General features: G+C 71.9%; 51 protein-coding genes, 1 tRNA gene and 1 pseudogene (1 of these 53 running past the window's edge). 32 read left to right on the top strand and 21 right to left on the bottom strand.

Annotated elements, in window-relative coordinates:
• The first annotated feature begins 351 nt into the window (after window positions 1–351).
• A complete protein-coding gene (locus tag H305_RS0102035) occupies window positions 352–1398 on the top strand; it encodes a LacI family DNA-binding transcriptional regulator (RefSeq protein ID WP_028798939.1) in 1047 nt (348 codons plus the stop codon).
• A 109-nt stretch (window positions 1399–1507) separates the two neighbouring features.
• Here the strand turns inward: H305_RS0102035 and H305_RS0102030 are convergent, their stop codons facing one another.
• A complete protein-coding gene (locus H305_RS0102030; protein ID WP_028798938.1) occupies window positions 1508–2173 on the bottom strand; it encodes a TetR/AcrR family transcriptional regulator in 666 nt (221 codons plus the stop codon).
• A 140-nt stretch (window positions 2174–2313) separates the two neighbouring features.
• On the opposite strand from H305_RS0102030, the gene H305_RS0102025 reads away from it, so the two are divergent.
• Entirely contained in the window at window positions 2314–3153 is an 840-nt protein-coding gene (locus H305_RS0102025) for a patatin-like phospholipase family protein (RefSeq protein ID WP_028798937.1), read from the top strand.
• Between the two features lie 353 nt (window positions 3154–3506).
• On the opposite strand, the gene H305_RS0102020 is transcribed toward H305_RS0102025, so the two are convergent.
• Entirely contained in the window at window positions 3507–4298 is a 792-nt protein-coding gene (locus tag H305_RS0102020) for a VOC family protein (RefSeq protein WP_028798936.1), read from the bottom strand.
• Window positions 4299–4571: 273 nt separating this feature from the next.
• Between H305_RS0102020 and H305_RS0102015 the strand changes: the two genes are divergently transcribed.
• On the top strand, window positions 4572–4817 hold the full coding sequence (locus tag H305_RS0102015; RefSeq protein ID WP_037762125.1) for a WhiB family transcriptional regulator: 246 nt from the start codon (window positions 4572–4574) through the stop codon (window positions 4815–4817).
• 100 nt (window positions 4818–4917) lie between these two features.
• On the opposite strand, the gene H305_RS0102010 is transcribed toward H305_RS0102015, so the two are convergent.
• The 4 genes from H305_RS0102010 to H305_RS0101990 form a co-directional block, all read right to left on the bottom strand.
• Window positions 4918–6315 (bottom strand): FAD-dependent oxidoreductase, encoded by a 1398-nt coding sequence (locus tag H305_RS0102010; RefSeq protein WP_028798934.1) that lies wholly within the window; start codon window positions 6313–6315, stop codon window positions 4918–4920.
• Between the two features lie 618 nt (window positions 6316–6933).
• Entirely contained in the window at window positions 6934–7089 is a 156-nt protein-coding gene (locus tag H305_RS53180) for a hypothetical protein (RefSeq protein ID WP_158690464.1), read from the bottom strand.
• A 166-nt stretch (window positions 7090–7255) separates the two neighbouring features.
• The gene (locus H305_RS44200) at window positions 7256–8458 is read right to left on the bottom strand and encodes an MAB_1171c family putative transporter (RefSeq protein ID WP_051370321.1); all 1203 of its coding nucleotides are present in this window, start codon (window positions 8456–8458) and stop codon (window positions 7256–7258) included.
• A gap of 3 nt (window positions 8459–8461) precedes the next feature.
• Entirely contained in the window at window positions 8462–9019 is a 558-nt protein-coding gene (locus tag H305_RS0101990) for a toxin-antitoxin system, toxin component (protein WP_234020596.1), read from the bottom strand.
• A 357-nt stretch (window positions 9020–9376) separates the two neighbouring features.
• Here H305_RS0101990 and H305_RS0101985 point away from each other — a divergent pair.
• Window positions 9377–9448: transfer RNA gene (locus H305_RS0101985), tRNA-Ala, on the top strand.
• A 245-nt stretch (window positions 9449–9693) separates the two neighbouring features.
• Window positions 9694–9932, top strand: a pseudogene (locus H305_RS49955) (short-chain dehydrogenase); the annotation flags it as partial.
• A gap of 216 nt (window positions 9933–10148) precedes the next feature.
• On the opposite strand, the gene H305_RS0101965 reads toward H305_RS49955, so the two are convergent.
• The 3 genes from H305_RS0101965 to H305_RS44195 all read right to left on the bottom strand — a co-directional run bounded on the left by H305_RS0101965 (window position 10149) and on the right by H305_RS44195 (window position 13944).
• Window positions 10149–11126, bottom strand: coding sequence for an acyl-ACP desaturase (locus tag H305_RS0101965; protein WP_028798931.1), 978 nt, complete (start codon window positions 11124–11126; stop codon window positions 10149–10151).
• A gap of 208 nt (window positions 11127–11334) precedes the next feature.
• Entirely contained in the window at window positions 11335–12111 is a 777-nt protein-coding gene (ddaH, locus tag H305_RS0101960) for a dimethylargininase (protein ID WP_028798930.1), read from the bottom strand.
• Window positions 12112–12276: 165 nt separating this feature from the next.
• Window positions 12277–13944 carry an ABC-F family ATP-binding cassette domain-containing protein gene (locus tag H305_RS44195; RefSeq protein ID WP_037761987.1) on the bottom strand — a complete coding sequence of 556 codons (1668 nt, stop codon included), beginning with the start codon at window positions 13942–13944 and terminating at the stop codon, window positions 12277–12279.
• A 314-nt stretch (window positions 13945–14258) separates the two neighbouring features.
• Here H305_RS44195 and H305_RS0101950 point away from each other — a divergent pair, with 314 nt between their 5' ends.
• Both H305_RS0101950 and H305_RS0101945 read left to right on the top strand, forming a co-directional pair.
• Entirely contained in the window at window positions 14259–14918 is a 660-nt protein-coding gene (locus tag H305_RS0101950) for a GOLPH3/VPS74 family protein (RefSeq protein ID WP_028798929.1), read from the top strand.
• Between the two features lie 96 nt (window positions 14919–15014).
• On the top strand, window positions 15015–15869 hold the full coding sequence (locus H305_RS0101945) for an isocitrate lyase/PEP mutase family protein (protein ID WP_028798928.1): 855 nt from the start codon (window positions 15015–15017) through the stop codon (window positions 15867–15869).
• A gap of 48 nt (window positions 15870–15917) precedes the next feature.
• Here H305_RS0101945 and H305_RS0101940 read toward each other — a convergent pair whose 3' ends face one another.
• Complete coding sequence (locus H305_RS0101940) at window positions 15918–16334, bottom strand: SsgA family sporulation/cell division regulator (RefSeq protein WP_028798927.1); 417 nt, start codon at window positions 16332–16334, stop codon at window positions 15918–15920.
• 276 nt (window positions 16335–16610) lie between these two features.
• On the opposite strand from H305_RS0101940, the gene H305_RS0101935 reads away from it, so the two are divergent.
• The 3 genes from H305_RS0101935 to mmpA all read left to right on the top strand — a co-directional run bounded on the left by H305_RS0101935 (window position 16611) and on the right by mmpA (window position 18844).
• Window positions 16611–17702: a WD40/YVTN/BNR-like repeat-containing protein gene (locus tag H305_RS0101935; RefSeq protein WP_051370320.1), complete on the top strand. Its 1092-nt coding sequence runs from the start codon at window positions 16611–16613 to the stop codon at window positions 17700–17702.
• A 151-nt stretch (window positions 17703–17853) separates the two neighbouring features.
• A complete protein-coding gene (locus H305_RS0101930; RefSeq protein WP_028798925.1) occupies window positions 17854–18555 on the top strand; it encodes an endonuclease V in 702 nt (233 codons plus the stop codon).
• Between the two features lie 142 nt (window positions 18556–18697).
• Entirely contained in the window at window positions 18698–18844 is a 147-nt protein-coding gene (gene mmpA / locus H305_RS53875; RefSeq protein ID WP_179332655.1) for a morphogenic membrane protein MmpA, read from the top strand.
• A 324-nt stretch (window positions 18845–19168) separates the two neighbouring features.
• Here mmpA and H305_RS0101915 read toward each other — a convergent pair whose 3' ends face one another.
• Window positions 19169–20341: a saccharopine dehydrogenase family protein gene (locus H305_RS0101915; protein WP_028798923.1), complete on the bottom strand. Its 1173-nt coding sequence runs from the start codon at window positions 20339–20341 to the stop codon at window positions 19169–19171.
• A 138-nt stretch (window positions 20342–20479) separates the two neighbouring features.
• On the opposite strand from H305_RS0101915, the gene H305_RS0101910 reads away from it, so the two are divergent.
• From H305_RS0101910 to H305_RS0101885, 6 genes are all read left to right on the top strand, one after another.
• Window positions 20480–20860, top strand: a complete 381-nt coding sequence (locus tag H305_RS0101910) for an MmcQ/YjbR family DNA-binding protein (RefSeq protein ID WP_028798922.1) — start codon at window positions 20480–20482, stop codon at window positions 20858–20860.
• Between the two features lie 229 nt (window positions 20861–21089).
• A complete protein-coding gene (locus tag H305_RS0101905; RefSeq protein ID WP_028798921.1) occupies window positions 21090–22226 on the top strand; it encodes a CaiB/BaiF CoA transferase family protein in 1137 nt (378 codons plus the stop codon).
• Window positions 22226–23239, top strand: a complete 1014-nt coding sequence (locus H305_RS0101900; RefSeq protein ID WP_028798920.1) for an LLM class F420-dependent oxidoreductase — start codon at window positions 22226–22228, stop codon at window positions 23237–23239. The genes H305_RS0101905 and H305_RS0101900 overlap by 1 nt, the downstream gene beginning before the upstream one ends.
• Window positions 23240–23254: 15 nt before the next feature.
• Window positions 23255–24397, top strand: a complete 1143-nt coding sequence (locus H305_RS0101895) for an acyl-CoA dehydrogenase family protein (RefSeq protein ID WP_028798919.1) — start codon at window positions 23255–23257, stop codon at window positions 24395–24397.
• Window positions 24398–24418: 21 nt separating this feature from the next.
• A complete protein-coding gene (locus H305_RS0101890; RefSeq protein ID WP_028798918.1) occupies window positions 24419–25633 on the top strand; it encodes an acetyl-CoA C-acetyltransferase in 1215 nt (404 codons plus the stop codon).
• A 47-nt stretch (window positions 25634–25680) separates the two neighbouring features.
• Window positions 25681–27855: a 3-hydroxyacyl-CoA dehydrogenase NAD-binding domain-containing protein gene (locus H305_RS0101885; RefSeq protein WP_028798917.1), complete on the top strand. Its 2175-nt coding sequence runs from the start codon at window positions 25681–25683 to the stop codon at window positions 27853–27855.
• Between the two features lie 347 nt (window positions 27856–28202).
• Here the strand turns inward: H305_RS0101885 and H305_RS0101875 are convergent, their stop codons facing one another.
• Window positions 28203–28901: a MerR family transcriptional regulator gene (locus H305_RS0101875; protein WP_028798916.1), complete on the bottom strand. Its 699-nt coding sequence runs from the start codon at window positions 28899–28901 to the stop codon at window positions 28203–28205.
• Between the two features lie 417 nt (window positions 28902–29318).
• Between H305_RS0101875 and H305_RS0101870 the strand changes: the two genes are divergently transcribed.
• Window positions 29319–30269: an adenosine kinase gene (locus tag H305_RS0101870; protein ID WP_028798915.1), complete on the top strand. Its 951-nt coding sequence runs from the start codon at window positions 29319–29321 to the stop codon at window positions 30267–30269.
• 265 nt (window positions 30270–30534) lie between these two features.
• Here H305_RS0101870 and H305_RS0101865 read toward each other — a convergent pair whose 3' ends face one another.
• Complete coding sequence (locus tag H305_RS0101865; protein ID WP_028798914.1) at window positions 30535–32025, bottom strand: M1 family metallopeptidase; 1491 nt, start codon at window positions 32023–32025, stop codon at window positions 30535–30537.
• 181 nt (window positions 32026–32206) lie between these two features.
• Between H305_RS0101865 and H305_RS54330 the strand changes: the two genes are divergently transcribed.
• Both H305_RS54330 and H305_RS54325 read left to right on the top strand, forming a co-directional pair.
• Complete coding sequence (locus H305_RS54330) at window positions 32207–34171, top strand: Xaa-Pro dipeptidyl-peptidase (protein ID WP_028798913.1); 1965 nt, start codon at window positions 32207–32209, stop codon at window positions 34169–34171.
• Window positions 34168–35442: a M14 family metallopeptidase gene (locus H305_RS54325; RefSeq protein WP_420707999.1), complete on the top strand. Its 1275-nt coding sequence runs from the start codon at window positions 34168–34170 to the stop codon at window positions 35440–35442. Before H305_RS54330 ends, H305_RS54325 begins: the two co-directional genes overlap by 4 nt.
• Before the next feature lie 158 nt (window positions 35443–35600).
• Here the strand turns inward: H305_RS54325 and H305_RS0101850 are convergent, their stop codons facing one another.
• Entirely contained in the window at window positions 35601–36566 is a 966-nt protein-coding gene (locus tag H305_RS0101850) for an FAD-dependent oxidoreductase (RefSeq protein ID WP_028798911.1), read from the bottom strand.
• A 66-nt stretch (window positions 36567–36632) separates the two neighbouring features.
• On the opposite strand from H305_RS0101850, the gene H305_RS0101845 reads away from it, so the two are divergent.
• Window positions 36633–37652 (top strand): hypothetical protein, encoded by a 1020-nt coding sequence (locus H305_RS0101845; RefSeq protein WP_028798910.1) that lies wholly within the window; start codon window positions 36633–36635, stop codon window positions 37650–37652.
• 48 nt (window positions 37653–37700) lie between these two features.
• A complete protein-coding gene (locus H305_RS0101840) occupies window positions 37701–39347 on the top strand; it encodes an ABC-F family ATP-binding cassette domain-containing protein (protein ID WP_028798909.1) in 1647 nt (548 codons plus the stop codon).
• A gap of 282 nt (window positions 39348–39629) precedes the next feature.
• On the opposite strand, the gene H305_RS0101835 is transcribed toward H305_RS0101840, so the two are convergent.
• Together H305_RS0101835 and H305_RS0101830 are read right to left on the bottom strand one after the other, a co-directional pair.
• A complete protein-coding gene (locus tag H305_RS0101835; protein WP_028798908.1) occupies window positions 39630–42005 on the bottom strand; it encodes a Tex family protein in 2376 nt (791 codons plus the stop codon).
• 167 nt (window positions 42006–42172) lie between these two features.
• On the bottom strand, window positions 42173–43039 hold the full coding sequence (locus H305_RS0101830) for an SCO6745 family protein (protein ID WP_028798907.1): 867 nt from the start codon (window positions 43037–43039) through the stop codon (window positions 42173–42175).
• Between the two features lie 112 nt (window positions 43040–43151).
• Here H305_RS0101830 and H305_RS0101825 point away from each other — a divergent pair, with 112 nt between their 5' ends.
• Both H305_RS0101825 and H305_RS0101820 read left to right on the top strand, forming a co-directional pair.
• The gene (locus H305_RS0101825) at window positions 43152–44105 is read left to right on the top strand and encodes a GlxA family transcriptional regulator (RefSeq protein WP_028798906.1); all 954 of its coding nucleotides are present in this window, start codon (window positions 43152–43154) and stop codon (window positions 44103–44105) included.
• Window positions 44106–44132: 27 nt separating this feature from the next.
• Window positions 44133–44768, top strand: coding sequence for a DJ-1/PfpI family protein (locus tag H305_RS0101820; protein ID WP_028798905.1), 636 nt, complete (start codon window positions 44133–44135; stop codon window positions 44766–44768).
• A 32-nt stretch (window positions 44769–44800) separates the two neighbouring features.
• On the opposite strand, the gene H305_RS0101815 is transcribed toward H305_RS0101820, so the two are convergent.
• Complete coding sequence (locus H305_RS0101815) at window positions 44801–45550, bottom strand: enoyl-CoA hydratase/isomerase family protein (protein WP_028798904.1); 750 nt, start codon at window positions 45548–45550, stop codon at window positions 44801–44803.
• Window positions 45551–45853: 303 nt separating this feature from the next.
• Between H305_RS0101815 and H305_RS0101810 the strand changes: the two genes are divergently transcribed.
• Window positions 45854–46360, top strand: coding sequence for an ATP-binding protein (locus H305_RS0101810; protein WP_037761981.1), 507 nt, complete (start codon window positions 45854–45856; stop codon window positions 46358–46360).
• A 54-nt stretch (window positions 46361–46414) separates the two neighbouring features.
• Here the strand turns inward: H305_RS0101810 and idi are convergent, their stop codons facing one another.
• The 4 genes from idi to galE all read right to left on the bottom strand — a co-directional run bounded on the left by idi (window position 46415) and on the right by galE (window position 49708).
• Window positions 46415–47008 carry an isopentenyl-diphosphate Delta-isomerase gene (gene idi, locus H305_RS0101805; protein WP_028798902.1) on the bottom strand — a complete coding sequence of 198 codons (594 nt, stop codon included), beginning with the start codon at window positions 47006–47008 and terminating at the stop codon, window positions 46415–46417.
• A 123-nt stretch (window positions 47009–47131) separates the two neighbouring features.
• Window positions 47132–47659, bottom strand: coding sequence for a GNAT family N-acetyltransferase (locus H305_RS0101800; protein ID WP_028798901.1), 528 nt, complete (start codon window positions 47657–47659; stop codon window positions 47132–47134).
• On the bottom strand, window positions 47656–48594 hold the full coding sequence (locus tag H305_RS0101795; RefSeq protein ID WP_028798900.1) for a cation diffusion facilitator family transporter: 939 nt from the start codon (window positions 48592–48594) through the stop codon (window positions 47656–47658). The genes H305_RS0101800 and H305_RS0101795 overlap by 4 nt, the downstream gene beginning before the upstream one ends.
• Before the next feature lie 133 nt (window positions 48595–48727).
• Window positions 48728–49708, bottom strand: coding sequence for a UDP-glucose 4-epimerase GalE (gene galE, locus H305_RS0101790; protein WP_028798899.1), 981 nt, complete (start codon window positions 49706–49708; stop codon window positions 48728–48730).
• A 346-nt stretch (window positions 49709–50054) separates the two neighbouring features.
• Here galE and H305_RS0101785 point away from each other — a divergent pair, with 346 nt between their 5' ends.
• The 8 genes from H305_RS0101785 to hpnC all read left to right on the top strand — a co-directional run.
• Complete coding sequence (locus H305_RS0101785) at window positions 50055–51851, top strand: DUF5941 domain-containing protein (RefSeq protein ID WP_028798898.1); 1797 nt, start codon at window positions 50055–50057, stop codon at window positions 51849–51851.
• The gene (locus tag H305_RS0101780) at window positions 51848–52600 is read left to right on the top strand and encodes a sugar phosphate nucleotidyltransferase (protein ID WP_028798897.1); all 753 of its coding nucleotides are present in this window, start codon (window positions 51848–51850) and stop codon (window positions 52598–52600) included. The genes H305_RS0101785 and H305_RS0101780 overlap by 4 nt, the downstream gene beginning before the upstream one ends.
• Complete coding sequence (locus H305_RS0101775; protein WP_028798896.1) at window positions 52588–53649, top strand: iron-containing alcohol dehydrogenase family protein; 1062 nt, start codon at window positions 52588–52590, stop codon at window positions 53647–53649. Before H305_RS0101780 ends, H305_RS0101775 begins: the two co-directional genes overlap by 13 nt.
• Window positions 53627–54406 (top strand): CDP-alcohol phosphatidyltransferase family protein, encoded by a 780-nt coding sequence (locus H305_RS0101770; RefSeq protein WP_199791315.1) that lies wholly within the window; start codon window positions 53627–53629, stop codon window positions 54404–54406. The genes H305_RS0101775 and H305_RS0101770 overlap by 23 nt, the downstream gene beginning before the upstream one ends.
• Window positions 54403–55287 carry a glycosyltransferase family 2 protein gene (locus H305_RS0101765; protein ID WP_028798894.1) on the top strand — a complete coding sequence of 295 codons (885 nt, stop codon included), beginning with the start codon at window positions 54403–54405 and terminating at the stop codon, window positions 55285–55287. Before H305_RS0101770 ends, H305_RS0101765 begins: the two co-directional genes overlap by 4 nt.
• A gap of 97 nt (window positions 55288–55384) precedes the next feature.
• On the top strand, window positions 55385–56314 hold the full coding sequence (locus H305_RS0101760) for an ABC transporter permease (RefSeq protein WP_028798893.1): 930 nt from the start codon (window positions 55385–55387) through the stop codon (window positions 56312–56314).
• The gene (locus tag H305_RS0101755) at window positions 56307–57080 is read left to right on the top strand and encodes an ABC transporter ATP-binding protein (RefSeq protein WP_028798892.1); all 774 of its coding nucleotides are present in this window, start codon (window positions 56307–56309) and stop codon (window positions 57078–57080) included. Before H305_RS0101760 ends, H305_RS0101755 begins: the two co-directional genes overlap by 8 nt.
• A 358-nt stretch (window positions 57081–57438) precedes the next feature.
• Window positions 57439–57671, top strand: the beginning of a protein-coding gene (hpnC, locus tag H305_RS0101750) for a squalene synthase HpnC (protein ID WP_028798891.1). It continues 670 nt past the right edge of the window; the window shows 233 of its 903 coding nt (coding positions 1–233); it begins with the start codon at window positions 57439–57441; the stop codon falls past the right edge of the window.

Here is a 57671-nt window from a genome sequence, read left to right as displayed (position 1 = left end):
GCCGAAGCCGATCCGGGTGTGCCGTGGGGAGCCGGGAGCCGGGAGCCGGGAGTCGGGAGGTCGGAGCCCGGAGCCGGGAGTCCGGAGGTCGGAGTCGGGAGTCCGGAGGTCGGGGTCGAGAGCCGGGAGCGCGGAGCGGGGAGTCGGGAGGTCGGAGCCCGGAGCGGGGAGTCCGGAGGTCGGAGCCGGGAGTCCGGAGCCCGGAGCGGGAGTCGGGAGCCGGGAGTCCGGAGGCCGGAGCCCCGAGTCCGGAGTCCGGGCGCGAGCCGGTCCGAGTGATCGCGGAGCGCTCGCACCGTGTCACGTCGGCGCGGTTATCCTGATCCGCAACCGCCGAGGAGGTGCCCAGAGGTGACCGGGACAGCGTCGCGCCCCACGCTGGAGGCCGTGGCCGAGCGGGCCGGGGTCTCCCGGGCCACCGTGTCACGCGTCGTGAACGGCGGTGACGGCGTGCGGGAGCCGCTCGCCGAGCGGGTGAGACGAGCCGTCGAAGAACTCGGATACGTGCCGAACCAGGCCGCGCGCAGTCTCGTCACCCGGCGCCACGACGCCGTGGCCGTCGTGATCGCGGAACCGGAGACCAGGGTCTTCGCGGACCCCTTCTTCGCCCTCCAGCTCCGCGGGATCAGCAAGGAGTTGACCGCGCACGACTCACAGCTCGTGCTGCTGCTCACCGAAGGCCGGGACGATCACGCACGGGTCGGCCGCTATCTCGCCGGGGGACATGTCGACGGCGCCCTCGTCTTCTCGCTGCACCTCGACGACCCGCTGCCCGGCCTGATCCACGGCGCTGGTGTGCCCACGGTGTTCGGCGGCCGGCCCGGCTGGGGCGAGGGCCCCCGTGGCGGCGTGCCCGCCGTGTACGTCGACTGCGACAACCGGGGCGGAGCCCGCGAGGCCGTACGGCACCTCGTCGGCCTCGGGCGATCGCGGATCGCCCACATCACCGGTGCCCTCGACCAGACGTCGGCCGTCGACCGGCTGGACGGATTCCGCGACGTCATGGCCGACGCCGGTCCGGACCTCGTCGTGGAGGGCGACTTCACGCCCGCGGGCGGCGAGCGGGCGATGCGTCAACTGCTGGAGCGCTGTCCCGACGTCGACGCCGTGTTCGCCGCGAACGACCTGACCGCGGCCGGGGCGTTGCGCGTCCTGCGCGGACACGGGCGGCGGGTGCCCGACGACGTGGCCGTGATCGGCTTCGACGACATGCTGGCGGTCGCCGAGCAGACGGACCCGCCGCTGACGACGGTCCGTCAGGACATAGAGGGAATGGGACGGTTGATGGCCCGGCTGCTGCTGCGCCGCATCGACCGCGGTGTCGCCGAGCCCGGCCCGGAGGATTCGTCCGGCGGCGTGGTCCTGCCGACTGCCCTGGTGCGACGGGCCTCCGCGTAGTCCTCGTGCGCCTCCGGGCGACGCCCGGCTTCCCGGTCCTGCCGGACGTGGTGTCGCGTGCGGGCGCCGGGGATCGCGGGCCCTGGTGCCGGACCGGCCACCGCACGCGTCACTGCCGGTGCGGGCCCAGCTTCCGCAGCACGTCGTCGAGTTGGTCCGTCGTGAGCGGGGGCTCGGGCAGCGGTGCGGAGGCGGGCGCGGCGCGCAGTCCGGCGAGGAGCAGGGCGAGGGGGCGGCGCCACGCGTCCGGTGCCGTCGCCGCCAGCGCGGGGACGGCACGGCCGAGCGCGGCCAGCGCGAAGAGGAGGTCCTCGGTGCCGAGATCGCCGCGCACCGTGCCCTGCTCACGGCCTCGTCGCAGCAGTGCGTCCACCGTCTCCCGGTTGTGGGCGTGGACGGCCTCCAGCGTGGTGACGCCCTCCAGGCCGGTGGTCATCAGGTCGATGGCGCCGCGGTCGGCGGCCAGCCCCGCGAAGACGGACTCCATGTAGTCCACCAGCCCCGTCCAGGCGTCGGCCGCGCCGCGGGCCCGCTCGCCCGCCGCCATGGTGGCGGTGAGGGCCTCCTCGAACACCTCGTCGACGAGCGCCGCGCGACTCGGGAAGTGCCGGTAGAGCGTGGCGTTGCCGACACCGGCCCGACGGGCGATCACGTCGAGCGGCGCGTCGAGGCCCTGCTCGGCGAAGAGTTCGCGCGCCGCCTCGACGAGCCGCTCCCGATTGCGCCGGGCGTCGCTGCGTCGTGCCGCACCGGGTCCCTTCCCGTCGACGGTCATGACCTCACCCTTCGGTAGTACCGGGGAGCACTCCCCGGTACTGATGTTATCGTCGAGCGGTGAACTGGGGAGCACTCCCCATTTGGGGAGGGTTCCCCACTTGGGGAGCACTCCCCGCTTGGGCCGGACGAGGAGCGGCGATGGCGGACACGGCGCTGGTGCTGGGCGGCGGCGGGGCGGTCGGCGGAGCATGGATGGCCGGTGTGCTCGCCGGTCTCGCCGAGGCCGGAGTCGACGTGTCGGGCGCCGACACCGTCATCGGCACCTCCGCGGGCGCCGTCCACGCAGCCCGGCTCACCTCGGGCGTCGGCCCCGGCGAGCTGTACGGGGGGCAGCTCGCCGGCGCCGACCCTGTCGACGTCGGTGTCACCTGGGGACAGACGGCACGCTTCCTCTGGGCGGCGCTGGGCTCGCGCGATCCGCGGCGGTCGGTCCAGCGCCTCGGCAGGTCCGCGCTGACGGCGCGCACCGGCCCCGAGTCGGTGGTCCACGACACGGTGAGCAGGCTGCTGGGCGGCGTACGGCAATGGCCCGAGCGGGAGTTGAGGATCACGGCGGTCGACGCGCGGACCGGGAGCCTGGAGGCGTTCGACGCCTCCTCGGGACTGACGCTCCTCGAAGCGGTCGCGGCGAGCTGCGCGGTGCCCGTGGTGTGGCCGCCGGTCACCGCTGGGGGCCGCCGCTGGATGGACGGCGGCAGCCGTTCGACAGCCAATCTCCACCTCGCCCGCGACCATCGGCGCGTCGTCGCGGTCGCCCCGATTCCGCGGGCGGTGGGCCCGCACCCGAGTGCCGCGCTCCAGGCGGCCCAACTGGCGGGGCACGGCGTGCGGGTGGGCCTCCTGGTGCCGGACCGCGCCGCGCGCCGCGCGATGGGCCGCAACATGCTGGACGACTCCCGCCGCCCGGCCGCCGCCCGCGCCGGCCACGCCCAGGCCGTCGCGCTCGCCGAATCCGTCGCCGAGGTGTGGTTCGGCTGACGTCGGTGCATCGGTGCATCGGTGCATCGGTGCATCGGTGCATCGGAGCATCGGTGCGTCGGTCCGGGCAGTTCGGGGACGCGGGTGCCTGGGCAGCGCGGGGGGTGCGCCCGTGCGGGCAGTGGCCCGACGTCGATCCGTCGACATGGCCGCGGGCCCGAATCCCGAAGTCTCCGGGGCAGGTCCTCAGGTCCGCGGATCCGTCGGTCCCGCCGGGCCCACAAGGCCCCCGCGCCGGGGCCCACCGGGACCGACCCGTCAGGCCCGGAGAGCCGTCGATGCGTCGGGCCCCGACGGGACCGCTCGCAGCGCGCCGAAGCCGCCGGGGCCCGCAGGGATTCCCGACGCGGCCGTCACGTCTGCCGCGGAGCGCTCTTGATCACCGCGAAGCGTGCCCCGTACGGGTCGGCCAGCTTGGCCATGCGGCCCACGCCCTCCATGTCCGTCGCGGGCATGCGCACCTTGCCGCCGAGCCCCTGGGCCCTGCTCACCACGGCGTCCGTGTCCTCGACCTCGAAGTACGGCAGCCAGTACGCCCCGGACTCCGCCTCGGTGGGATCGTCGGCCAGCGGCATCATGCCACCGAACATCGCCTCCTCCTCGGTGCCCGCGGGGTTGATGCAGGTGTAGACGCCGCCCGGGTACGGCATCGCCGAGGTCTCCCATCCGAAGACCGAGTTGTAGAACGCGGCGGCGGCCGCGATGTCCGGCGTGTACAGCTCGACCCAGCACAGCGAGCCCGGCTCACCGGCCAGGTCGAGCCCCTTGGTCCGGGCCGGCTGCCAGAGGCCGAACGGCACGCCCGCCCTGTCGGCGAGGATCGCCATGTGGCCCTCGCCCATCACGTCCATGGGCTGCACGAGCACGGCGCCCTTGGACTGCTCGGCCGTCTTGGCCGTGGCCTCCGCGTCGGGGCTCTGGAAGTAGACGGTCCAGGAGGGCGGGCCCTGTTCCGCGGTGGTCTGCATGCCGCCGGCCACGGTCTTCCCGTCGAGCTGGAAGAAGCCGTAACCGCCGGCATCGGGCCCCGCCGACTGGAACTGCCAGCCGAAGAGGCCCTCGTAGAAGGAGGTGGCGCCGTCGATGTCGGATGTGCCGACGTCCAGCCAGTTCGGGGCGCCGGTGACGAAACGGGTGGTGAGCATCATGCCCTCCTTTGAGGGGTCCCGTTGCCTGCCCTGCCGAGTCTGGCACCGCCCACTGACAATCGCCGCCGGGACGCGCACGCCGGGATCCGGGCGGCTCGTTCCCCCGCCGTGGACGGCCCCTCGAAGTTCGTGCGACGCACCGGCGGGCCCGCGCGCCGCCGTGCTCCTCACGTCGTACGGGGCCATCATCGAAGGCGGCCGGGCGCCGTGGAACGAGGCGTTGATCCCGCGTTGATCGAACGTTTTTCGTTCCGCGGCACGATCATGCCCATGCACTTGGAAACGATCACCGCGGCCGACCTGGACTGGCAGGAGCAGGCCCTGTGCGCGCAGACCGGGGCCGACTTCTTCTTCCCGGAGCCGGGCAGCTCGGTGCGCGAGGCGAAGCGCATCTGCGCGATGTGCGAGATGCGTCCCGCGTGCCTCGACTACGCGCTCAGCAACGACGAACGCTTCGGCGTCTGGGGAGGTCTCTCCGAGAAGGAGCGCCTCGGGCTCCGGCGCACCCGGCAGTGAGCCACGGCCCCGTCCACCATCGTGCGGACGCGCCGCCCGGCGTGCCGGCACGACTGCCGCCGCGCCTCCTCCTGTACGGCGCCGCGCCGCCCGGGCGTGATCACAGACCGGCCGCCTGCCGTTCGGCGTCCGTCAGCGGGGGAGCGTCCAGCAGCGGCTTCTTCCTGCCGAGGAGGACACGGAAGAGCATGTCGGGGGCGAGGAGACGGGCCGGAGGCCGCTCCATGCTCATCACGTCGAGAAGCGCCCGCAGGGCGTGCGGGTTGCGTGCGCCGGCATCCACGGCGCGGTCGATGAACGCGGCGGCCAGGCGCTCGGCCCTGCCGGGTGGCTCGTCGGTGGCGCCCGGGTAGAAGGCGTCCTGGCCCACGGCCAGATCCCAGGCCTGACCCACGGGGCGTGCGGCACAGCGCTGGATCCGTCGCGCCGTCGCGGCGGAGGCCAGGTCGTGGTCCGCCAGCACCTGCCGGAGCGCGACGACGCTCTGCGCCGCGGCCGTCAGCCCGTGGCCGTAGACGGGGTTGTATCCGGCGACGGCGTCCCCGAGCACGGCGAACCCGGCCGGCCAGACCGGCATCTTCTCGAAGTAGCGCCGCTTGTTGGCCGTGCTCCGTGTGGTGACCACATCGGAGAGGGGCTCGGCCTTCGCGAGGAGATCGCCGATGACGGGATGCGCCAGCAACTGGGCGAAGGCGACGAACTCCCCGGCGTCACGGCTGGGTTGGCCGCCCCTGGTGCCCGCCAGGGTGACGAGCCACCGGCCGTCCTCGATGGGAAGGATGATGCCGCCGCGGCCCGGCGGCCGCGTGGGGTCCGCCTGGACGTTGACGATGGGGAAGTCGTCCCCGGCGGCGGCCGGAGCCCGGTAGATCCGGCTCGCGTAGCCGACTCCGGCGTCGACGACCTTCTCCCGTACGGGCGGGAGACCGAGCGCCGTGAGCCAGGCCGGCGCCCGGCTGCCCCGGCCGCTCGCGTCGACGACCAGGTCCGCCGTGAGGGTCTCCTCGTGTTCGGGACCCCGTACGCGCGCCCCGGTCACGCGGTCGACGCTGCCTTCGAGGCCGACGAGTTCGGTCCGCTCGCGCACCGTGAGCCCGGGCCGGCGGAGCACGGCGGCGCGGATCGTGGCGTCGAGCAGGTCGCGGCTGCACACGATATTGACGTGGTGGGAGTCGCTGAACCGGCGGAACCACTGGCCGGAGGGCGCCTTGCTGACCATGCCGGACATGATCGGTACGCGGCGGGCGCCACGGGCGATCAACTCCTCGGTGACGCCGGGCAGGAGGTCCTCCAGGGCCCGCACGCCGCCGGACCACAGCACATGGGCGTGGCGGGCCTGCGGGAGTCCCTTCCGCGGAGCGGGCTGTTCGGGCAGGACGTCGGTCTCGACGACCGTGACGTGCGCGAGGTCGGAGAGCACGGCGGCGGCGAGCATGCCGGTCGTCCCTCCTCCGATCACGAGCGCGGACGGCCGTGGACCGGACGTTCTCTCAGGCATTGGCGGAAGCACCCTCTCTGTCGGCCGTTCGGCCGTGAAGGCCCCTGGAAGGCAGTAAACGCCAGCAGGGGCGCAGGAGTTCGGAATGGTGCGGATGATGTCCGTCACGGTGACGGCCGTCGCGGGCGGAAGCGGGCGGACATCGCGCCGGCGGCAGGAGAGGCCGTGCGTCGCGGGCGGGGGAGGTGGTGCCGTCTTCGTGCCGTACCGCCTCTCGCTCGGCCGGGCCCGGGCACGGGAGGGCGTCGGATGTGCCGCCTCCCGCTCCGGTCACCGTCACCAGTCCCTTCGGTCCGTACACGGATCATGATCAGGCCGGAGAGGCCGAGCGCACATCGGGATGACCCACACCACGCGCACTTGTGGCTTTCCCCTGAGGCGTCGTCGGGGCATTCGGTGAGGAAACGGTCAAGTCCTCCTGGAATTGCGTCGAGTCGGCCGCGCGAACCGGCGCTGGATTCCCCGGTGGACCGGCCAACTCGCCACAGCCGGCCGGGCGAATCTCCGGCCGGCGGTCCAAGTCCCCCTGCCGCTCGGTCCTTCCGCCCGACTGCCGGAGCCGCTCTGCCCCGCCGTCGACGCGGTGGGCGCAGGTGATCCCCCGCCCGTCCCGCGCGGTCAGTCGGCGCGGGCGGAGCCGACCGGTCCGAGGAGCCGGCTCTCCGCCGCCGTCAGCGGACGGTCCGCCAGAGGCCGTCGCAGGGGTCCGCAGGCGAGGGCGAGCGGCATGTCGGGCCGCAGCGGACGCGTCGGGCCGGCCTCCATGGTCGTCACCCGCGTGAGCGCGTTCGCGAGGTGAAGGCCGGGAGGTCCGGGCCCAGGACGCCGGCCGTCGGCGGGACGCCCGGCACCGACAAGTCGCCCGGCTCGGAAGGGACACCGGAGCGGGGCGGGTCGGACAGGCCACCGGCGCCGTACGGTGTCGTGCCGACTCGTGAGGTCATGTGGGGGACCTCTCGCCATCCTTGACGGACAGGGGTGACGGCCTCGCGGCATCGGAGCGCACCGCCGCGACGACGGGTGAGGTGCGCAGCGTGCGCGAGACGCCCACCAGGGACGCACGCACCGCCGCGACGGCAAGGTCGCCGGGGACGAGCGGGGTCTCCGCGCGGTCGAGGCGGGTGGCCTGGGCCGCCGCCGAGACCATGGCGGCGAGGCCCACGAGATCGGCTTCCGCCCGGCTGCTCCCGGCGGCCTCGGCGGTCGACCGCGCGCACGCGCGGATCGCGTCGTCGAGGTGGGGCCGTACGAGGCTCAGCCCGTCCTGGATGCCCGCCTCACGCCGTGTCAGGTGCACGTGCGGAGAGGCGTACCAGGGGATGGGCGCGGCAAGCGAGGAGCGGGGTGAAGCGCTGCTGAGTTCGCTCCACAGCGGCCCGAGCCGGCGGTACGCGGCGAGGGCACGTCCGGCCGCGGCCGTCCTGGGCCCGATCAGCGGCAGCAGGAACCCGATGGTGGCGCAGGGTGCGGCCAGGGCCGAGAAGAGCGGGGAGAGGGTGGTGCTGAGCATGTCCCAGTCCTGGCCGCTCCAGTGGGCGGCCACCGCTGCGAGCTTGAGGGAGCTGAACGAGAGGTTCAGCAGCCAGCCGAGGCACAGGGTCCACAGGCCGGCGCGCAGCCACCCGTGGACCTGGAGGGCCCAGCGCCAGCACAGCACGGTGGTGACGAGGGCGGCGGTCATGTGCGCCAGCAGATACAGCAGGATCATCTCGCCGATGAACGGCGCCGACGCGTAGTAGGTGTCGAAGTCGGTACGGCGTTCCACCGGGGCGTCGCCGAGCAGGAACAGGGCGACCAGAGCGGTGATGACCAGCATGTAGCCGATCCGCCAGCGCCGGGAGACGCGTTGGACGTACTCGGGCGGACCACCGCGCCAGTGGACGATGAGCAGCAGGCAGGAGGCGCTGAACGCGCTGATGATGACGTACACCAGCAGGCTGGAGGCGTTCGGTACACCGCTGATGCGGTTCACGGCGGCGATGGTCGGGGGAGCCGCGAAGAGGAAACCGGCGCCTCCCAGGGCGATGACCAGGCAGACGGTCCGTACGAGCGGGTCGCGCCAGGCCTTCAGCAGCGCGGGGAGCTTGACGGCCAGGCACAGCCACAGAGCGGCGGCCGGTATGTAGTAGTCGGAGGAGTCCACGGCTCAGACCTTCCGGCGCCGGTTGCCCAGTGATGCGCTGATACGCCCGGCGATCTCGCCGCGGCCGGAGGCCGTGCCGTCGGGTTCCCCCTCCAGCCAGACGCGGAACCGGGTGACCGCCAGCAGCCCGAACCTCTCCGCGGCGGCTTCCTCGCGGTGGTCGAACTCGGTGCGCGCCGCCACCCTGCGCACCGTCTCGTCGAGCCGGGGCAGGTCGGCGCGCGCCGAGAGGAGCCCGGTGGCCACGGTCCGGCCCGGGGCGTGATGGCCGCAGGCCCCGTCCAGCATGTGCCAGACCTCGTGGAAGAAGATGGCGAGCTTGTGCAGCGGGGTGGCCCGTTTGTCGACCACGATGACGTCCCGGTCGGGCAGGTCGAGCCACAGGCCGCTGGCGGTGCGGTACGGGAACTCCTCCTGGAGGAGCACGAGTTCCCGGCCCGTCCGCCTGCTCACCAGATCGACCAGGGCGGCGAACAGATCATCCGGCTCCGCCGGCACCGGCAGACCGAGGTCGTCGACGAGCTCGTCGACGAGGCGACGCATGACCTTCGCTTTGCGCACTGTTCTCCCCAAGAACCTCACGTGCGGGGACTCCTCGGCGACGTGCCGGAGCTCCTCGCGCTGTGCCTGCCGACGTCCGCAGAACTGTGCACACCGATGACGGACCCACCCCTGCCACCCGTCGCGTCAGCTCGTGGCCGACGCCCACGGCCGGCGGGCCTGAGGGCGGTCAGCCAGCAGGCTATGCCAAATCCGACCTCACTCTGCAGGGGAATTGGCCCGAAGGGAACATCCTGGGGGGCACCGTGATGCTGATCAAAACTGACAAAAGCTGACTCATGCGACGAGGGAGCGGGTGGACCGCTGGCTGAATCCTGTCGTGCCGCCCCGGTTCACGGCACGGCGGCGGGATGGCGGCCCGGCGTCGAGGAGGGGCGGACTCGCCGCCTTGGCGAGGCGGATACGCCGGTTCCAATCCGGTCGTCGGGGCGACGTCCTCCGCCATGGGCCACAGCGCCAGTTCCTGCGGACACGACCGGGGACGGGGTGGTCCCCGGAAGGTGACGAGCGCACACGGGGTCCTGTGGAGCAGAGGCGGACTCGCCGCCTCGCCAAGGCCGATACACCGCTTCGAATCCGGCCGGGACCACACAGAACACACAGGACACGCGGGGCGGGAACACATGGATGGCGGCGGGATCACCGGCGAGGAACTGGCAGCGTTCCACCGCGCGGTCGGGCGGCTGCAGGGCCGCTTCGCCGGCCGCAGCAAGACGGCGTACCTTCCGCACGCGAACACGGCGAAGCGGCCCTGAACATGCTCGCCCGCACCAGCGCCGCCGAACCGGCCGAGCAGGGCGTGCGCATGTGCGCCGTCGACACCGGCCGGATCACCGACGAGAAGCCCGCCCCCAGGAAGGAACGCATGGCGGGGGTTCGTACACCGCTGGACATCGTGGACGGCGCGGCCCGCGAAGTGGCCGGATGCGGGCGGCCGATGCGTCGCCGCACCCGTGCGGCGTCCTCGTCCTCGATCAGTCCCAGCAGGAACCCGACCGGCCCGTCCGGCGCGCTGTCGTCATGCAGGTGCGGATGATGCCCGAGGGGCGCGCGTCCGCACCGGGAAAGGTACGGCTCACGGCCGTGCCGGGCACGACCGTGAGCCGGGAGTCCGTGGGCGCGGAGGGCGTCAGCCCGCTGCCCGGGCCGCCATGCGGGCCTTGCGGGCGGCGAGCTTCTCGTCGAACTTCGAGGCCTCCGCGTCCAGACCGCCCAGGAAGAAGCCGAGTTCCTCCTGGGCCTGCACGCCCTCGGGGCCGAGGCCGTCGATCTCCAGGACCTTCAGGTGGCGCAGCACGGGCTGGAGCACGTCGTCGTGGTGGATGCGCAGGTTGTAGACCTCGCCGATGGCCATCTGCGCGGCGGCGCGCTCGAAGCCGGGCATGCCGTGACCGGGCATCCGGAAGTTGACGACGACGTCGCGCACGGCCTGCATGGTCAGGTCGGGGGCCAGCTGGAACGCGGCCTTCAGCAGGTTGCGGTAGAAGACCATGTGCAGGTTCTCGTCCGTCGCGATGCGCGCGAGCATGCGGTCGCAGACGGGGTCGCCCGACTGATGACCGGTGTTGCGGTGCGAGATGCGGGTCGCCAGCTCCTGGAAGGCGACGTACGCGACGGAGTGCAGCATCGAGTGGCGGTTGTCCGACTCGAAGCCCTCGCTCATGTGCGCCATGCGGAACGCCTCGAGCTTGTCGGGGTCGACGGCGCGCGAGGCGAGCAGGTAGTCGCGCATCACGATGCCGTGCCGGCCCTCCTCGGCCGTCCAGCGGTGCACCCAGGTGCCCCAGGCGCCGTCGCGGCCGAACAGCGTGGCGATCTCGTGGTGGTAGCTCGGCAGGTTGTCCTCGGTGAGGAGGTTGACGACGAGGGCGATCCGGCCGATCTCGGTGACCTTGGACTGCTCCTTGTCCCAGGCCTCGCCGTCCTCGAAGATGCCGGGGAAGTTACGGGCGTCGCTGAAGGGCACGTACTCGTGCGGCATCCAGTCCTTGGCCACCTTGAGGTGGCGGTTGAGCTCGGTTTCGACCACTTCCTCCAGCGCGTACAGCAGGCGGGCGTCGGTCCAGGCGGCCGACGGGCTTGCGAGGTGGGGAGAGGTGATCGTCACGGGTGCTCCAGGGGGACGGGTACAACGAGCGGGGACGGAACCTACGGCATCGTAGGCTACGACTGCGTAGGTTACGAAGCCGTAGGTTAAGTTCCTCGTAAAGACCGCTGATCAGCGGGGTACCCCGAGAGGAGCGTGCTCCCGGGGGTATGCCCGAACCGTTCCGGATGCCCAGGTCCCGGCGGCGGGAGGGTGTCCTGTCCACCCGTCAGGCGTACAGCCCCCGAAGCCGCACCGAGAGACATGTCACACAGCCTTCGAGCTTCTCGAACTCGCTGATGTCGACGAGGACCGGTTCGTGGCCGAGGTCGGCGAACAGCTCCGCCGTCTTCGGTGCGCTCGCCGCCATGAGCAGTTTCCCGCCGCCCAGAAGCACGACGTGCGCGCCGGACTCCTCGGGAACCGGCATGAACCGGGGGAAAAGTGACGGTGTGTCCACCAGGGGCTCGTACCCGATCACCGTCCCGTCCGGCAGCGCGGTGACCGCCGACTTCAGGTGCAGCACCTTGCTCACGGGTACGGCGACCACGCGCGCGCCGAGCGGTTCGAAGGCGGCCCGCAGCTGTTGGAGTCCGGCCGCGTTGGTGCGTCCGCCGCGGCCCACGTACACCGTGTCGCCGACTTTGAGGACGTCACCGCCGTCGAGGGTGCCCGGCTCCCAGACCCAGTTCACCGAGCAGCCCAGGCGGGCCACGGCCTCCTCGACCCCGGCGGTCTCGCCGCGCCGGGACTCGGCGCCCGGACGGGAGATCAGGGCGACGTTGCGGCAGACGACCACGGTGTCCTCGACGAACACGGAGTCCGGGCAGTCGTCGGCCGGGTCCACCTCGACGGTCTCCCAGCCGTTCGTACGCAGGGCCTCCGCGTACGCCTCCCACTGCTCGACCGCGAGATCGACGTCCACCTCCGTGCGCTCGACGTGCGTCACCAGGCCCTCGGCCAGGCGAGGGCTGGGTCGGCGGATCAGAGCTTTCTGGCTCGACACGTGGGGTCTCCGAATCGGCAGGGGGTGTCGGCGCACATCATGCAGCGCCGGTCCGGCGGCAAGAAACCCCTTGACATCGGGGCGGTCCGCCCCCATGCCCGGCCCGGTCGGCCCCCATGCCCGGCCCGGTGGGCTCCGTCGCCGGCCCGGCCCCCGCAGGCGCCGTCAGTCGGTGTCGCTTCGCTCGTCCGGTTCCGCCCCGACGGAGTACCCGGCGGAATCCGGTGTGATCTCCTTCAGTTCGCCTCCCTCCAGCAGCAACCAGCGGGTGATCCCGACCGACTCCAGGAACGGCATGTCGTGGCTCGCCACGATCAGGGCGCCCTCGTAGGACTCCAGGGCTGTCGTGAGCTGCCGCACGCTCGCCATGTCCAGGTTGTTCGTCGGTTCGTCGAGCATCAGGAGCTGCGGAGCCGGCTCGGCCAGCATCAGCGCCGCCAGAGCGGCCCGGAAACGCTCGCCGCCGGAGAGCGCCGACGCGAGCTGGTCGGCCTTCGCCCCCCGGAAAAGGAACCGGGCCAGGCGCGCCCGGATCCGGTTGTTGGTCGCGGCCGGTGCGTAGCGGGCCACGTTCTCGGCGACCGTCCGCTCGTCGTCGAGCACGTCCAGGCGCTGGGGCAGGAACCGCAGCGGCACATGGGCGCGCGCCTCTCCGGACACCGCGTCCAGCTCCCCGGCGACCGTGCGCAGCAGCGTCGTCTTGCCCGAGCCGTTGCGTCCGATCAGCGCGATCCGCTCCGGCCCGCGCAGGTCGAGCCCGCCGTTGACCCGCGCGCCGTACCGCATCTGCAGGTCCTGCAGGGTCAGTACGTCGCGGCCCGGCGGCACGGCCGTGTACGGCAGGTCGACGCGGATCTCGTCGTCGTCCCGTACGGCCTCCACCGCCTCGTCGAGACGCTCCTTCGCCTCGGTGAGCCGCTCCTCGTGCATGATGCGGTGCTTGCCCGCGGACTCCTGCGCCGCCCGCCTGCGCGCACCCATCACGATCTTCGGCTCGCGCTTCTGCTCGAACATCTTCTGGCCGTACCGCTTGCGGCGGGCCAACTTGACCTGTGCGTCGACAAGTTCACGCTTCTGCTTCTTCACATCGGCCTCGGCGACGCGCACCATGCGCTCCGCCGCCTCCTGTTCGCCGGCGAGCACCGCCTGGTAGGCGGAGAAGTTCCCGCCGTACCAGGTGACCTCTCCGGACCGCAGATCGGCGATCTGGTCGACCAGTTCGAGGAGTTCGCGGTCGTGGCTGACCACCACCATCACCCCCGACCAGGCCTCGACGGCCGCGTAGAGCCGACGTCGCGCGTACAGGTCGAGATTGTTGGTGGGCTCGTCGAGCAGCAGGACGTCGGGGCGGCGCAGCAGCAGCGCGGCCAGTCGCAGCAGCACCGACTCGCCGCCCGAGACCTCGCCGATCGTGCGGTCCAACCCGATGTGGCCGAGACCGAGTTCGCCGAGGGTCGCGCGGGCGCGTTCCTCGACGTCCCAGTCGTCGCCCACCGTGTCGAAGTGCTCCTCGGCCACGTCGCCCGCCTCGATGGCGTGCAGCGCGGCGCGGATCTCGGCGATGCCGAGTGCCTCGTCCACCCGCAGGCCGGTGTCGAGGGTGACGTTCTGCGGCAGATGGCCCACCTCGCCCGTGATCCGGACGGTGCCGCCCGTGGGGGAGAGCTGCTGGGCGATCAGCTTCAACAGGGTCGACTTCCCTGACCCGTTGACGCCGACGAGTCCCGTCCTGCCCGGGCCGAAGGCGACCTGGAGGCCGTCGAAGACGGTGGTGCCGTCGGGCCAGGCGAAGGAGAGGGAGGTACAGGTGATGGAAGCGGGGAAGGTAGACATGAGGGCCTCGCGGTTGCCGGATGCGGTCGTGGGTACGCGTGGGGACACCGCGAGGTGACGACGATCCGGTTCGGAGGGGGCCCCGCTCAGAAGAGATCAGGGAAGGTCCCGTACCGGAGGACGGCTCGTACGCCGAGGTCGCACGCTGCGCACACGGATGCCGGCGGAAAGCGGCTGTGTGTGACGCGGTGTCTCAGACCTCAGACGAGCAACGTCCTTCTCCAATCGACGGCAACAGAACCGCTGCACACGGTAGGGGCGGCCGCGGACGCTGTCAAAGGATTAAGCCGCCCCGACGACCCCAGGGAGATTCCGTGCGAAACGGCCCGCTCTCGCTGCCCGCCCGGCTCTACCTGCTCGCCCAGGACCCCGGGGAACCGGGCCTCGGCGACGCGCCCGGCCTCGACCGCCTGGTGCGCGCGGGCGCCCTCGCCGACCTCGCGGGGCGGGGACTGCTCGTCGACGACGCCGGCATCGTCACCCCCGCCGACGCCGACTCCCGCACCGGGGACATCGTCCTCGACGAGCTCCTCGAACTCGTCGCGGAGTCCCGCCCGCGGACATGGGCCGAGTGGGTGTCGTCGCGGGCACGCCTCACCCTGGACGCCGTACGCGAGCAGCTCGCGGCCGAGGGATATCTGCGGGCCGAGCGACGACGGGTCCTCGGCCTCTTCTCCTCGGTGGACTACGGGCTGGAGCGGGTGCCCGCCGTGGAGGCGCTGCACGCCAGGGCCCGGCAGGTGCTGACGGGCCCGCTGCCCGCGGCCGAGGTCCCCGGCCGGGACGCGGCGCTCGTCGTCCTCGCCGCAGCGGCCGGGCTGCGCACACCGGCACCGCCGGACGGCCGGCAGGTCACCTCGGGCCGCGTGGACGAACTGGCCGGACGCGCCGGCGCCGAGACACCGGCCCTGATGAAAGCCGTCCGGAAGGTCCGCGACGCGCTGGCCGTCGCGTCGCCGGCGCCGGGACGCTGAGGCCGCCGTACGCTCCCGGCCCCCGGCCTCCAGCCCTCACGTACCTGTCGAATTCCTGCCAGCTCCCTCACCGCGCCCCGTGTTTGAGTTGCCGTCATGACGAACACGAACCTCACCGGTGCACAGCTCGGTTCCCTGCGCGAGACCGCCGCGGCCTTCCGCGCCCTGCATGTGCCCGGCCGCCCGCTCGTCCTGCCGAACGCCTGGGACGCGGCGAGTGCCCGGATCGTCGAGGAGGCGGGCGCACCGGCGGTCGCGACGACCAGCGCGGGGCTCGCCTGGGGGCTGGGCAGGCCGGACGGGGACCGGCTGGACAGGGCCGCCGCGCTCGGCGCCGTCGCACGGGTCTGCGCCGCGGTCCGGGTACCGGTCAGCGCGGACATCGAGAGCGGATACGCACAGGACGCGCAGGGCGTCACGGACACGGTCCGCGCCGTGCTCGCGGCGGGTGCCGTGGGCGTGAACATCGAGGACGCGCTGTACGAGGGCGGCGCCCCGCTGCGCCCGGTCGGCGACCAGGCGGAACGCATCGCGGCGGCCCGCGCGGCCGCCGACGCGGCGGACGTGCCCCTGTACGTCAACGCCCGCATCGACACCTGTCTGAGGGGCGCGGGCGGCATCGACGAGACCCTGGAGCGGGCGGCGGCCTACCTCGCGGCCGGGGCCGACGGTGTCTTCGTACCGGGAGTCGCCGACCCGGTGACCGTCAAGGCGCTCGTCGACGGCGTCGACGGCCCGCTGAACATCCTGGTGGGGCCCGGGGCACCCACGGTCTCCGAGCTGGCCGCTCTCGGCGTGGCGCGGGTAAGCGCGGGTTCGAGCATCGCGCAGGCGGCACATGCCGTGGTCCTCCGGGCCGCGCGGGAGCTGCTGAGCGCGGGGACCTACGACTCGCTGACCGGCGGTTTCGACTACGCGGAGCTCAATGCCCTGATGAGCGAGGGCCGCTGAGGGCGGCGCACCACCCGGCGGGCGGCACCCCGATGCGGGGTGCCGGTCTCAGCAGGTGCCCCGCATCAGCTCCGCCAGATCGTGGTCCAGGTCCACCTGGAGGTGTTCGAGACCGAGCGGCACCAGCTCCATGGTGCTCTGGAGGAAGCGCCGCACCTCTCCGGAGCGCACGTGCACCACGGCGGTGCCCTCGGGGGCGTGGAACTCCAGGACGGTGCGGTCGTAGCCGTAGGGCCGCACCCGCACGTCGCCGTGACCCACCGACTCCTCGAGCCCGGAGACGAGCAGCTCGCGCGCGAACATCCAGCACACGTCCACGCCCTCCAGCGTGGCGGGGGCGGGGAAGGACATGCGCACGGCGAAGGGATCGCTCCGGTCGTAGTGGAGCGTGGCGGGAATGCTCGGCATCCGCGGCGCGGCGGCGACGAGGCGGGCCTCTACGGGCTGCTCGATGAGGGTGGACAACGCCTTGCTCCCTTGACGACTGGACGGACTGCGGGCGAATGAGGCCGGTCATTGAAAGAGACGAATAAATGAGCCACTGCGTGCACCTGGGACCCGAGTGACCTCTGTCACCGAATCCATGTGCTGTGGCGGCGCACCCCGTGTCCCCCCGTCGCCCGGCCCCCGGGCTCCGGCAGGCGCTCACCGGACAACCAGGAGGACACTCGGTCCGGGCCCCGAGGTTCCCGCGGAAGGCCATCTGGACGGCACCGGGGGAGTGGGCTAGCTTCGCCCGCCATGAGGGGCTTGGGGAAGTCGAGGCGTACGAGTCGGACGGTCACCGTGGGACTGTGCGCGGCGGCACTCGCCGCGGCGCTCGCGGGGGCGGTGCCCGCTCAGGCACACGGCGACGCGAAGACGCCGCACTGGGAACTCAAGGACAGCGGCACCGACGTGCGGCTGCGCGGGCTCTCGGCCGTCAGCCGGGACACGGCCTGGGTGGCCGGTTCCAAGGGCACCGTGCTGCGCACCACCGACGGCGGCACCCACTGGCGGAACGTGTCGCCGCCCGATGCGGCGGACCTGGAGTTCCGGGACATCGAGGCGTTCGACTCGCGCCGTGCGGTGGTGCTCGCCATCGGCGAGGGCGAGGCATCCCGGGTGCTGCGTACCGACGACGGCGGCGCGACCTGGACGGAGTCCTTTCGCAACACCGACGCGAAGGCCTTCTACGACTGCCTCACATTCCTCGACCGGCGCCACGGCCTGGCGATGAGTGACCCGGTGGACGGCCGCTTCCGCATGCTGTCGACGAGTGACGGCGGCCGTTCCTGGAAGGTGCTGCCCGCCGACGGCATGCCCGCCGCGCAGGACGGCGAGGCCGGTTTCGCGGCGAGCGGGCAGTGCCTGGTCGGTTCGGGGCCGCGGGACGTGTGGCTGGCCACCGGCGGAGGCGCACGCGCGCGCGTGCTGCACTCCCGGGACCGCGGACTGACCTGGACCGCGGCCGACACGCCGATCCCGGCCGGAGACCCGGCGCGTGGGGTGTTCGCCGTCGCGTTCCGCGACCGCACCCACGGCCTTGCCGTCGGCGGCGACTACCGCGCAGACCAGGCCTCACCGCAGGCAGCGGCCACCACTGCGGACGGCGGCCGGACCTGGACGCCCGCCGCGCACCCTCCGCCCGCCTACCGCTCGGGCGTCACCTGGCTCCCGCACAGCCGCACCGCCGCGCTCGCGGTCGGTCCCACCGGCACCGACCTGACGACGGACGGCGGCCGCACCTGGCGCACCCTGGACACGGGCTCGTACGACACCGTGGACTGCACCCCCGACCTGGGCTGCTGGGCCTCCGGCGAGAAGGGACGGGTGGCCCGGCTGGAGCACTGAGCCGTGCCACGAGGCCGGCCGCGCACCGGTCAGTCCGTTCACCGACGGGATCGGCTCGGGGCGCGGCCGGCACGACCGACGGAGGGTCCGGCCGCCGGGCGCACCCCTGAAGGCCCGGGCCGCCCGGTGGCCGCCTAGGCTCGTGACCACCATGACGAGTGTGAGGATTCCCGCGGGCTGGCCCGCCACCGAGGAGCAGGCCCGTGCGGTGCAGGACGAGTTGCGGGAGCGGGTGGTGCTCGACGAGGCGGGGCCACCGCCGGGCACCGGCAGGGTGACGGGCGTCGACGTCGCGTACGACGACGAGCGCGACCTCGTCGTCGCGGCGGCCGTCGTGCTCGACGCGGCGAGCCTCGACGTCGTCGCCGAGGCCACCGCCGTCGGGCAGGTCTCCTTCCCGTACGTGCCCGGGCTGCTGGCCTTCCGCGAGATCCCGACGGTGCTCGCCGCGCTCGACGCCCTGCCCTGCGCGCCCGGCCTCGTCGTCTGCGACGGATACGGCCGCGCCCACCCGCGCCGCTTCGGCCTGGCCAGCCATCTCGGCGTCCTCACCGGGCTGCCCACGATCGGCGTCGCCAAGAACCCCTTCACCTTCTCCTACGACGAACCGGGTGCCCACCGCGGCAGTTCGTCCCCACTGCTCGCGCACGGACCAACGGGCGAGGAGGAGGTCGGCCGCGCCCTGCGCACGCGCGACGGCGTCAAGCCGGTGTTCGTGTCCGTGGGCCATCGGGTCGGCCTCGACAACGCGTGCGCGCACACGCTCGTGCTGACGCCCAAGTACCGCCTGCCGGAGTCCACGCGGCTTGCGGACTCCCTCTGCCGGCGGGCCCTGAAGGAGGCAACTCCCTGACGGGGCGCGGCTCTCCGGCCGGCCGCGCCGGCGCGACGGCCTTCCCGGGCCTTCCCGGAGACCGTACCCAGTACCCGCCCGGGGACCGTCTGAGTATCTGTACGGATGTCTCGGCACCGCGGTGACCGGCAGGCTCGGGCGCATGACGACGCATCGTGCACCGAAGCCCACCGCCGCTCCCGCCCAGCCCGTCGAGCGGGCGGTGACGGCCGCACTGGTCCTCGCCGCGGTCGCCGGACTCGCCTGGATCTGCGGGATGATCTACACGGTCACCGGGTGGACCTTCTGACCGCTCCCCGGCCCGCCGGCCGGCGACCGACGGCGCGGAGCGAACCGGCTCCGGCCGTCGGCCCCACGATCCCGGCCCGGCAACCGTTCGGGCCGATCCGGGTCCGGACGGCGCGGGCCGGTCCGGGTCCGGACGACGGCCGGACCGATCCGGTCCCGGACGGCGGCGGACAGGTCCGGTACCGGACGGCGGCGGACAGGTCCGGTACCGGACGGCGGCGGACAGGTCCGCGTCCGGTCGTCGGCCCGACGGTCCCGGCCCGGCAACCCTTCGGGCCGGACCGGGTCCGGACGGCGGGCGAGCGGTGCAGGTCCGAGCCGTCGGTCAGCGGGTGGCCGCGACGCGGAAGGTGATCCCGGCGCGGCGGAGCCGTTCCGTCAGCGCGTCGCCCATCGCCACCGCCGTGGTGACCTGCCCGGACGTCTTCGGCAGTTCGTCGAAGGCGAGGGACAGCGCGGACTCGGCGAGCATCTTCGCGGTCTCGTCGTAGCCAGGATCGCCGCCGGAGACCTCGGTGAAGACGCGACGGCCGCCGCCCTCGCCCACGAACCGCACCGTGAACCAGCTCCTCGCGCGACGCTCGGCACTCGGCCCCTCGCCGGGTTTGATGCGGTCGGACAGCCAGCGGCGGGCCGGCGGCACCTGGGCCGCCGCGAAGACCGCGCCCACGGCGGCGACGCCGCCCACGACGAACGGCAGCCGCTCGACCGCCGCGTAGTGGCGGTAGCGGAAGTCGGGCCCGTAGCGCTCCAGGGCGCGGGCGGACCGCTGCACCACCTGCGCGTCGATCGTCGGAAGCGGCAGCGCCCAGGCTCCGACCTCCTTGGCGAACCGTGGTGTGCCGAGGGGCGCCTGTGCCCGTCGGCCCATCAGCCTCGGCTCGTGGCGCCGGCGGTCGCGCGCCGCCGCGGCCATGTGCCGCCCGCGGGCGAACTGGTTGAGGGCGGAGGCGAAGGTGCCGCCCGAGAACATCGCCTCGGAGCGCACGAATCCGTCGACCCGCAGCGGTACGCCCTCGGGCAGCTGCCGCACGGTGAAGTAGGCGCCCAGGTCGTGCGGGATCGAGTCGAAGCCGCAGGCGTGCACGAGCCGCGCGCCGGTCTCCCGCGCGCGTGCGTCGTGCCGGACGTACATCAGGTCCACGAACTCGGGTTCACCGGTCAGGTCCACGTAGTCGGTCCCGGTGTCCGCGCAGGCCGCCACCAGCTCCTGGCCGTGGTGGAGATACGGCCCCACCGTCGTGGCGACCACGCGCGCGCGGCGGGCGAGTTCCCTGAGCGCCCGCGGATCGTCCGCGTCGGCCCGCACCACGTCGGGACCGCCGCCGAGCCGCTCCCTGAGCCGTTCCAGCTTCTCGGTGCTGCGCCCGGCGATCGCCCAGCGCAGCCCTTCCGGCGCGTGGGCGGCCAGGTACTCCGCAGTCAGCGTCCCGACGAACCCGGTAGCTCCGTAGAGCACGACGTCGTAGGTCCGCTCCGTTCCGTTCAGCCTGTTCATGACATTCCCCACTCTCGGCCGCGCCGGAGCGGGCGGTGCCCCCGCTGCCGTACGCGAAGCGCCGTTGTCGGTGGCTGAGGCTAGCGTGAGGAACGAGCAGCCGGACGACGAGGTCGGGCGAAGAGGCCGGAGGTGACCGTGGCCGTTCCGAAAAGCGCCCCGAAAATGCGGGAGAAGGCGCGCGAGTTCGCCCTCGGACTGCCGGGTGTCGTGGAGGAGCTCCCCTGGGGCGGGGCCGGGGCGAAGGCCGGCAAGAAGGTGTTCGTCCACCTCGGCACGGACGACGGCAGTCACCCACTGGGCCTCACGTCCAAGCGCACGGGCGGCACCGCGCACGCGTATGCCCTCGCCTCCCCGGGCGCCGAGCCGGCGGCCTACGGCCTCGGCGGATCGGGGTGGGTGCGCATACCCCTGGAGGAATCCGGTGCCCCCGCGGCGGGGCTGCTGTGCGACCGGGCCGGGGAGAGCTACCGGGTCCTCGCACCGAAGAAGCCGGTCGCGGAGCCGGACCGGCGCTGACGGTGCCGCGCATCGGCCGGCACTCCACTCGCGGACCAGTCCGTACGGCTCTGCGGGCGGTCCCCCGCCGCCACGACGCCGCCCAGCGTGGGTGTTTCCGTCCCGTTACGTCATGATCGGGTGCCGGGAAACTAGACTAAGCGCTTGCTCGTCAAGGGCTTGCCCGACGTGGAACACGTTCTTAACATCGCTGATGTCACATCAGTGGTGTCACAGTGCTGGGGGCTCGATGGCAGAGGCAGGAAGGCCGGGACACGGCCCGCTCGCCGGGGTGCGCGTGGTCGAGCTGGCGGGTATCGGTCCCGGACCGTTCGCCGCCATGCTCCTCGCCGACCTCGGCGCGGACGTCGTCCGCGTCGACCGGCCGGGCGGCCCCGGACTGGCGATCAATCCGGAGTACGACATCACCAACCGCAGCAAGCGGTCCGTGATCGTGGACCTGAAGACCGAGGACGGCCCGTCCCACGTCCTCGATCTCGTCGAGCGGGCCGACGTCCTCGTCGAGGGATACCGCCCCGGCGTCGCCGAACGCCTCGGCGTCGGCCCCGAGGCCTGCCACGCCCGCAACCCCGCACTGGTCTACGGCCGTATGACCGGCTGGGGACAGGAGGGCCCGCTCGCCCAGCGCGCCGGCCACGACATCGCGTACATCGCCCTGACCGGCACCCTCGGCATGATCGGAGCACCGGGCGAGCCGCCAGCGGTCCCGGCCAACCTCGTCGGGGACTACGCGGGCGGCTCGCTCTACCTCGTCGTGGGCGTCCTCGCCGCGCTCCACCACGCGCGCGCGACCGGCACCGGACAGGTCGTGGACGCGGCCATCGTCGACGGCGCCGCGCACCTCTCCGCGATGATCCACGGCATGCTCGCCGCCGGCGGCTGGCAGGACCGCCGCGGTGCCAACCTCCTCGACGGCGGCTGCCCCTACTACGGGACCTACGAGACGGCTGACGGCCGGTACATGGCGGTGGGCGCCCTGGAGCAGCAGTTCTACGACGAGTTCGTCACCCTGCTCGGCATCCGGGAACTCGCCGGCGCCCGCAAGGACCTGGCCCGCTGGGAGGAACTGCGGGAAGAGGTCGCGGCCCGCTTCCGGACCCGCACGCGCGACGAGTGGACCGCCGTCTTCGAGGGCTCCGACGCCTGCGTGGCACCGGTCCTCTCACTGCGCGAGGCACCCGCGCACCCCCATCTCGCCGCGCGGGGCACCTTCGTCGACCACGGCGGCATCACCCAGCCGGCGCCCGCGCCGCGCTTCTCCCTCACCCCCACCGCCGTCCGCGGAGGTCCCGCCCAGCCGGGCGCCGACACCGCCGACGTGGCCCGCGACTGGGGCCTGCCCCACCTCATGAAGGACGGCGACTGATGGAGCTCTCCCTCCCGCTCGACTACGCGGGCGACCCCCGGCAGGCCGTGGACGAGGTGGCCGCGCTGGAGTCCGCGGGCCTGGACGCCGTCTGGGTCGCCGAGGCCTACGGCTTCGACTCGCCCACGATCATGGGCTACCTGGCCGCCCGCACCGAGCGCATGACCATCGGCGCCGCGATCCTCAACGTCTACTCGCGCACCCCCGCGCTGATCGCGCAGACCGCCGCCGGGCTCGACGCGATCTCCGGCGGGCGCGCCGCCATCGGACTGGGCGCCTCCGGCCCGCAGGTCGTCGAGGGCTGGCACGGAAAGGCGTACGACAGGCCGATCGGCCGGACCCGCGAGGCCGTCGAACTCACCCGCCGCATCCTGCGCCGCGAGGTGATCGACCACCACGGCATCACCGACATGCCGCGCCTCGGCGGCCTCGGCAAGCCGCTGAAGATCCTCACCAAGCCCGTGCGGCCCGACGTTCCCCTGTACGTCGCCTCGCTCGGCCCCGCCAACGTACGGATGACCGCGGAGATCGCCGACGGCTGGCTGCCCACGCTCTTCATCCCCGAGAAGGCCCACCAGGTGTGGGGCACCGCGCTGGCCGAGGGCGCCGCGCGCCGCGACCCCGCTCTCGGCCCGCTGCGGACCGTCGCGGGCGGACCGCTCGCCATCGGCGAGGACGCGGCGGCCGCCCGCGACCTCGCACGCCCCAGGATCGCCCTCTACGTCGGGGGCATGGGCGCACCCGGGAAGAACTTCTACAACGACCTCGCGGTGGCCTACGGCTACGAGAAGGAAGCCCGCCTCATCCAGGAGCTGTACCTGTCCGGGCGGAAGAAGGAGGCCGAGGCCGCGGTCCCCGACGAGTTCTGCGAACTCATGTCGCTGTGCGGGCCCGAGAGCTACGTCCGCGAGCGCGTCGAGGCCTTTCGGGAGGCCGGGGTGACCATGCTCAACGTCATCCCGGTCGGCCCGGAACCGGCCCGCCTCATCGAAACCGTCAAGAGCTGGCTCTAGGAGGGCGTTTCCCGCATGAAGCGGCAGATCTTCACCGCCGAACACGACGCGTTCCGCGACACCGTGCGCACCTTCCTCGCCAAGGAGGTGCTGCCCCACTACGAACAGTGGGAGAAGGACGGCATCGTCGCGCGCGACGCCTGGCGCGCGGCAGGGAGGCAGGGCCTGCTCGGACTCGCGGTCCCCGAGGAGTACGGAGGCGGGGGCAACACCGACTTCCGCTACAGCGCCGTGCTCGCCGAGGAGTTCGCGCGCGCGGGCGCCTCCGGACTCGCGCTCGGACTGCACAACGACATCATCGGACCGTATCTGACGGGCCTGGCCACCGAGGAGCAGAAGCGGCGCTGGCTGCCCGGCTTCTGCGACGGTTCACTGATCACCGCGATCGCCATGACCGAACCGGGTGCCGGCTCCGACCTCCAGGGCATCAAGACCCACGCCGAGGACCGCGGCGACCACTGGCTGCTCAACGGCTCCAAGACGTTCATCTCCAACGGCATCCTCGCCGACCTCGTGGTCGTCGTCGCGAGGACGACCCCCGAGGGCGGTGCCCACGGACTCTCCCTGCTCGTCGTGGAGCGCGGCACGGAGGGCTTCGAGCGGGGCCGGAACCTCGACAAGATCGGCCAGAAGGCGCAGGACACGGCCGAACTGTTCTTCAACGACGTACGCCTGCCCAAGGACAACCTCCTCGGCGAGCTGAACGGCGCATTCGTCCACCTGATGACGAACCTGGCACAGGAGCGCATGGCCATAGCCGTCGCCGGGATCGCCGCCGCCGAGCACCTTCTGGAGATCACCACGGAGTACGTCAAGGAACGCGAGGCCTTCGGCAGGCCGCTGTCCAAGCTCCAGCACATCCGCTTCGAGATAGCCGAGATGGCCACCGAGTGCGCCGTCACCCGCACCTTCCTCGACCGCTGCATCGTCGACCACTCCAACGGCGAACTCGACGCAGTGCACGCCTCGATGGCCAAATGGTGGGCCACCGAGCTGCAGAAGCGGGTAGCTGACCGTTGTCTCCAACTGCACGGCGGTTACGGCTACATGACGGAGTACCGCGTCGCGAAGGCCTTCACCGACGGACGTATCCAGACCATCTACGGCGGGACCACCGAGATCATGAAGGAGATCATCGGTCGTTCCCTGCTCGGCTAACCCTCCTCGAAAGGCTTACCAGTGAGCACCGAAGCGTACGTGTACGACGCGATCCGCACCCCGCGCGGCCGCGGCAAGGCGAACGGCGCCCTGCACGGCACCAAGCCCATCGACCTGGTCGTCGGGCTCATGCACGAGGTCCAGCGGCGCTTCCCGGGCCTGGACCCGGCCGCCATCGACGACGTCGTGCTCGGCGTCGTCGGACCCGTCGGCGACCAGGGCTCCGACATCGCCCGCATCGCCGCGATCGCCGCCGGACTGCCCGACACGGTGGCGGGCGTCCAGGAGAACCGCTTCTGCGCCTCCGGCCTGGAAGCCGTGAACATGGCCGCGATGAAGGTCCGTTCCGGCTGGGAGGACCTGGTGCTCGCGGGCGGCGTCGAGTCGATGTCGCGTGTGCCGATGGCATCGGACGGCGGCGCCTGGTTCGCCGACCCGATGACCAACATGGCCACCAACTTCGTGCCGCAGGGCATCGGCGCCGACCTGATCGCCACCATCGAGGGCTTCTCCCGCCGCGACGTGGACGAGTACGCCGCCCTCTCCCAGGAGCGCGCCGCCGCTGCCTGGAAGGACGGCCGCTTCGAGAAGTCCGTCGTCCCCGTGAAGGACCGCAGCGGGCTCGTCGTCCTCGACCACGACGAGCACCTGCGCCCCGGCACCACCGCCGACTCGCTGGCCAAGCTGAAGCCGTCGTTCGCGGACATCGGCGAACTGGGCGGCTTCGACGCGGTCGCCCTGCAGAAGTACCACTGGGTCGAGGAGATCGACCACGTCCACCACGCGGGCAACTCGTCCGGCATCGTCGACGGAGCCTCCCTGGTGGCCATCGGCTCGAAGGAGGTCGGCGAGCGCTACGGACTCACCCCGCGCGCGCGGATCGTCTCCGCGGCGGTCTCCGGCTCCGAGCCGACCATCATGCTGACCGGCCCCGCGCCCGCCACCCGCAAGGCGCTCGCCAAGGCCGGACTCACCATCGACGACATCGACCTCGTCGAGATCAACGAAGCCTTCGCGGCCGTCGTGCTGCGCTTCGTGAAGGACATGGGCCTGTCCCTGGACAAGGTCAACGTCAACGGCGGCGCGATCGCCCTCGGCCACCCGCTCGGCGCGACCGGCGCGATGATCCTCGGCACCCTCGTCGACGAACTGGAGCGCCAGGACAAGCGCTACGGCCTCGCCACGCTGTGCGTCGGCGGCGGCATGGGCATCGCCACCGTCATCGAGCGCCTGTAACTCCCCAGCGGACCAACAGACTTCAACGGAGACCGGAGACCCTCCCCATGACCGAGAGCACCACCATCCGCTGGGAACAGGACGAGACCGGCGTCGTCACCCTCGTCCTCGACGACCCCAACCAGTCCGCCAACACGATGAACCAGGCCTTCAAGGAATCGATCGCGGCCATCGCCGACCGCGTCGAGGCCGAGAAGGACTCCATCCGCGGCATCATCTACACCTCCGCGAAGAAGACCTTCTTCGCGGGCGGCGACCTCAAGGACATGATCAAGGCCGGTCCGGAGGACGCCCAGCAGGCATTCGACCTGGGCACGGACATCAAGGGCTGCCTGCGCCGCATCGAGACCCTCGGCAAGCCGGTCGTCGCCGCCATCAACGGCGCGGCGCTCGGCGGCGGTTACGAGATCGCCCTCGCCTCCCACCACCGCGTGGCCCTCGACGCGCCCGGCTCCAAGATCGGCCTGCCCGAGGTCACCCTCGGCCTGCTGCCCGCGGGCGGCGGCGTCACCCGCACCGTCCGCCTCATGGGCATCACCGACGCCCTCCTCAAGGTGCTGCTCCAGGGCACCCAGTACTCCCCGCAGCGCGCCCTGGAGAACGGCCTGGTCCACGAGATCGCGGCCACCCCCGAGGAGATGCTCGCCAAGGCGCGCGCGTTCATCGACGCCAACCCCGAGTCGCAGCAGCCCTGGGACAGGCCCGGCTACAAGATCCCGGGCGGCACGCCGTCGAACCCGAAGTTCGCCGCGAACCTGCCCGCCTTCCCCGCCAACCTGCGCAAGCAACTGGCCGGCGCCCCCTATCCGGCCCCGCGCAACATCCTCGCCGCCGCGGTCGAGGGCTCCCAGGTCGACTTCGAGACCGCGCTCGTCATCGAGGCCCGCTACTTCACCGAGCTGGTGACGGGGCAGACCTCGAAGAACATGATCCAGGCGTTCTTCTTCGACCTCCAGGCGGTCAACTCCGGCGCCAACCGGCCCCAGGGCATCGAGCCGCGCCAGGTCCGCAAGGTCGCCGTCCTCGGCGCCGGGATGATGGGCGCGGGCATCGCCTACTCCTGCGCCCGCGCCGGCATCGACGTCGTCCTCAAGGACGTCTCGGCGGAGGCGGCGGCCAAGGGCAAGGCCTACTCCGAGAAGCTCTGCGCCAAGGCCGTCTCCCGAGGACGTACGACCCAGCAGAAGGCCGACGAGCTGCTCGCCCGCATCACGCCCACCGCCGACCCGAACGACCTGGCGGGCTGCGACGCCGTGATCGAGGCCGTCTTCGAGGACACCTCGCTCAAGCACAAGGTCTTCCAGGAGATCGAGAACATCGTCGAGCCGGACGCACTGCTGTGCTCCAACACCTCGACTCTCCCGATCACCGTCCTCGCCGAAGGCGTCGAGCGGCAGGACGACTTCATCGGCCTGCACTTCTTCTCGCCCGTCGACAAGATGCCGCTCGTCGAGATCATCAAGGGCGAGCGGACCGGCGACGAGGCACTGGCACGCGCCTTCGACCTGGTGCGCCAGATCAAGAAGACCCCGATCGTCGTCAACGACTCCCGCGGATTCTTCACCTCCCGCGTCATCGGCCACTTCATCAACGAAGGCGTCGCGATGGTCGGCGAGGGCATCGAGCCCGCGTCGGTCGAGCAGGCCGCCGCACAGGCCGGCTACCCCGCCAAGGTCCTCTCCCTGATGGACGAGCTCACGCTCACCCTGCCGCGCAAGATCCGCAAGGAGTCGAAGCAGGCCGTCGAGGAGGCCGGCGGCACCTGGCAGACGCACCCGGCCGAGGCCGTCATCGACCGCATGGTCGACGAGTTCGGCCGCACCGGGCGCAGCGGCGGAGCGGGCTTCTACGAGTACGGCGAGGACGGCAGGCGCGGCAGGCTGTGGCCCGGCCTGCGCGAACACTTCACCAAGGCGGGACACGAGATCCCCTTCCGGGACATGCAGGAACGCATGCTCTTCTCCGAGGCGCTGGACACCGTCCGGCTCCTGGAGGAAGGCGTCCTCACGTCCGTCGCCGACGCCAACATCGGATCCATCTTCGGTATCGGCTTCCCCGGCTGGACCGGTGGCGTCCTCCAGTACATCAACGGCTACGAAGGCGGCCTGCCCGGCTTCGTGGCCCGCGCGCGTGAGCTCGCCGACCGCTACGGAACGCGGTTCACGCCGCCCGCGCTGCTCGTCGAGAAGGCGGAGAAGGGCGAGCGGTTCAGCGACAAGTAGCCGCACACACCCGCCGCCCCGGCCGTACCCGACGTACCGCTGAGTGGTATGCGGGGCTTGCTCCCCGGGGGCGGGGACCCGGCGCTTACCGCGAACGGGTCCCCGCCCCCACCGAGGGGCTCCCATGGGCCGCCCCTCCCACGCCCTCCTGGACATCCTGCGCGGCGAGGACGTGGACCGCGTCGTCGCGCAACCCCGGCACCTCCGAACTGCCCTTCCTCGCCGCCCTCATGGCGGGCGAGCTCGTCGGATTCGCCCGGCCCGCCGTCAAGGCGGCCCTCGACGTCCAGCACGCCCGTGACCTGCCGCTCGGCGGTTGCGCCGCCGAGAGGAGGAGCAGGGGCAGGTCAGGACTGCTTGAGCCACTCCCGCAGCTCCTCCTTCAGCGAGCGCTGGAACGTGGTGAGCAGGGCCTGTACGACCAGCGGCTCCATGTGCGCGGACAGCGACTTCACCGCCGCGACGGATTCCTGCTCGCCCACCGCGTCGCGCAGCAGCGCGGACAGCTCGCGCGCCGCCGCACGCGAGTGCTCCAGCAGGACCGTCCTTGCCGCGAGGACCGCCTCATGGGCGATGGGCACGTCCAGCAGCTCCACGCCGAGCCGCAGCAGCGCCGGATCCACGCGGAAGGAGTCCGAGGTGCGCTCGACGACCTGCATGGCGGTCAGCCGGTCCAGGTCCTCGTCCTCCAGAGGCCGTCCGGCCCGCCGCTCCAGCTCCTCGCGCGTCACCACCTCCACCGCGTCGGGTGCCCAGGAGGCCACCACGGCGCGGTGAATGGCCAGGTCGTGGGCGCTCAGGCCGGGCGGCAGCTGTGCCAGATGGCGCTCGATCGCCGCCAGCGACATGCCTTGGTGCTGCAGTTCCTCGATGAGAGCCAGCCGGGCCAGGTGCTGCCGGCTGTAGTGCCCCACGCGCCGCGGGCCGATCACGGGCGGCGGGAGCAGGCCTTTCGCGCTGTAGAAGCGGATGGTCCGGACCGTGACGCCTGCCCGCGCGGCCAGCTCGTCGACGGTGAGCGTCGACTCCTCGGTGTCCGTGGTCATGGCAGGTCCTCACCTTCCGGGTGGTGCGGCGCCCGCCCTCCGGGACGGGCGAGGACACGGTGCAACAGTATTACTGTCTCACCAACCTTGTGAAAGTGTTCGTGAGGCCCGACATCGCCTTGATCGCTGCTTGCACCAGCCCCTGATCACCATGTGAGACGCCGGTCTGTACTCCACCGGCCGCATCCCGCGTTCGATGGCCTCGGCGGGCTCGGCCCCCGGGTTCACCGCGAAGATAGAACATGATCCGCCCCCTGATGTTCGTCCGCCCGCCCAACTCAATCTCCAGGCAGATACGTTCCCATCGCAACCTCTTGCAGAAAGATGCTGCAAGGAGTTGCCAGCGCTGTCGCGGCGCTGCTTGACTCACGTGCCGACAGGCGCAGCCGACCGAGCGCGGAGCCGAGAGGAACACCCATGAGCAGCCCCGAGATCGACGTCCTCGTCCTGGGAGGCGCGGGCGTGGACACGATCGTCCACGTCCCCGAACTGCCGCTCCCGTTCGCCGACAGTTACATGATCCGGCCCGGCATCGAGACCCGGGCCGGACAGAGCGGGGACTTCGTCGCGCTCGGCGTGCACGCCCTGGGCCTGCGCACGCACCACCTCGACATGATCGGCGACGACCACGAGGGCGAGCTCGTCCGGGCCCTCCACCGCGACCGCGGGATCCCGCTCACCGACGTCCTCCAGCCCGGCGGCACCAAGCGGGCGGTCAACCTCGTCGACCCACAGGGGCGGAGGCTGTCGCTGTACGACGACAGCCGCTCCCGGGAAGCGGACCGGCTGCCCGAGGAGACGGTGCGCGCGCTGGCCGCAGCGAGTCGCCACGCCCACGTCGTCATCACCCACCCGTGCTCCGCCACCCTGCCGGTACTGCGTGAAGCGGGCCTGACGCTCTCGACCGACCTGCACAACTGGGACGGCGACAACCCGTACCACGAGCCGTTCGCCCATGCCGCGGACGTCGTCTTCCTGTCCACGACCGCGCTGGCCGATCCCGAGCGGACGATGCGCCGGATCGCCGAACGGGGCCGGGCCCAGGTAGTGGCGGCCACCGCCGGGGCGGACGGCGCGTACCTGCTCGTGGACGGGGAGGTGACCCACATCCCGGCGGTCACCCCTCCCGCTCCCGTCGTGGACTCCAACGGCGCGGGCGACGCCTTCGCCTCCGGCTTCCTCTTCGGCCGGCTCGCCGGGGAACCACCGCTGCGGTGCGGGCTGTACGGCGTGGTGGCCGGAGCGTACGCCTGCACGGTGCCCGCGACACGGGCCGACGCCATCGGCCGCGACGAACTCCTGGCCCGCGTCGCGGAATTGGAGGACCAAGGCCTCACCACGATCGCGGCGACCGTCCCCGGCGCGTGACTCCCCGGGGACCACGTCCGCGCGCCGTCTGTCCCGCTCCTGGGGGCGTCCGTGGGGCCGGCGGTTCGGGGGTGCGCCCCGTGGGGGGCGCGGGGAACGGCGCGCCCGGCCCCCACGGAGCCGCGGGCACGTGTGCGGGCGGTGGCCCCGGTCGGGTACGCAGAGCACCGGCCGCCGTGGAGCGGCGCGTACACCCGTCCGCCCGCAGAGGGGCGGACGGGCGGCGCAGCGCTCCCTGACGCCGGACCGGCCGGCCCGGCGTCACTCAGCGGGCGTGGACGGAGTCCGTCGCAGCGATCCGCTTCCACGACTTCGGCCGCGCCGGAACCCCCTCGCTCCGGGCGACGGACACGCCCCGCGCCGCGGACACGGCCGGCTTCGAGGGCTGGAAAAGCCAGGTGTCGAACAACGCGGCGAGCGGCTTGCCGGACACCTGCTCGGCGTACTTCCGGAAGTCGTCGACCGACGCGTTGCCGTACGCGTGCTTCTTCGGCCAGCCCTTGAGGACGGCGAAGAAGGCGTCGTCCCCGATCTCATTGCGCAGCGCCTGCACGGCGAGAGCGCCCCGGTCGTAGACCGCGATGTCGAACTGGTTGTCCGGGCCCGGGTCGCCGGGCTCGACCGTCCAGAACGCGTCGTCCGACGGGTGCGAGGCGTACACGTAGTCCGCGAGCTCCTGGGCCGTGCCCTCGCCCTCGTGCTCCGACCACAGCCACTGCGCGTAGCGGGCGAAGCCCTCGTTGATCCAGATGTCCTTCCAGCCCTTCAGCGACACGTCGTCGCCGTACCACTGGTGCGCCAGCTCGTGCACGACGACGGACGTGTTCGAGCCGTTCGCGAACTGCTTGGGGCTGTAGTACACGCGGGTCTGCGTCTCCAGCGCGTACCCGGTCGTCGTGTCGGGCACGTACCCGCCCGCCGAACTGAAGGGATACGGCCCGAAGTAGCCGCTCAGCCAGTCGACGAGCTCCCCGGTCCGCTCCACACTGGCCCGTGCCGCGCCGTCGTTGTCGCCGAGGTCCTTGCTGTACGCGTTGACGACCGGCACGCCGCCCTCGGAGGTGCTGGTGGTGATGTCGAACTTCCCGACAGCCAGCGTGGTGAGATAGGTCGCCTGCGGTTTGTTCGAGCGCCAGTTGTAGCGGGTCCAGCCCAGGCGCGAACTCGTCGACTGGAGCGTGCCGTTGGAGATCGCCTGAGTCCCGTCGGGCACCGCCACCGACACGTCGTACGTCGCCTTGTCCAGCGGGTGGTCGTTGCTCGGGTACCACCACCAGGCCGCCTCGGGCTCGTCCGCCGCGACCGCGCCGTCGGGGGTGCGGTGCCAGGTGGAGAAGCCGTACGCGCTCTTCGTGGACGGCACCCCGCTGTACCGGACGACGACCGTGACCGGCGTCCCCTTGGGCAGCGGCTTCGCGGGAGTGATCTCCAGCTCGTGCTGTCCGGACGTCGCGAACGACGCCTTCGCACCGTTGACCCGCACCTCGCTCACGTCGAGCAGGAAGTCCAGGTCGAACCGCGACAGATCCTGCGTGGTGGTGGCCAGGAGGGTCGCCGTTCCCTCCAGTTCGTCCGTCCGCGGCTGGTACGTGAGTCGCAGGTCGTAGTGGGAGACGTCGTATCCGCCGTTGCCGTACGCCGGGTAGTAGGGGTCGCCGATGCCCGGCGCCCCTGGGGAACTGCTTGCCGCCGATGCCGGGATCGCCAGCAGCAGGGAGGCCGCGAGCGCGCCCGGGGCGATGAGTCTGCGGTGCACGTCAAGCTCCAAGTGGTAGGGGCATGAAGTCTGTCCGGAGCCTATTGAGTCCCTGTGCCCAAGGCGTGTCCACAACCACCCCTGTCACACGATCGCCATTCGGCCGACATGACTGACGGGGCCTCACGGCCCTTTCACCGACCCTCTTTTGCCCGGGAGTCGACCGGGGTACCTTCCGCGCATGCCGACACCAGTGCGCCGCATGCGCTTCACGACCTGGAGATCGCTCGCGACGGCCGTCACGGCCGCCCTGATGGCTTCGTTCCTCGCCCCCGCCGCCGCACACAGCGCCCCGCGCGAGAGCACCCCCGTGTATTCGTACGAGAACGCGATCCGCGAATCGGTCTGGGTCGACACCGGACTCGACGGCGACGGCGACGGGAAGACCGACCGGGTCGCCGTCGACGTCGTCCGGCCGCGCGAACTCGCCCGGCAGGGCCGCAAGGTACCCGTGATCATGGACGCCAGCCCTTACTACTCCTGCTGCGGACGCGGCAACGAGAGCCAGAAGAAGACGTACGACGCGAACGGCAACGTTGTCCAGATGCCGCTCTTCTACGACAACTACTTCGTCCCGCGCGGTTACGCCTTCGTCGGCGTCGACCTCGCCGGCACCAACCGCTCCGACGGTTGCGTGGATGTCGGCGGACGCTCCGACATCCAGTCCGCCAAAGCGGTCGTCGACTGGCTCAACGGCCGGGCCAGGGCGTACACCACGCGCACCGGCACCACCTCGGCCAAGGCCACCTGGACCAACGGCAGAACCGGCATGATCGGCAAGAGCTGGGACGGCACCATCGCCAACGGCGTCGCCGCCACCGGCGTCAAGGGCCTGAAGACCATCGTGCCGATCAGCGCCATCTCCTCCTGGTACGACTACTACTTCGCCAAGGGCGCCCCGCTCTACGACTCCGGCCCGGACTGGCTCTCCGACTACGTCGACAGCCCCGACGCCCGCGCCAAGTGCGCCGCCGTGCAGCAGAAGCTCGTCGACCAGGCACCGCGCACCGGCGACTGGACGCCGCTGTGGACCGAACGCGACTACGTGAAGGACGCCGGCAAGATCAGGGCCAGCGTCTTCCTGATCCACGGCATGCAGGACCTCAACGTCCGCACCAAGCACTTCGGCCAGTGGTGGGACGCCCTCGCCAGGAACGGCGTCGAGCGCAAGATCTGGCTCTCCCAGACCGGCCACGTCGACCCCTTCGACTTCCGCCGCGCGACCTGGACCGACACCCTGCATCGCTGGTTCGACCACGAACTCCTCGGCTACGACAACGGCATCGACGAGGAACCCATGGCCGACATCGAACGGCACCCCGACCAGTGGGTCACGTCGAGCGTCTGGCCGCCGCGCGCCACGAGCGCCACGACCCTGCGGCCGGACACCGGCACCCAGGCCGGCGTCGGCACCCTCGGCCTGCGGACGGGTTCCGGAACCGAGACCTTCACCGACGACCCGGCGCTGGGCGAGACCGACTGGGCCGCGCACATCGACGGGCCGAGCGCCGAGAAGGCCGGCTTCGTCACCGAGCCGCTCACCCGCGACCTGCGGCTGTCCGGCTCCTCCAAGGTGACCGTCACCGCCACCCCCACCACGTCCACGGCCCACCTCTCCGCCGTCCTCGTCGACCTCGGACCGGACACCATCCGCGACTACGCGGCCGGCGGCGAGGGCATCACCACGCTCACCGACCGCACCTGCTGGGGCGCGAGCACGGCCGGCGACAGCGCCTGCTTCAAGGGCACCGAGGCGAAGAAGACCGACGTCGACTACACGGTGTTCAGCCGCGGCTGGGCCGACCTCGGCAACCACGCCTCCGACACCAAGGGCGTCCCCCTCACCCCCGGCCGCGACTACACCATCACGCTCGACCTGGCGGCCACCGACCACGTCGTGCCCGAGGGCCACCGGCTCGCACTGATCGTCGCGGGCACCGACAAGGACCTCATCGACCCCCCGTCGAGCACACCGACCCTGACCCTCGACCTGTCCCGCACCTCGGCCAGGGTTCCGCTGGTCGGCGGCTCCGACGCCTTCGCACGGGCGACGGCGGGCGCGACGGCAGCGGCACCCGGCCCGTCCGTCCTCGACGGCGTGGGCGCGCCCCGCACCGCGCTCCCGGTGCCCGGGGAGGCCCGTTGATCGCCTTACGCGCACGAGCCCTGGCCGTGGCGGTCACCGCCACGGTCCTGGCGGCGCCCCTGCTGACCGTGCCGGCACACGCGGCCGACACCCCGCCGCGCACCGGATTCGAACGCAGTGGGGGAGCACGCTGGACCGGCGAGCGTGAGGAGCGGGACTTCCTCGCCGCCGTGGACCGGGCGAGCGACAGGGTCTCCGTCACCCGGATCGGGACGACCGGACAGGGCCGCCCCCTCCGGCTCGTCCGCGTAGGCACGCACCGCACGTCCACGACCGTGCTGCTGGTGTGCAGCCAGCACGGCGACGAACCCGCGGGCCGCGAGGCGTGCCTCAGCACGGTCCGCGACCTGGCGTTCGCCGAGGACGGGCCGACCCGGCGCCTGCTCGATCGCACCACGGTGCTGGTCCTGCCCACCGCCAACCCCGACGGCCGCGCCGCCGACACCCGGGGGAACGCCGACGGCGTCGACATCAACCGGGACCACCTCGCCCTCACGACCGCCGAGGCCCGCGCGACGGCCGCGGTCCTACGCGACCGCGGACCCGACGTCGTCTACGACCTCCACGAGTACGGCGCCACCCCGAAGTACTACGACAAGGACCTCTTCGACCTCTGGCCGCGCAACCTCAACACGGACACGGCCGTGCACGACGAGGCGCGGATCCTGTCAGGGGAGTATGTACGGCCCGCCGCCCGGACCGGGGGGTACTCGACCGGCACGTACGGCATCTGGACCGACCCCGTGACCGGTGATCCCGTCAAGCAGACCGCGGGCGACGGACAGGAGCGCATCCTGCGGAACATGTCCGGCGTCAAACACTCCGTGGGCCTGCTCATCGAGAGCCGGGTGGAACCGCTCGACGACAGCGCGGAACCCGCGAACAACCGTCGCCGGGTCAAGTCCCAGCTCGCCGCACTGGGCGGACTGTTCGGATTCACCCGGGAGCGGGGCGGGCAGGTCGCGGAGGCCACCGCCGCCGCCCGCGCCGCGGGTCACCGCGACACCGGCCCGGTCTACCTCGGCGGCGCCGACAACGACGCGGCCGAACCGGCCGAGGTGATCCAGGACCCGCCCTGCGGGTACCGGCTCACCGCGGACCAGTACGCGGACGTCGGCGACGAACTCGCCCTGCACGGCGTACGCGTACGGCACGGGGCCGACGGCGTACTCGTCCCGCTGCGCCAGTCCCTGCGCGCCCTCGTCCCCCTGCTCCTCGACGAGCGCGCGCCGTACCACCTCACCGCCGCGGAACCCGCGCCGGACTGCTGAGAGCGGACGCTTCCCCGGGGGGCGGCCGCTTCCATGGGGCGGCCACTCGCACAGAGGTGGCCGCTTCTACGGGGCAGCCGTCCCCCTATGGGGGGCGGCTGTTCCTCCACAAAGGCGGCTGTTCCCACAGAGGCGGCCGCTTCCAGCGACGTGGCCGTTCACGCGGAGGCGGCCGGGCGTGCGAGCCCGGCCGCCTGCCGCGCACACCCCCACGCCACCGTCACTCCCGCGCCACCGTGCCCGTAGTTGTGCACCAGGACCCTGCCGTCCGGCAGCACCTCGCGCTCCAGCCGTACCTCGTCGCGCCCCGGCCGCAGCCCCACCCGCTGGTCGAGCACACGCGCCCCGGCGACCTCGGGACGCAGCGCCGCACAGCGCGCGACGATCGACGCCGCCACCTCCGGGTCCGGCGTCAGGGACCAGTCGTCCTCATCGGTGGTGCCGCCCAGGACCACCCGGTCCGGCTGCGGGAAGACATACGTCGTCGTCCCGGCGGACGCGTCCGTCGACACGACCCACTCGCGGATTCCCGGATTCTCCACGATCACCAGCTGCCCCCGAACCGGGCGCACCGCAGGGTCGGGCACGAGCTCCCGAGCGCCGAGCCCCGTGCAGTTCACGACGACCGGAGCCGCCGCCTCCGCCAGGTCCGTCACCGTGCGTTCCTCGATCACCCCGCCCGCCCGCAGGAACCGCTCGCGCAGCCACCCCAGGTGCACCGGCATGTCGATCAGCGGAAGCCGGGCCCACAGCCCCTGCCCCGTGTACTCCGCGGACGTCGCCGCCCGCAGCCCCGCGAGCCGCCCGGCAATCCACGGCGCCTGCTCGTCCAGCCGTGTCTCGCCGAGTACACCCTCGACCACCCGTACGCCCGTCTCCATTGGACGCACGGCCAACTCCTCGTACACGGACAGCGATCGCAGGGCCCACGCGCGGGCGAGCTCCTTCGGCTCGATGCGGTAGGGCCACCACAGGGCGCCCGCAACGGCCGAGGTGGTCCGTTGCGCGGACTCGCGCGCCCACACCCGTACCCGTGCGCCGCCCTCGGCCAGCACGATCGCCGTCGTCAGACCGACGACCCCGCTGCCGACCACGATCACTTCATCACTGCTGGCGTTCTCCACGCGGGGACGTTAGCGGAATACGTCATGCCGTGCTCACATCACCCTCGGTGCGGGAATACTCACAGCATGTCTGCCGAGTACGCGACCTTCGGCCTGGCACCGGCGATGCGTGCCGGTGGAGTCCTCGCCAACGGTGACTACCAAGTGCACCGGGACTTCGTGGACTTCATCGTCGACGGCCGCCCGCTGCTGTTCCGCCTCTCCGACCTCGACGCGGTGTCCCCGCTCGCCTCCGACGTGCCACCCGCGATCTTCACCGCCCAGGTGCGCAGCCTCCTCCTGGAGGCCGAGGCCCCGCTCGACGGGGACCGCTACATCATCTACGGCTGCCCCGAGTGCGCGAGCCTCGAATGCGGCGCCGTCACCGCCGTGATCGAGCGGGACGGCGACGACTACATGTGGCGCGACTTCGCCTGGCAGACCGGTGAACCCGCCGATCTCGAACTCAACGGCTATCACGGCATAGGGCCGTTCCGCTTCCGCGGCGCCGAATACCGCAGCGCACTCCATTCCCTCCTCGACGGCGACTCGGGACCCCGCCGCCGCGTCCTGCTCATCGGCGCCCGGGTCGCCCTGCTCGCCCGGCTCGCCGCCGCCCTGCGCACCATCGGCATCGGCGCCGACATCACCCGCGACGCCGCCGACGTCCCCGCCGACGAACTGCGCGCCTACGGCGCCGTGGTCTTCGGCCGGACCGTCGGCGAACCCGAACGGGCCGCCGTACGCGCGTCGTTCCGCGACGCGTCGGTCGACGTCGCCTACGTCGACGGACTCGCCCCCATCGTCCCCCTCCTCGTCGCCCAGATCGAGCACGCGCTCGACCGCAGCCCGCGGGAACAGCGCCGGCTCACCCGGCTCGTCGCGGCCGACGGCGAGGCAGGAATCGAGGTCACCTCCACCTGCCGTGTCCAGCTCACCGCGTACCGGCTCGACCGGCTCTCCCGCACCCACGCGCACGACGTCTTCGACGGCGTCCTGGAGGCGGGCCGCCATCGGGTCGCACTGGACGCCAAGGCCGTGAAGGGGGAGTCGTTCATCGTGGCCAGGACCTCGGGAAGCGTGCTGGTGGAGGCGATGGCCCACTGAGATCTCCGGCGCGGCAGGGCAGGACGGCCGGTTAGGATCGGCGTCCTGATGACTGCCACCCTCGTCGCCAAGAACCTCGCCGCCGGCCACGGCGACCGCTCCCTCTTCGCCGGGCTCGACCTCGTCGTCGCGCCCGGCGACGTGATCGGGCTCGTGGGCGCCAACGGCGCCGGCAAGTCCACCCTGCTGCGGCTGCTCGCCGGACTCCTCGCCCCGGAGCAGGGCGAGCTGCGCCTGTCGCCGCCCTCCGCGACCGTCGGGCACCTGCCGCAGGAGCCCGAGCGGCGCGCGGGGGAGACCGTCCGCGCGTTCCTCGGCCGCCGCACCGGGGTCACCGAGGCCCAGCGGGTGATGGACGAGGCGACGCAGGCCCTCGTCGACGGAACGCCCGGCGCGGACGACGCCTACGCGGCGAGCCTGGAGCGCTGGCTCGCACTCGGCGGCGCGGACCTCGACGAGCGGGCCGAGGAGGCGGCGGACTCCCTCGGGCTCGCCGTCGACCTGGACCAGCCGATGACCTCCCTGTCCGGCGGCCAGGCCGCCCGGGCCGGACTCGCTTCGCTGCTGCTCTCCCGCTACGACGTGTTCCTGCTCGACGAGCCCACGAACGATCTCGACCTGGACGGCCTGGAGCGGCTCGAACGCTTCGTCGGCGGGCTGCGCGCCGGGACCGTCGTCGTCAGCCACGACCGCGAGTTCCTGACCCGCACCGTCACCAAGGTCCTCGAACTCGACCTCGCACAGCAGCAGATCACCGTCTACGGCGGCGGGTACGAGGCCTACCTGGAGGAGCGCGAGACCGCGCGCCGGCACGCCCGCGAGGACTTCGACGAGTACGCCGACAAGCGGGCCGCGCTGGAGGGCCGCGCCCAGACGCAGCGTTCCTGGATGGACAAGGGCGTCAAGAACGCACGGCGCAAGGCCGGCAACGACAACGACAAGATCGGCCGCAAGTTCCGCAGCGAGGCCAGCGAGAAGCAGGCCGCCAAGGCCCGGCAGACCCAGCGCATGATCGAACGGCTCGACGTCGTCGACGAGCCGCGCAAGGAGTGGGAGCTGCGCATGGAGATCGCGGCGGCACCGCGGTCCGGCGCGGTCGTCGCCACCCTGCGCGACGCGGAGGTGCGGCGCGGCGACTACCTCTTCGGCCCCGCGACGCTGCAGATCGACTGGGCCGACCGGGTCGCCGTCACCGGAGCGAACGGCGCGGGCAAATCGACACTGCTCGGGGCGCTGCTCGGCCGTGTCCCGCTGGACGCCGGGCACGCCGCGCTCGGATCGGGCGTGGTAGTCGGCGAGGTCGACCAGGCCCGCAAGCTCTTCCACGGCTCGGAGTCGCTGCTCGACGCGTTCTGTGCCGCCGTGCCCGACACGGAGCCGGTCGAAGTCCGTACCCTGCTCGCCAAGTTCGGCCTCAAGGCGGATCACGTCCTGCGGTCCGCCGCGACGCTGTCCCCGGGCGAGCGCACCCGCTCGGCGCTGGCCCTCCTCCAGGGGCGGGGCGTCAACCTCCTCGTGCTGGACGAGCCGACCAACCACCTCGACCTCCCGGCGATCGAGCAGCTCGAATCCGCGCTCGACGCGTACGAGGGCACGTTGCTTCTTGTCACTCATGACCGGCGGATGCTGGACGCGGTGCGTACGAACCGGCGGCTGGAGGTCGCCGCCGGCAAGGTCACGGAACTCCCCGCGTAGCCCGCTCCGCGGCGCTCGTGGCCGGGGTCCGCTGCCGCGGGGCCCTGCTCGCCCGCCAGCGCCGCCGCTGGCTGTCGCGGGCCGGCTGCCGCGGGGGTCTGCTCGCCCGCCCATCGGCGCTGCCGGCCGCAGGTCCGCTGTCGCGGGGCTCTGCTCGCCCGCCAGCCCCGGCGCCCGCAGCCGCAGGGTCGCTGTCGCGGGGCTCGACCACCGCCGGGCCCCGCCTCAGACGCCCGGGTACCGGCAACCGTCAGCGCCCCCCGCCCCGGGTACCGGCAACCGTCAGCCCCTCCCCCGCTTGGGGTCCACGAGTCCGGCGCGGCGCAACGCGTCCGCCATCGCGCTGTTGGACGGTGCCGGCGCCTGGCGGGAGCCGCCGCCACCGCCGCCCCGGCCCTGACGCTGCTGCCCCCGCTGCTGCGGCGGCCGCCCGCCCCGCTGGGGTCGGCCACCGGCCTGCTGCTCGCCCTGAGGCGCGGCCTCGTCGTCGAGCCGCAGGGTCAGCGAGATCCGCTTGCGCGGGATGTCGACGTCCATCACCTTGACCTTGACGATGTCGCCGGGCTTCACGACGTCCCGCGGGTCCTTGACGAAGGTCTTGGACATGGCGGACACATGCACGAGCCCGTCCTGGTGCACACCGACGTCCACGAACGCACCGAACGCTGCCACGTTCGTCACGACGCCCTCCAGGACCATTCCCGACGCCAGGTCGGAGATCTTCTCGACGCCCTCCTTGAAGGTGGCCGTCTTGAAGGCGGGCCGCGGGTCGCGCCCGGGCTTCTCCAGCTCCTTCAGGATGTCCGTGACGGTCGGCAGACCGAACGTCTCGTCCACGAAGTCCCCGGGCTTCAGCGAGCGCAGCACCCCGGCGTTGCCGATCAGCGCCGCGACCTCGCTGCCCGCCGTCCTCACCATGCGCCGCACCACCGGATAGGCCTCGGGGTGCACGCTGGACGCGTCGAGCGGGTCGTCCCCGCCCCGGATCCGCAGGAAGCCCGCGCACTGCTCGTACGCCTTGGGGCCGAGCCGCGCCACGTCCTTGAGCGCCGTGCGCGCGCGGAAGGGGCCGTGGGCGTCGCGGTGCGCCACGATGTTCTCCGCGAGCCCGGAGGTGATGCCGGAGACCCGGGCGAGCAGCGGCGCGGAGGCGGTGTTCACGTCGACCCCGACGCCGTTCACACAGTCCTCGACCACCGCGTCCAGCGAACGGGAGAGCTTCACCTCGGACAGGTCGTGCTGGTACTGCCCGACGCCGATGGACTTCGGGTCGATCTTCACCAGTTCGGCGAGCGGGTCCTGGAGACGGCGGGCGATCGAGACCGCGCCGCGCAGTGAGACGTCCATGTCGGGAAGCTCCTGCGAGGCGAACGCGGACGCCGAGTACACGGACGCGCCCGCCTCGGACACCATCACCTTGGTGAGCTTCAGTTCCGGGTGCCTGGTGATGAGGTCACCGGCGAGCTTGTCGGTCTCGCGGGACGCCGTGCCGTTGCCGATGGCGATGAGTTCGACCGAGTGCTCCGCGGCGAGCCGCGCGAGCTTGGTGACGGCCTCGTCCCACCGGTTCGCCGGGACGTGCGGGTGGACGACGTCCGTCGCCACGACCTTGCCTGTGGCGTCGACGACCGCCACCTTGACGCCCGTACGGAATCCGGGGTCGAGGCCCAGCGTCGCGCGAGTGCCGGCGGGGGCGGCGAGCAGCAGGTCGCGCAGGTTCGCCGCGAAGACGTTCACCGCCTCGTCCTCGGCGGCCGTACGCAGCCGCAGCCGCAGGTCGATGCCGAGGTGGACGAGGATGCGGGTGCGCCAGGCCCAGCGGACGGTGTCCGTGAGCCACTTGTCGGCGGGACGACCCCGGTCGGCGATGCCGAACCGCCCGGCGACGATCCCCTCGTACGACGACGGTCCGTCGGTGGGCTCTTCCGGCTCCAGGACGAGGTCGAGGACCTCTTCCTTCTCGCCACGCAGCATGGCCAGGATGCGGTGCGAGGGAAGTTCCCTGAACGGTTCGGCGAAGTCGAAGTAGTCGGCGAACTTGGCGCCGGCCTCCTCCTTGCCCTCGCGCACCTTCGCGGCGAGCCGTCCCCGCACCCACATGCGCTCGCGGAGCTCGCCGATGAGGTCGGCGTCCTCCGAGAACCGCTCGGTGAGGATGGCCCGCGCGCCGTCCAGGGCGGCCTGTGGGTCGGCGACGCCCTTGTCGGCGTCGACGAAGGCCGCGGCGGCGGCGACCGGCTGGACCGCCGGGTCGCCGAGCAGGCCATCGGCCAGCGGCTCCAGGCCGGCCTCGCGCGCGATCTGCGCCTTCGTGCGCCGCTTCGGCTTGAACGGCAGGTAGATGTCCTCCAGGCGCGCCTTGGTCTCGGCGCCCCTGATCTGCGCCTCGACCTCGTCGGTGAGCTTGCCCTGCTCGCGTACCGAGTCGAGGATGGCGGCGCGCCGATCCTCCAGCTCCCGCAGATAGCGCAGCCGCTCCTCGAGGGCGCGCAGCTGCGCATCGTCGAGCATCTCGGTCGCTTCCTTGCGGTAGCGGGCGATGAAGGGCACCGTCGATCCGCCGTCGAGCAAGTCGACGGCGGCCTTGACCTGCCGCTCCCGTACGCCGAGTTCCTCGGCGATCCTGCCTTCGATGGACCCTACGAGGGGTGTCGTCACGATCCCGTACCGCCTTATCCACTGAGGTTGCGCGGCAATTGTGGCAGGTGGCGCCGACAACGGGGGATCAGGGCACCGTCGTGCCGCGCACCGCGTCGCGAATCGCAGCGGTCGTACGCGGTGAGTCCGGGCGGCCGGAGCCGTGCGGGGCCGATGCCGACCGGCGCTCAGGCCTTCCCGATCATGTCCCCCGGGAAGGCGCCGGCGGCCAGGGCCGTCATGAGGACACCCTTGGCCAGCTCGGTGAGCCGCTCCACGCCCGCGGCGCCCAGATGCTCGTACGGCGCCCGGTCGAGCCGGTCGGTCCGGTCCTCGATGTCCTGGCGCAGTGCCACGCCGGACTCCGTCAACTCGCCCTCCGTGTCGAGAAGTCCCCGGTCGCGCAGGCGTGCGGAGGCCGCCTCCCAGTCGTCGCGGGACCAGCCGCGCGTGGACAGGGCCCATTTCGGCGCCATGCCCTTGCCGGTCGCGGTGTGGCTCACCAGGGCTTCGACAGGGTCGAGTTCCGCGTCGAGGAGGATCGCGAGATGTCCGTCGCCGCGGTGCTCGCGCAGCAGTGTGGCCGCGTGCCAGAGCGCGAGGTGCGGGGCGTCGGGCACGGGGAGATCGGCGTGGCCGGCGTACAGCGGGCGGGCGGTCCTGACGCAGGCCTCGGTGGCGCGCAGGGCGAGCTCGGCGGCCTCGGCCATCTCCTTGGAGGCGACGAGCTCCTCGCCGAGCAGTCGCCGCAGTGTGGCGTCGACGGCACGCGCGCGTGCCTCGAGCACCTTCTGAGGGGAGACCGTGCGCCACACCTGGGGCAGGTGCCGTGCGACCAGTTCGTGGCTGAAGTTGTAGAACGTCGCCGTCACCGTCCCCGGACCCACCGCTCCCAGCGCGGCGGCGCGCACCGCGAAATACGCCGCCCTGCTGTCCTCGACGCCGACGGCGGACATCTCCCGGCCCAGGTCGGGCGAGAAGTAGTGGGTCGAGTGCAGAGGGTTGAGGACGTTGTGGCAGCGCCGCCCGGCGCGCTCCGGCAGTGAAGTGGTCATGCCCGCAGGTTACCGACTGGTCGGTACGTGGGGAACCGCTGAGGACACGATGGCAGGAATGGTGGGGTGCCCGTCATTGCGGCCATGTCCCTGCGGGCCAAGAATCGAAGACATGCGAACCGTTCTGATCGTCCTCTTCGACGACGTGCAGAGCCTCGACGTCACGGGCCCCCTGGAGGTCTTCGCGGGCGCCGAGGCCTGGCACGGCGGCTCGTACCGCGTCCTCACCGCGTCCCCGGACGGCGCGCCGGTACGCAGCTCCAGCGGACTCACCCTCGTACCGGACCACGCGCTCGACGACGCGCCCGCCCCGCACACGCTCCTCGTGCCCGGTGGCCGGGGCACCCGGCACCAGGACCGCCGGCTGACGGACTGGCTGCGCGGCCACGGTCCGCGGGCCGAGCGTCTCGTCTCCGTCTGCACCGGTGCCATCCTGCTCGCCGAGGCGGGCCTCCTGGACGGGCACCGGGCCACGACCCACTGGGCCTACTGCGACAAGCTGGCCCGCGACCATCCCGCCGTGGAGGTCGACCCGGATCCCATCTTCGTGCGCGACGGCCGGGTCTCCACCTCGGCGGGCGTCACCTCCGGCATCGACCTGGCCCTCGCCCTGGTGGAGGAGGACCTCGGCCGCGAGACCGCTCTCGCGATCGCCCGGCATCTGGTCGTCTTCCTGCGGCGCCCGGGCAACCAGGCCCAGTTCAGTGCCCAACTCGCCGCCCAGACCGCGCGCCGCGAACCCCTGCGCGAGGTCCAGCAGTGGATCACCGAGCATCCCGACCACGACCTGAGCGTCGAGTCGCTCGCCGCGCGCGCCAGGCTCTCGCCCCGGCACTTCGCCCGCGCCTTCCAGTCCGAGACCGGCACGACACCCGGCCGCTACGTCGAGCGCGTCCGCCTGGAACAGGCCCGGCGCCTCCTGGAGGACACCGGCGACGGTGTCGAGGAGATCTCGCGTGCCTGCGGCTACGGCACGCCGGAGGCGATGCGCCGCGCCTTCGTGAAGGCGCTCGGCTCGGCGCCCGCGGAGTACCGGCGCCGCTTCCGCCCGGCATCCACACCCTGATCCGGCCGCCCATCGAAAGGAATCCCGATGCAGATCGCCATCGTCCTCTACGACCGTTTCACGGCTCTCGACGCCGTGGGCCCCTACGAGACCCTCGGCCGGCTGCCCGGCGCCGAGGTCGTGTTCGTCGCCGAGCGCACCGGACCCGTCCGCAGTGACACCGGTGCGCTGGCTCTGACCGCGGACCGGACCCTGGCCGAGGTGCCGGGACCGGACATCGTCGTGGTGCCGGGCGGACCGGGCCAGTTCTCGCAGATGGAGAACGAGGTCCTGCTGGACTGGCTGCGCGCGGCGGACGCCACCAGCACCTGGACGACCTCGGTGTGCACCGGATCCCTGCTGCTCGCCGCGGCCGGGCTCCTCGACGGCCGCCGGGCCACCTCCCACTGGCTGGCCCTGGACTTCCTCAAGGAGTACGGCGCCGAGCCCACCGGGGAGCGGGTCGTGTTCGACGGCAAGTACGTGACCGCGGCCGGGGTCTCCTCCGGCATCGACATGGGGCTCACCCTGCTCGGCCGGATCGCGGGCGACGAACATGCCCAGGCCGTGCAGCTGCTGACCGAGTACGACCCACAGCCGCCCTACGACGCCGGCGCCCCGCACAAGGCGCCCGCTCACCTGGTCGAGGAGTTCCGCACGAACAGCCGTTTCAGCCTGATGTAGTCAAAGACCGAACCGATGCGTGCAGAACCGCGTCATCCCGGCGTGGTCCAGGTGAACTGCGGCTGCCGGCGCTCCAGGAAGGCGGCGACCCCCTCCGCGGTGTCGCCGCCGCGGCGCGCCTGTTCGGCCCAGTGGGAGTCCCGGTCCGTGCGTCCGTTCACGAACTCCTTGGCCGCCGCCTGGGTCAGCAGCGAGCGTCCGGCCAGGACGCGCGTGAACTCGCCGACCCGCTTGTCGAGTTCCCCCTCGGGCAGCACCTCGTCCACCAGGCCGGTGCGCAGTGCCCGCTCCGTGTCGATCAACTCGCCCGAGAACAGGAGGTACTTGGCGGCCGCCGGGCCGACCAGCGAGGCCAGCCGCCGGGTCGAGGAGGCGGGGTAGACGATCCCCAGCTTCGCCGGGGTCACCCCGAAGAGCGCGCCCTCCTCCGCGAACCGCAGATCACAGGCCGCCGCGAGCTGGGACCCGCCGCCCACGCAGTAGCCGCGGATCGCGGCCAGCGTCGGTTTCGGGAAGGCGGCGAGCGCCTCCTCGGCGCGCACGGCCAGCCCCTGCGCCTCGTCCGGGGAGCCGCGCAGCGTCGAGATGTCGGCCCCGGCGCAGAACGTCCCGCCTTCACCGGTGAGCACCAGGACGCGTACGCCGTCGTCTGCGCTCAGAGCGTCGAGCAGGGGCGGCAGCGCCCGCCACATGCCGGTCGTCATGGCGTTCCGCTTCGCCGGATGGTGGACGACGACGGTGGCGACGCCGTCGCCGACGCGGTGCAACAGCTGCGGCTCCATACGCCGCATGCTAACCGCACTCCCCGGGCGCGCGATCAAGAAGGGGGGCGGCTCCGGGGCACCCGTGAAACGGCGCGAACACCCGGAACGGGCCCCGCGAGCGGTGGCAAACCCGTACAACCCGAATAGTTCGCGAAGTCGGCACAACGGGGACAGGAGCAGTCTCACAATTGACCGTGTCATACGCCGACGATCAGAAACCGTCGATACTTGCTGACTTCTGTTCAGTCATCAGGTATGGACCGATGCGCTATCAACACTCGATGCGTGGTGACAATCGAGCGCAAGGGTGGCGACCGGACGATGGACAACCTCGGGCGGGGGTCCGACCCGAGCCCCGCAGTCGGCGGAAACGTGTCTCCGGACCGGAGAGCGACCGTCCCGCTGCCGTACGAGGGGGTGTGGCGGTTCACCGCTCCCGCCGTCGACGCCTCGGTGCCGCAGGCACGGCACGCCGTCCGTGATCTGCTGTTCCGTCAGGGAGTACCCGTCTCGGACGACCTCGTCCAGGGACTCCTGCTGATCGTCTCCGAGCTGGTCACCAACGCGGTCCGGCACGCGGCGCTGCTGTCGCCGACGCTCGCCGTGGAGGTCGCCGTCGGTGCCGAGTGGGTGCGCGTCTCCGTCGAGGACAACCACCCGTACCGCCCGACCGCCCTGGAGGCCGACCACGGGCAGACCGGGGGCCGAGGCCTCCTGCTGGTGCGGGAGGTGACCCGGGAATCGGGCGGGGTGTGCGACGTCGAGCACACGGCGAGCGGCGGCAAGGTGATCTGGGCCGCACTGCCGTTCATTCCCAGCGTCGTCTAGGGATGTCGTCCGGATCAGGGCGGGCCCGGTCCGATCCGAACGGCACCCTCCCGGTCACCAGCCCGCGGACGGGCCCGTCAGCTCCCTGATCGCGGGACGGGCGGCGTCCAGCACGGTCATGAACCAGGCGGAGAACGTGTCCTTCGCGTGCCGCTCCGCCAGCTCGGCCGCCGTCACGAAGGCCGTCGAGCCGACCTCCTCCGGGTCGGGCCGCAGCGCCGACTGCACCATGCCGACGAAGAGGTGGTTGTACTCCTGCTCCACCAGCCCCGACGCCGGGTCCGGGTGGTTGTACCGGACCGTGCCCGCCTCGGCGAGCAGCGACGGGGACACCCCGAGCTCCTCGAACGTCCGCCGGGCCGCCGCCGCGAACGGCGCCTCCCCGGGGTAGGGGTGGCCGCAGCAGGTGTTCGACCAGACACCGGGGGAGTGGTACTTGCCGAGGGCGCGCTGCTGGAGCAGCAGCCGGCCGCGCTCGTCGAAGAGGAAGACCGAGAACGCCCTGTGCAGCTGTCCGGGCGCTTGGTGGGCGGCGAGCTTCTCCGCCGTACCGATCGTGTTGCCGTCCTCGTCGACCAGCTCCAGCAAGATCGCTTCAACGGTGCCGTTCGACGAACTGTGCGTCGCGGTGGCAGGTGTGATCGGCATACCCATCCTTCGCATCGGTCTTCGAGCCCCAAGTCTGCCGTACGAAACCGGCACTCCCGGCACTTCGCGACTCCCGCATGTCCCGCTCCGCGGCGGCGGAGCCGGACCCGCGGCCCCCACGGGTCAGACGCCGAAAGCGGCCGGATACCTGATCGTGCCCGGTGCCACCGCCGAGGAACCGTCCAGGACGAGGGCCATCAGATGTTCGGACGGCACGTCGAATCCGGGCCGGATGCCGTACTCCGAAGCGGGCACGAAGCCGAACCTCGGGTAGTACCCGGGATGCCCCAGTACGAGGACCAGTCGCTCTCCCCGCGCGCGTGCCGCCTCCAGCACCGCGCGTACGACGGCCGATCCGGCGCCGCTGCGCTGGTGCTCCGGCCGTACGGCCACCGGTGCCAGCGCCGCCGCCTCGCCGGCGTCGACATGACAGCGGGTGATCAGGGCGTACGCCGCGATCGTGCCGTCCGGCGCCTCGGCCACGTACGACAGGTCCGGCAGCCACGCCTTTGGGTCGGCGCGCAAGGCGTCCACCAGATCCGCCTCGTCCGCCCGATCGAACGCTGTCGCGTTCACGGCGTGCACCCCGGCGCGGTCGGCGGCGGTCTCCCGGCGCGTGCGCCAGACGGAGGTGGGTTCAGTGCCGGTCAATGGCAAAGCCTCGCCTCGTGCTCAGCGTGTCCGCTGGGCTCCAGCTGGAAGGTGCAGTGCTCGACGTCGAAGTGGTCACCGAGGCAGCCCTGGAGTTCGTGGAGCATCTTTTCGTGGCCGATCGCGTTCAGGGCGTCGGAGCTGACGACCACGTGGACGGACAGGACCGGCATGCCGGAGGTGATGGTCCAGGCGTGCAGGTCGTGGATGCCCTCGACCCCGGGCAGCGCCAGGATATGGGCACGCACCTGCGCCATGTCGACATTTTTCGGAGCCGCCTCCAGCAGCACGTCGAGCGTCTCGTGGAGCAGTTTCCAGGTGCGCGGGACGATCATCAGGCCGATGAGGATCGAGGCGATCGGGTCGGCGGCCTGCCAGCCCGTGGTCATGATCACCACGGCGGAGAGGATGACGGCCAGCGAGCCCAGCGCGTCCGCGGCCACCTCCAGGAAGGCCCCGCGCACGTTCAGGCTCTCCTTCTGGCCGCGTACCAGCAGCGACAGGGAGATCATGTTCGCGACCAGGCCGATCGTGCCGAACACGATGGTCAGGCCGCCCGCGGTGTCGGCGGGTGTCAGGAACCGCTGGATCGCCTCGTACAGCACGTAGCCACCGACGCCGAGCAGCAGCAGACAGTTGGCGAGCGCGGCGAGGATCTCGGCGCGCGCGTAGCCGAAAGTACGGGTCTCGCTCGGCGGCCGGGCGGCGAAGTGGATCGCCAGCAGTGCCATGCCCAGACCCAGTGCGTCCGTCGCCATGTGCGCGGCGTCCGCGATCAGCGCGAGCGAGTCGGCGACGACGCCGCCGACGATCTCGACCACCATGACGGTGAGTGTGATCGACAGCGCGACGCGCAGCCGCCCGCGGTACGCCGCTGCCGCCGTCCCCGTCGGGGGAGCGCCGTGCGCGTGCCCGTGATCGTGTCCGGCCCCCATGGGTCTGCCTCCTGTGCTCTGCCCGGGATCACAGTGAACTACGGGCGAGGAGCATCGGGCAACGCGGCACTGAACACCGTTGTCATGTGCCCTGACCTGCGGAAACCATACGCAGGTCAGAGCACTGACGCGATCATTCGGAAGGCGTCCTCGGGTGGCGGAGCACCCAGCCCTCCCACGCCGACCCGACCATCTCGCGCACCCCGCGCCGGGCGGTCCAGCCGAGCTCCCGCGCGGCCAGCCCGGCCGAGGCGACCGCGCGCGGGGCGTCACCCGGGCGGCGAGGCTCGACGACCGGCGCCCTGTCGTCCCCGCTGATCTCACCGATGAGGGTGACCAGCTCGCGGACCGAGACGCCCTCACCGCGCCCGATGTTCACGGTCAGGTCGCCGGACACGTCGCCCGTCAGCCGCCGGGCCGCCGCCAGGTGCGCCTCGGCGAGATCGGCTACGTGAATGTAGTCACGGACGCAGGTGCCGTCCGGGGTCGGGTAGTCGTCGCCGAAGATCCGCGGGGCCTCGTCGCGGGTGAGACGGTCGAAGACCATCGGGATCACGTTGAAGACGCCCGTGTCGGACAGTTCCGGTGCGGCGGCGCCCGCCACGTTGAAGTAGCGCAGACACACCGTGGCGATCCCGTGCGCCTGCCCCGCGGCCCGGACCAGCCACTCCCCGGCGAGCTTCGTCTCGCCGTACGGGCTCATCGGGGCGCAGGGCGTGTCCTCCGTGACGAGGTCCACATCGGGGTTGCCGTAGACGGCCGCCGACGAGGAGAACACGAACTTCCGAACGCCCGCCCCGGCGACGGCGTCGAGCAGCGTGGCCAGCCCGCCCACGTTCTCCTGGTAGTAACGCGTCGGCTGGGCCACGGACTCGCCGACCTGCTTGCGCGCCGCGAGGTGCACCACACCCGTCACCTCGTGCTCCGCGAGCACCCGCTTCAGCAGATCCCCGTCCAGCGACGAGCCCTGCACCAGCGGTATGCCCTCCGGAAGTCGGCTCGGCACCCCGGCCGAGAGATCGTCGAGGGCGACGACGCGCTCCCCGGCCTCGGCCATCGCCCGCGCCACGTGTGCCCCGATGTATCCGGCTCCGCCGGTGATCAGCCATGTCATGGACGCCCACCCTATGCGGACCCCTCCGGTGCCGGTCCTGCACCGCCCCTTCGGGTCGCGGCGCCCGGCTCGTCCCGCTCCGGAGCGGTGCGCCCCATGCCTCGCACGCTACCCGGAATGCACCGGTCCGCCGGCACGGTTTGTGGCGCGGCCCCCGCATCACCCATGATGATCGCGGCGGAGGCGGCCAGGCAGAACGGGTTGATCGGGCCGTGAACGGGTGATGAACGCCTGCTTCCATTCATCCGATAGCCTCTGCCGACATGCCGCCCGGCCGCCGCAGGCAGGGCCATCCCATCACGCACTTGCCCGGCGCCCCCGCGCCGGCACCCAGGGAGTGAGTTCGCTGTCGACCGCCATCCTCACCGGCCAGCCGGTCCCCGGATCGTCGCTCGAGGGCGATCTGCGGTCGCTCGGCTTCGACGTGCGGCTCGCCTCCGACGCGGGCGAAGCCGAGACACTGCTTGCAGTCGTACCGGCTGACCAACGGGTGGCCGTCGTCGACGCCCGCTTCGTCGGGCACCTGCACGCCCTGCGGCTCGGCCTCACCGACCCGCGCTTCGCGGCCGCCGCGCTGCGCGGGGCCATATCCGTGCAGCCCGAGGCCCGCCGCGCGCTGACCCGGGCCGTGGCCCGCGAGAGTTCCGCCGTCGGCGGCCTCGCCGTCGCCACCGACGATCTCGCCGAGCGCCTGACCGCCGCGCTGGACGCCGACGGCGTCACGGTGCACCGCCCCGAACTGGGCACGCTCGTCGCCGCCGTCCCCGCGGACCCGCAGGAACGCAACGAAGCCCGCCGGGCCGTCTCCGCCGTGGACGACGAGGCCGTACGGCTGCGCAGCGCCGTGAAGGCCCGCGACGGCTTCTTCACCACTTACTGCATCAGCCCGTACTCGCGCTACATCGCACGCTGGTGCGCCCGCCGCGGCCTCACCCCGAACCAGGTGACGACCGCCTCACTGATCACCGCTCTGATCGCCGCGGGCTGCGCCGCCACCGGCACCCGCGCCGGCTTCGTGGCCGCCGGCCTGCTGCTCCTGTTCTCCTTCGTCCTGGACTGCACGGACGGACAGCTCGCCCGCTACTCCCTGCAGTACTCCACGCTCGGCGCCTGGCTCGACGCGACCTTCGACCGCGCCAAGGAGTACGCCTACTACGCGGGCCTCGCCCTCGGAGCGGCCCGCGGCGGCGACGACGTCTGGGCCCTCGCTCTCGGCGCGATGATCCTGCAGACCTGCCGCCACGTCGTCGACTTCTCCTTCAACGAGGCGAACCACGACGCCACCGCCAACACCAGCCCCACGGCGGCCCTGTCGGACCGCCTCGACAGCGTCGGCTGGACGGTCTGGGTGCGCCGGATGATAGTGCTGCCCATCGGCGAACGCTGGGCGATGATCGCCGTCCTCACCGCCCTGACCACCCCGCGGATCACCTTCTACGCCCTGCTCGTCGGCTGCGCCTTCGCCGCCGGCTACACCACGGCGGGCCGCGTGCTGCGTTCGCTCACCCGCAAGGCGCGGCGCACGGACCGCGCGGCACGGGCGCTCGCCGACCTCACCGACTCCGGCCCGCTCGCCGAGGCGCTGAACCGCCTCTCCCGCGGGGCGGTGCGCCGCGGTCCCGCCGCCGTCGCCTTCGCCGCCGGCACCCTCGTGGTCCTCGGCGCCGCGCTCGCGCCGTACGGCAGCTGGTGGCCGGTCCTGGGCGCCGTGATCTACGTGCTCCTGTCGCCCGTGGCGCTCGCCCGTCCCCTCAAGGGCGCCCTCGACTGGCTGGTCCCGCCCTTCTACCGCGCCGCCGAATACCTCACCGTCCTGGTACTGGCCGTCAAAGCCGACGTGAACGGAGCACTTCCGGCGGCTTTCGGCCTGGTGGCCGCCGTCGCCTACCATCACTACGACACGGTGTACCGCATTCGCGGAAACGCCGGCGCGCCCCCGCACTGGCTGGTGCGGGCGATCGGCGGGCACGAAGGCAGGACGTTGCTGGTCACCGTACTGGCCGCGCTCCTCGCCGCGACACAGTTCAAGATCGCGCTCACGGCGCTCGCCGTGGCCGTCGCCCTGCTTGTGCTCGTCGAGAGCATCCGCTTCTGGGTGTCCTCAGGGGCCCCCGCCGTACACGATGAAGGAGAACCTGCATGATCGGCCTCGTGCTGGCCGCCGGCGCCGGACGGCGTCTGCGTCCCTACACCGACAGCCTCCCGAAGGCTCTCGTGCCGGTTGGCCCTGCGGGCATAGAGGACAGCATCACCGTCCTCGACCTGACCCTCGGCAACTTCGCCGAGATCGGTCTGACCGAGGTCGGCATCATCGTCGGCTACCGCAAGGAAGCCGTGTACGACCGCAAGGCGGCCCTGGAGGAGAAGTACGGCCTCCGGATCACGCTGATCGACAACGACAAGGCCGAGGAGTGGAACAACGCCTACTCCCTGTGGTGCGGCCGTGACGCACTCAAGGACGGTGTGATCCTCGCCAACGGCGACACCGTGCACCCGGTCTCGGTCGAGAAGACGCTGCTCGCCGCCCGCGGCGACGGCAAGAAGATCATCCTCGCCCTCGACACGGTGAAGAAGCTCGCCGACGAGGAGATGAAGGTCGTCGTGGACCCCGACAAGGGCGTGCAGAAGATCACCAAGCTCATGGAGCCGTCCGAGGCCACCGGTGAGTACATCGGCGTCACCCTCATCGAGGGCGAGGCCGCCGCCGAGCTGGCCGACGCGCTGAAGACGGTGTGGGAGAAGGACCCGCAGCAGTTCTACGAGCACGGCTACCAGGAGCTCGTGAACCGCGGTTTCAAGATCGACGTGGCACCGATCGGTGAGGTCAGGTGGGTCGAGATCGACAACCACGACGACCTCGACAAGGGGCGTGAGATCGCGTGCCAGTACTGACGAGGCTCATCCCCTCTCCGGTCGTCGTGGACATCCGCCCGGGTGCCCTGGACGACCTCGCCGGGGTGCTCAGCGACGAGCGCATCTCGCACTCCGGCAAGCTGGCCGTCGCGGTCAGCAACGGCTCAGGGGCGCGCCTGCGCGAGCGGATCGCCCCGGCGCTGCCGGGAGCCACCTGGTACGAGGTCGGCGGCGGCACCCTGGACGACGCGGTCCGGCTGGCCGGTGACATGCGGGCCGGGCACTACGACGCGGTCGTGGGGCTGGGCGGCGGCAAGATCATCGACTGCGCCAAGTTCGCCGCGGCGCGCGTCGGCCTGCCGCTGGTCGCGGTGCCGACGAACCTCGCGCACGACGGCCTGTGCTCGCCCGTCGCCACCCTCGACAACGACGCGGGCCGCGGCTCGTACGGTGTGCCGAACCCGATCGCCGTGGTCATCGACCTGGACGTGATCCGCGAGGCCCCGGTCCGGTTCGTCCGGGCCGGCATCGGTGACGCCGTCTCCAACATCAACGCGATCGCCGACTGGGAGCTGTCCAACCGGGTCACCGGCGAGAAGATCGACGGTCTGGCCGCGGCCATGGCACGCCAGGCGGGCGAGGCCGTGCTGCGGCACCCCGGCGGCATCGGGGAGAACGGCTTCCTCCAGGTCCTCTCGGAGGCGCTGGTCCTCACCGGTATCGCGATGTCGATCTCCGGCGACTCCCGGCCCGCCTCGGGTTCCTGCCACGAGATCAACCACGCCTTCGACCTCCTCTTCCCCAAGCGCGCGGCGAGCCACGGCGAGCAGTGCGGCCTGGGTGCGGCCTTCGCGATGCACCTGCGGGGGGCGACGGAGGAAGCCGTGTACATGGCCGAGGTGCTGCGCCGCCACGGGCTGCCGGTGCTGCCCGGGGAGATCGGCTTCACCGTGGACGAGTTCGTCCAGGTCGTGGAGTTCGCTCCCAGGACCAGGCCCGGCCGCTACACGATCCTCGAACACCTCGACCTGAAGACCGACCAGATCAAGGACATCTACTCCGACTATGCCAAGGCCATCGGTAGCTGAACTCCGCCCCGTCGTGCACCCCCCAGGGGTGAAGGACCGGCGCAGCGGTGAGCACTGGATGGGACGCCTCTACATGCGTGAGGTGTCCCTGCGGGTCGACCGCTACCTGGTGAACACCAGGACCACGCCCAACCAGCTCACGTACCTGATGACCGTATGCGGCGTGCTCGCGGCCCCCGCCCTGCTGGTGCCGGGGATCGCCGGCGCGGTGCTCGGCGTGGTGATGGTCCAGCTGTACCTGCTGCTGGACTGTGTCGACGGCGAGATCGCCCGCTGGAAGAAGCAGTACTCGCTCGGCGGGGTCTACCTGGACCGGGTCGGCGCCTATCTGACGGACGCGGCGGTCCTGGTCGGCCTCGGCCTGCGCGCCGCCGACCTGTGGGGCGACGGACGGATCGACTGGCTGTGGGCCTTCCTCGGCACCCTGGCCGCTCTGGGCGCGATCCTGGTCAAGGCGGAGACCGACCTCGTCGGGGTCGCCCGACACCAGGGCGGGCTGCCGCCGGTCAAGGAGTCCGCGTCCGAGCCCCGGTCCTCCGGCATGGCGCTGGCCCGCAGGGCCGCCGGCGCGCTCAAGTTCCACCGGCTGATCCTCGGCATCGAGGCGTCCCTGCTGATCCTGGTCCTCGCGATCGCGGACCAGGTCAGGGGCGACCTCTTCTTCACCCGCCTCGGCACCGCCGTGCTCGCGGGGATCGCGCTCCTGCAGACCGTGCTGCACCTCGTGTCCATCCTCGCCTCCAGCAGGCTGAAGTGAGTACGGCTATGAAGGTCGGCGCGGTCATCATCACCATGGGCAACCGCCCCGACGAGCTCCGGGCCCTGCTGGACTCCGTCGCCAAGCAGGACGGCGACCGCGTCGAGGTCGTCGTCGTCGGCAACGGCTCACCCGTCCCCGACGTCCCCGCGGGCGTACGGACGGTCGAGCTGCCCGAGAACCTCGGCATACCCGGCGGCCGCAACGTCGGCATCGAGGCCTTCGGCCCCGGCGGCACCGACGTGGACGTTCTCCTCTTCCTCGACGACGACGGCCTGCTGGCGCACCACGACACCGCCGAGCTGTGCCGGCAGGCCTTCGCGGCCGACCCCGAGCTCGGCATCATCAGCTTCCGCATCGCCGACCCGGAGACCGGGGAGACACAGCGCCGCCACGTGCCGCGGCTGCGCGCCTTCGACCCGATGCGCTCCTCCCGCGTCACCACCTTCCTGGGCGGCGCCAACGCGGTGCGCACCAAGGTCTTCGCCGAGGTCGGCGGGCTGCCGGACGAGTTCTTCTACGCCCACGAGGAGACCGACCTGGCCTGGCGGGCGCTCGACGCGGGCTGGATGATCGACTACCGGTCGGACATGGTGCTGCACCACCCGACGACCGCGCCCTCGCGGCACGCGGTCTACCACCGCATGGTGGCCCGCAACCGTGTCTGGCTCGCACGGCGAAACCTTCCCGCACCCCTGGTCCCGGTCTATCTCGGCGTCTGGATGCTGCTGACGCTGGCCCGCCGCCCCTCGGGGCCGGCGCTCAGGGCCTGGTTCGGTGGATTCAGGGAAGGCTGGACCAGTCCGTGCGGGTCCCGGCGACCCATGAAGTGGCGTACGGTGTGGCGGCTGACTCGACTGGGCCGACCTCCTGTCATCTGACAAGCTCGTTCCTGAGAGCATTCGGGCCGTACCCCGGTCCCTGGCTCATGCCTACGCCCGACCAGCGTGCGCATCTTGAAGACGAAAGTTTCCACTTGTGAGTGAGACAACGCATGACGGCGGAGTCGCGGTGAGCGACCGTCCGTCGCCCGGTGACGGGCTCCCCGCGGCCGAGCTGGCCGCCCGGTACGGGCTCGCGGTCAGCGGTGCCCGGCCCGGGCTCGTCGAGTACGTCCGCCAGCTCTGGGGACGGCGTCATTTCATCCTCGCCTTCTCGCAGGCGAAGCTCACCGCGCAGTACAGCCAGGCCAAGCTCGGCCAGCTGTGGCAGGTGGTGACCCCGTTGCTCAACGCGGCCGTCTACTACCTGATCTTCGGTCTGATCCTGAAGGCCAACCGCGGACTGTCGCACGACGTGTACATCCCGTTCCTGGTGACCGGTGTGTTCGTCTTCACCTTCACGCAGAGCTCGATCATGGCCGGCGTCCGCGCGATCTCCGGCAATCTCGGGCTGGTGCGCGCGCTGCACTTCCCGCGGGCATCGCTGCCCATCTCCTTCGCGCTCCAGCAGCTCCAGCAGCTGCTCTTCTCGATGATCGTGCTGTTCGTCGTGGCGATCGGCTTCGGCAGCTACCCCGGTCTGTCCTGGCTGCTGATCGTCCCGGTGCTGTGCCTCCAGTTCCTCTTCAACACCGGGCTCGCCCTGATCGTCGCGAGGATGGGCGCGAAGACTCCGGACCTCGCCCAGCTGATGCCGTTCATCCTGCGCACGTGGATGTACGCGTCCGGTGTCATGTTCTCGATCAGCACCATGCTGGAGGGGCGTCCGGAGTGGATCGCCCGGGCCCTCCAGGCCAACCCGGCCGCGGTCTACATGGACCTGATGCGCTTCGCGCTGATCGACGGGTACGGCTCCTCGAACCTGCCCCCGCACGTGTGGGCCATCGCCGTCTTCTGGGCCGTGGTCGTCGCCGTCGGCGGATTCGTGTACTTCTGGAAGGCTGAAGAGAGGTACGGCCGTGGCTGAGCAGACCTCCCACATCCCGACCGTCATCGCGGACGAGCTGCACATCGTCTACCGGGTCAACGGAGCCAGGACCGGCAAGGGCAGCGCCACCGCCGCCCTCAGCCGCATCCTCAAGCGGGGCGAGGAGCGCGGCGTCCGCAAGGTGCACGCCGTCCGCGGCGTCTCCTTCGTCGCCTACCGCGGCGAGGCGATCGGTCTGATCGGTTCGAACGGCTCCGGCAAGTCCACCCTGCTGCGTGCCATCGCCGGACTGCTGCCCGCCGAGAAGGGCAAGGTCTACACCGACGGCCAGCCCTCGCTGCTCGGTGTGAACGCGGCTCTGATGAACGACCTCACGGGCGAGCGGAACGTCATATTGGGCGGGCTCGCGATGGGCATGTCGCGCGAGCAGATCAGGTCGCGCTACGAGGACATCGTGGACTTCTCGGGCATCAATGAGAAGGGCGACTTCATCACCCTGCCGATGCGCACCTACTCGTCCGGCATGGCGGCCCGGCTGCGCTTCTCCATCGCGGCGGCCAAGGATCACGACGTCCTCATGATCGACGAGGCCCTCGCCACCGGTGACCGCAAGTTCCAGAAGCGCTCCGAGGCCCGCATCCGCGAGCTGCGCAAGGAGGCCGGCACGGTCTTCCTCGTCAGTCACAACAACAAGTCGATCCGTGACACGTGCGACCGCGTGCTGTGGCTGGAGCGCGGTGAGCTGCGCATGGACGGCCCGACCGAAGAGGTCCTCAAGGAGTACGAGAAGTTCACGGGCAAGTAGCCCATTTCGTCCAGGGCCCCGCCGGAACTCTTCGGCGGGGCCCTGCGTCTGCAAAGGAAACGTCAACTCCGCCTGGGCTTAGGAATCTTGACGCCAATCGGTGTGTTGTTGTGATGTGCAGGACACCCCGACGGACCATGCAGCGTTGTACAACGTAAGCTGTACGGGTGCTGATTCGCGGCAAGTGGGGCGATAATGCGCGACACCCGGCACCGGCGCGCCGCGCGGACCCCCGGGCGGCGTGTCCGAAATGGGCAGTGTTGGGTCGGCAGTGTAGAACGGGAGATGTGACGGCAATGGCTACGGGAACTCTCCAGCTCCGTGACGCGTGTGCCGTCTCCGCGCCGGGTGGCGAGCGGTGACCGAAGCCGGGACGGCGCGCACCGGAGATCCGGAGCGCGGCACCCTCGACAAGGCCGCGGACGAGAACTTCCCCGTGGCGCCCTTCTTCCTGCCCAAGGCCTGGCGTGTCGACCTGATGGCCGTGTACGGCTTCGCCCGGCTCGTCGACGACATCGGTGACGGCGACCTCGCCCCGGGCGGCGCGGACGCCCGCCTGCTCGGCGTGTCGCCCGAGGACGCCGGGGACCG

It is taken from the genome of Streptomyces sp. 142MFCol3.1 (genome assembly GCF_000424945.1).
Lineage (GTDB): Bacteria > Actinomycetota > Actinomycetes > Streptomycetales > Streptomycetaceae > Streptomyces > Streptomyces siamensis.
Note: the sequence above shows the minus strand (reverse complement) of the source record. Positions and strands in the feature narration are given on the sequence as shown.

Excerpts from the sequence above, each read along its gene's own strand:
- H305_RS0102030 (WP_028798938.1), bottom strand. The coding sequence starts at position 2,173 with ATGACCGTCGACGGGAAGGGACCCGGTGCGGCACGACGCAGCGACGCC.
- H305_RS0102025 (WP_028798937.1), top strand. The coding sequence starts at position 2,314 with ATGGCGGACACGGCGCTGGTGCTGGGCGGCGGCGGGGCGGTCGGCGGA.
- H305_RS0102020 (WP_028798936.1), bottom strand. The coding sequence starts at position 4,298 with ATGCTCACCACCCGTTTCGTCACCGGCGCCCCGAACTGGCTGGACGTC.
- H305_RS0102015 (WP_037762125.1), top strand. The coding sequence starts at position 4,572 with ATGCACTTGGAAACGATCACCGCGGCCGACCTGGACTGGCAGGAGCAG.
- H305_RS0102010 (WP_028798934.1), bottom strand. The coding sequence starts at position 6,315 with ATGCCTGAGAGAACGTCCGGTCCACGGCCGTCCGCGCTCGTGATCGGA.
- H305_RS44195 (WP_037761987.1), bottom strand. The coding sequence starts at position 13,944 with ATGTCTACCTTCCCCGCTTCCATCACCTGTACCTCCCTCTCCTTCGCC.
- H305_RS0101945 (WP_028798928.1), top strand. The coding sequence starts at position 15,015 with ATGACGAACACGAACCTCACCGGTGCACAGCTCGGTTCCCTGCGCGAG.
- H305_RS0101935 (WP_051370320.1), top strand. The coding sequence starts at position 16,611 with ATGAGGGGCTTGGGGAAGTCGAGGCGTACGAGTCGGACGGTCACCGTG.
- H305_RS0101930 (WP_028798925.1), top strand. The coding sequence starts at position 17,854 with ATGACGAGTGTGAGGATTCCCGCGGGCTGGCCCGCCACCGAGGAGCAG.
- mmpA (WP_179332655.1), top strand. The coding sequence starts at position 18,698 with ATGACGACGCATCGTGCACCGAAGCCCACCGCCGCTCCCGCCCAGCCC.
- H305_RS0101915 (WP_028798923.1), bottom strand. The coding sequence starts at position 20,341 with ATGAACAGGCTGAACGGAACGGAGCGGACCTACGACGTCGTGCTCTAC.
- H305_RS0101905 (WP_028798921.1), top strand. The coding sequence starts at position 21,090 with ATGGCAGAGGCAGGAAGGCCGGGACACGGCCCGCTCGCCGGGGTGCGC.
- H305_RS0101900 (WP_028798920.1), top strand. The coding sequence starts at position 22,226 with ATGGAGCTCTCCCTCCCGCTCGACTACGCGGGCGACCCCCGGCAGGCC.
- H305_RS0101895 (WP_028798919.1), top strand. The coding sequence starts at position 23,255 with ATGAAGCGGCAGATCTTCACCGCCGAACACGACGCGTTCCGCGACACC.
- H305_RS0101885 (WP_028798917.1), top strand. The coding sequence starts at position 25,681 with ATGACCGAGAGCACCACCATCCGCTGGGAACAGGACGAGACCGGCGTC.
- H305_RS0101875 (WP_028798916.1), bottom strand. The coding sequence starts at position 28,901 with ATGACCACGGACACCGAGGAGTCGACGCTCACCGTCGACGAGCTGGCC.
- H305_RS0101870 (WP_028798915.1), top strand. The coding sequence starts at position 29,319 with ATGAGCAGCCCCGAGATCGACGTCCTCGTCCTGGGAGGCGCGGGCGTG.
- H305_RS54330 (WP_028798913.1), top strand. The coding sequence starts at position 32,207 with ATGCCGACACCAGTGCGCCGCATGCGCTTCACGACCTGGAGATCGCTC.
- H305_RS0101845 (WP_028798910.1), top strand. The coding sequence starts at position 36,633 with ATGTCTGCCGAGTACGCGACCTTCGGCCTGGCACCGGCGATGCGTGCC.
- H305_RS0101840 (WP_028798909.1), top strand. The coding sequence starts at position 37,701 with ATGACTGCCACCCTCGTCGCCAAGAACCTCGCCGCCGGCCACGGCGAC.
- H305_RS0101830 (WP_028798907.1), bottom strand. The coding sequence starts at position 43,039 with ATGACCACTTCACTGCCGGAGCGCGCCGGGCGGCGCTGCCACAACGTC.
- H305_RS0101825 (WP_028798906.1), top strand. The coding sequence starts at position 43,152 with ATGCGAACCGTTCTGATCGTCCTCTTCGACGACGTGCAGAGCCTCGAC.
- H305_RS0101820 (WP_028798905.1), top strand. The coding sequence starts at position 44,133 with ATGCAGATCGCCATCGTCCTCTACGACCGTTTCACGGCTCTCGACGCC.
- H305_RS0101815 (WP_028798904.1), bottom strand. The coding sequence starts at position 45,550 with ATGGAGCCGCAGCTGTTGCACCGCGTCGGCGACGGCGTCGCCACCGTC.
- H305_RS0101810 (WP_037761981.1), top strand. The coding sequence starts at position 45,854 with ATGGACAACCTCGGGCGGGGGTCCGACCCGAGCCCCGCAGTCGGCGGA.
- idi (WP_028798902.1), bottom strand. The coding sequence starts at position 47,008 with ATGCCGATCACACCTGCCACCGCGACGCACAGTTCGTCGAACGGCACC.
- H305_RS0101795 (WP_028798900.1), bottom strand. The coding sequence starts at position 48,594 with ATGGGGGCCGGACACGATCACGGGCACGCGCACGGCGCTCCCCCGACG.
- galE (WP_028798899.1), bottom strand. The coding sequence starts at position 49,708 with ATGACATGGCTGATCACCGGCGGAGCCGGATACATCGGGGCACACGTG.
- H305_RS0101780 (WP_028798897.1), top strand. The coding sequence starts at position 51,848 with ATGATCGGCCTCGTGCTGGCCGCCGGCGCCGGACGGCGTCTGCGTCCC.
- H305_RS0101770 (WP_199791315.1), top strand. The coding sequence starts at position 53,627 with ATGCCAAGGCCATCGGTAGCTGAACTCCGCCCCGTCGTGCACCCCCCA.